This is a genomic window from Pseudomonas entomophila, assembly GCF_013523125.1.
Taxonomy (GTDB): domain Bacteria; phylum Pseudomonadota; class Gammaproteobacteria; order Pseudomonadales; family Pseudomonadaceae; genus Aquipseudomonas; species Aquipseudomonas entomophila_B.
The window spans coordinates 173,015-228,129 of sequence record NZ_JAAMQJ010000001.1 but is presented as its reverse complement, the minus strand read 5'-3'; the positions used below and the strand labels follow the sequence as shown (position 1 = coordinate 228,129).

The 55,115-nt window shown below is 63.8% G+C and carries 60 protein-coding genes (2 of these 60 running past the window's edge); 9 read left to right on the top strand and 51 right to left on the bottom strand.

Annotation, left to right across the window (positions count from 1 at the left end):
- The 3 genes in view from G7007_RS00970 to G7007_RS00960 are tightly spaced (at most 27 nt apart) and all read left to right on the top strand, a layout consistent with a single transcriptional unit that may run on beyond the window.
- Positions 1-277, top strand: the 3' portion of a protein-coding gene (locus tag G7007_RS00970; protein ID WP_009876619.1) for a type II toxin-antitoxin system PrlF family antitoxin. It extends 41 nt beyond the left edge of the window; only the last 277 of its 318 coding nucleotides appear in the window; its start codon lies beyond the left edge, outside the window; its stop codon occupies positions 275-277.
- Positions 277-735, top strand: coding sequence for a type II toxin-antitoxin system YhaV family toxin (locus G7007_RS00965; RefSeq protein ID WP_009876618.1), 459 nt, complete (start codon positions 277-279; stop codon positions 733-735). Before G7007_RS00970 ends, G7007_RS00965 begins: the two co-directional genes overlap by 1 nt.
- Before the next feature lie 27 nt (positions 736-762).
- Positions 763-1,140, top strand: a complete 378-nt coding sequence (locus tag G7007_RS00960) for a DUF3742 family protein (RefSeq protein WP_011871459.1) — start codon at positions 763-765, stop codon at positions 1,138-1,140.
- 13 nt (positions 1,141-1,153) lie between these two features.
- On the opposite strand, the gene G7007_RS00955 is transcribed toward G7007_RS00960, so the two are convergent.
- The 17 genes from G7007_RS00955 to G7007_RS00875 form a co-directional block, all read right to left on the bottom strand.
- On the bottom strand, positions 1,154-2,671 hold the full coding sequence (locus tag G7007_RS00955; protein ID WP_009876616.1) for a conjugal transfer protein TraG N-terminal domain-containing protein: 1,518 nt from the start codon (positions 2,669-2,671) through the stop codon (positions 1,154-1,156).
- Positions 2,672-2,686: 15 nt separating this feature from the next.
- Positions 2,687-3,031: a hypothetical protein gene (locus G7007_RS00950; protein WP_020924952.1), complete on the bottom strand. Its 345-nt coding sequence runs from the start codon at positions 3,029-3,031 to the stop codon at positions 2,687-2,689.
- 11 nt (positions 3,032-3,042) lie between these two features.
- Positions 3,043-4,380: an integrating conjugative element protein gene (locus G7007_RS00945; protein WP_009876614.1), complete on the bottom strand. Its 1,338-nt coding sequence runs from the start codon at positions 4,378-4,380 to the stop codon at positions 3,043-3,045.
- A gap of 69 nt (positions 4,381-4,449) precedes the next feature.
- Positions 4,450-5,376 carry a TIGR03756 family integrating conjugative element protein gene (locus tag G7007_RS00940; protein ID WP_186353258.1) on the bottom strand — a complete coding sequence of 309 codons (927 nt, stop codon included), beginning with the start codon at positions 5,374-5,376 and terminating at the stop codon, positions 4,450-4,452.
- Between the two features lie 17 nt (positions 5,377-5,393).
- Positions 5,394-5,840, bottom strand: coding sequence for a TIGR03757 family integrating conjugative element protein (locus tag G7007_RS00935; RefSeq protein ID WP_011871456.1), 447 nt, complete (start codon positions 5,838-5,840; stop codon positions 5,394-5,396).
- A 158-nt stretch (positions 5,841-5,998) separates the two neighbouring features.
- Positions 5,999-6,493, bottom strand: coding sequence for a JAB domain-containing protein (locus tag G7007_RS00930; RefSeq protein WP_009876611.1), 495 nt, complete (start codon positions 6,491-6,493; stop codon positions 5,999-6,001).
- 184 nt (positions 6,494-6,677) lie between these two features.
- Positions 6,678-7,442 carry a DsbA family protein gene (locus G7007_RS00925; RefSeq protein ID WP_011871455.1) on the bottom strand — a complete coding sequence of 255 codons (765 nt, stop codon included), beginning with the start codon at positions 7,440-7,442 and terminating at the stop codon, positions 6,678-6,680.
- 13 nt (positions 7,443-7,455) lie between these two features.
- On the bottom strand, positions 7,456-10,338 hold the full coding sequence (locus G7007_RS00920; RefSeq protein WP_009876609.1) for a conjugative transfer ATPase: 2,883 nt from the start codon (positions 10,336-10,338) through the stop codon (positions 7,456-7,458).
- Positions 10,338-10,778 carry a TIGR03751 family conjugal transfer lipoprotein gene (locus tag G7007_RS00915; protein WP_003158644.1) on the bottom strand — a complete coding sequence of 147 codons (441 nt, stop codon included), beginning with the start codon at positions 10,776-10,778 and terminating at the stop codon, positions 10,338-10,340. The genes G7007_RS00920 and G7007_RS00915 overlap by 1 nt, the downstream gene beginning before the upstream one ends.
- Complete coding sequence (locus G7007_RS00910; RefSeq protein WP_011871453.1) at positions 10,759-12,189, bottom strand: TIGR03752 family integrating conjugative element protein; 1,431 nt, start codon at positions 12,187-12,189, stop codon at positions 10,759-10,761. The genes G7007_RS00915 and G7007_RS00910 overlap by 20 nt, the downstream gene beginning before the upstream one ends.
- The gene (locus G7007_RS00905; RefSeq protein ID WP_009876606.1) at positions 12,179-13,096 is read right to left on the bottom strand and encodes a TIGR03749 family integrating conjugative element protein; all 918 of its coding nucleotides are present in this window, start codon (positions 13,094-13,096) and stop codon (positions 12,179-12,181) included. The genes G7007_RS00910 and G7007_RS00905 overlap by 11 nt, the downstream gene beginning before the upstream one ends.
- Entirely contained in the window at positions 13,093-13,782 is a 690-nt protein-coding gene (locus G7007_RS00900) for a PFL_4703 family integrating conjugative element protein (RefSeq protein WP_009876605.1), read from the bottom strand. The genes G7007_RS00905 and G7007_RS00900 overlap by 4 nt, the downstream gene beginning before the upstream one ends.
- Entirely contained in the window at positions 13,779-14,189 is a 411-nt protein-coding gene (locus tag G7007_RS00895) for a TIGR03750 family conjugal transfer protein (protein WP_003158639.1), read from the bottom strand. Before G7007_RS00895 ends, G7007_RS00900 begins: the two co-directional genes overlap by 4 nt.
- Positions 14,190-14,201: 12 nt before the next feature.
- Positions 14,202-14,561, bottom strand: a complete 360-nt coding sequence (locus tag G7007_RS00890) for a TIGR03745 family integrating conjugative element membrane protein (RefSeq protein WP_009876604.1) — start codon at positions 14,559-14,561, stop codon at positions 14,202-14,204.
- Positions 14,562-14,577: 16 nt separating this feature from the next.
- Positions 14,578-14,811, bottom strand: coding sequence for a TIGR03758 family integrating conjugative element protein (locus G7007_RS00885; protein WP_009876603.1), 234 nt, complete (start codon positions 14,809-14,811; stop codon positions 14,578-14,580).
- Positions 14,808-15,188 carry an integrative conjugative element protein, RAQPRD family gene (locus G7007_RS00880; protein ID WP_009876602.1) on the bottom strand — a complete coding sequence of 127 codons (381 nt, stop codon included), beginning with the start codon at positions 15,186-15,188 and terminating at the stop codon, positions 14,808-14,810. The genes G7007_RS00885 and G7007_RS00880 overlap by 4 nt, the downstream gene beginning before the upstream one ends.
- 136 nt (positions 15,189-15,324) lie before the next feature.
- Positions 15,325-16,227, bottom strand: coding sequence for a bacteriophage abortive infection AbiH family protein (locus tag G7007_RS00875; RefSeq protein ID WP_017514686.1), 903 nt, complete (start codon positions 16,225-16,227; stop codon positions 15,325-15,327).
- 104 nt (positions 16,228-16,331) lie between these two features.
- Between G7007_RS00875 and G7007_RS00870 the strand changes: the two genes are divergently transcribed.
- The 3 genes from G7007_RS00870 (at position 16,332) to G7007_RS00860 (ending at position 20,935) form a co-directional block, all read left to right on the top strand.
- On the top strand, positions 16,332-17,006 hold the full coding sequence (locus G7007_RS00870; RefSeq protein WP_011871451.1) for a hypothetical protein: 675 nt from the start codon (positions 16,332-16,334) through the stop codon (positions 17,004-17,006).
- A 151-nt stretch (positions 17,007-17,157) separates the two neighbouring features.
- Positions 17,158-18,210 carry a DUF3800 domain-containing protein gene (locus tag G7007_RS00865; RefSeq protein WP_011871450.1) on the top strand — a complete coding sequence of 351 codons (1,053 nt, stop codon included), beginning with the start codon at positions 17,158-17,160 and terminating at the stop codon, positions 18,208-18,210.
- A 100-nt stretch (positions 18,211-18,310) separates the two neighbouring features.
- Positions 18,311-20,935 carry an ATP-binding protein gene (locus tag G7007_RS00860; RefSeq protein WP_011871449.1) on the top strand — a complete coding sequence of 875 codons (2,625 nt, stop codon included), beginning with the start codon at positions 18,311-18,313 and terminating at the stop codon, positions 20,933-20,935.
- Between the two features lie 29 nt (positions 20,936-20,964).
- On the opposite strand, the gene G7007_RS00855 is transcribed toward G7007_RS00860, so the two are convergent.
- Genes G7007_RS00855 through pilL2 form a run of 7 tightly spaced genes read right to left on the bottom strand, consistent with a single transcriptional unit; the run spans position 20,965 to position 27,005 of the window.
- Entirely contained in the window at positions 20,965-21,714 is a 750-nt protein-coding gene (locus tag G7007_RS00855; protein WP_009876598.1) for a TIGR03747 family integrating conjugative element membrane protein, read from the bottom strand.
- Positions 21,711-23,897 carry a type IV conjugative transfer system coupling protein TraD gene (traD, locus tag G7007_RS00850; RefSeq protein WP_011871448.1) on the bottom strand — a complete coding sequence of 729 codons (2,187 nt, stop codon included), beginning with the start codon at positions 23,895-23,897 and terminating at the stop codon, positions 21,711-21,713. Before traD ends, G7007_RS00855 begins: the two co-directional genes overlap by 4 nt.
- 4 nt (positions 23,898-23,901) lie before the next feature.
- Positions 23,902-24,450, bottom strand: a complete 549-nt coding sequence (locus tag G7007_RS00845; protein WP_009876596.1) for an integrating conjugative element protein — start codon at positions 24,448-24,450, stop codon at positions 23,902-23,904.
- Positions 24,447-25,037, bottom strand: coding sequence for a transglycosylase SLT domain-containing protein (locus G7007_RS00840; RefSeq protein ID WP_009876595.1), 591 nt, complete (start codon positions 25,035-25,037; stop codon positions 24,447-24,449). The genes G7007_RS00845 and G7007_RS00840 overlap by 4 nt, the downstream gene beginning before the upstream one ends.
- On the bottom strand, positions 25,019-25,744 hold the full coding sequence (locus tag G7007_RS00835) for a TIGR03759 family integrating conjugative element protein (RefSeq protein ID WP_009876594.1): 726 nt from the start codon (positions 25,742-25,744) through the stop codon (positions 25,019-25,021). Before G7007_RS00835 ends, G7007_RS00840 begins: the two co-directional genes overlap by 19 nt.
- A gap of 14 nt (positions 25,745-25,758) precedes the next feature.
- Positions 25,759-26,409, bottom strand: a complete 651-nt coding sequence (locus G7007_RS00830; RefSeq protein ID WP_009876593.1) for a hypothetical protein — start codon at positions 26,407-26,409, stop codon at positions 25,759-25,761.
- The gene (pilL2, locus tag G7007_RS00825) at positions 26,406-27,005 is read right to left on the bottom strand and encodes a PFGI-1 class ICE element type IV pilus protein PilL2 (protein ID WP_020924956.1); all 600 of its coding nucleotides are present in this window, start codon (positions 27,003-27,005) and stop codon (positions 26,406-26,408) included. The genes G7007_RS00830 and pilL2 overlap by 4 nt, the downstream gene beginning before the upstream one ends.
- Before the next feature lie 243 nt (positions 27,006-27,248).
- On the opposite strand from pilL2, the gene G7007_RS00820 reads away from it, so the two are divergent.
- Both G7007_RS00820 and G7007_RS00815 read left to right on the top strand, forming a co-directional pair.
- The gene (locus G7007_RS00820; protein ID WP_134315833.1) at positions 27,249-29,012 is read left to right on the top strand and encodes an ATP-dependent nuclease; all 1,764 of its coding nucleotides are present in this window, start codon (positions 27,249-27,251) and stop codon (positions 29,010-29,012) included.
- The gene (locus G7007_RS00815; protein ID WP_020924957.1) at positions 28,999-30,813 is read left to right on the top strand and encodes an ATP-dependent helicase; all 1,815 of its coding nucleotides are present in this window, start codon (positions 28,999-29,001) and stop codon (positions 30,811-30,813) included. The genes G7007_RS00820 and G7007_RS00815 overlap by 14 nt, the downstream gene beginning before the upstream one ends.
- Positions 30,814-30,879: 66 nt before the next feature.
- Here G7007_RS00815 and G7007_RS00810 read toward each other — a convergent pair whose 3' ends face one another.
- From G7007_RS00810 to G7007_RS00680, 27 genes are all read right to left on the bottom strand, one after another.
- Positions 30,880-31,659: a competence protein CoiA gene (locus G7007_RS00810; RefSeq protein ID WP_017514159.1), complete on the bottom strand. Its 780-nt coding sequence runs from the start codon at positions 31,657-31,659 to the stop codon at positions 30,880-30,882.
- 138 nt (positions 31,660-31,797) lie between these two features.
- Entirely contained in the window at positions 31,798-34,077 is a 2,280-nt protein-coding gene (locus tag G7007_RS00805) for a helicase-related protein (protein ID WP_011871444.1), read from the bottom strand.
- A 137-nt stretch (positions 34,078-34,214) separates the two neighbouring features.
- Positions 34,215-34,520, bottom strand: coding sequence for a hypothetical protein (locus G7007_RS00800; RefSeq protein WP_009876590.1), 306 nt, complete (start codon positions 34,518-34,520; stop codon positions 34,215-34,217).
- A gap of 89 nt (positions 34,521-34,609) precedes the next feature.
- Positions 34,610-34,930, bottom strand: a complete 321-nt coding sequence (locus tag G7007_RS00795) for a hypothetical protein (protein ID WP_009876589.1) — start codon at positions 34,928-34,930, stop codon at positions 34,610-34,612.
- A 50-nt stretch (positions 34,931-34,980) separates the two neighbouring features.
- The gene (locus G7007_RS00790) at positions 34,981-36,090 is read right to left on the bottom strand and encodes a DUF6094 domain-containing protein (protein ID WP_011871443.1); all 1,110 of its coding nucleotides are present in this window, start codon (positions 36,088-36,090) and stop codon (positions 34,981-34,983) included.
- Positions 36,091-36,154: 64 nt separating this feature from the next.
- Positions 36,155-36,805: a hypothetical protein gene (locus G7007_RS00785; protein WP_009876587.1), complete on the bottom strand. Its 651-nt coding sequence runs from the start codon at positions 36,803-36,805 to the stop codon at positions 36,155-36,157.
- Positions 36,806-36,881: 76 nt separating this feature from the next.
- Positions 36,882-37,142, bottom strand: coding sequence for a hypothetical protein (locus tag G7007_RS00780; RefSeq protein WP_009876586.1), 261 nt, complete (start codon positions 37,140-37,142; stop codon positions 36,882-36,884).
- A gap of 16 nt (positions 37,143-37,158) precedes the next feature.
- Positions 37,159-37,566 (bottom strand): hypothetical protein, encoded by a 408-nt coding sequence (locus G7007_RS00775; RefSeq protein ID WP_009876585.1) that lies wholly within the window; start codon positions 37,564-37,566, stop codon positions 37,159-37,161.
- Positions 37,567-37,670: 104 nt separating this feature from the next.
- Entirely contained in the window at positions 37,671-38,012 is a 342-nt protein-coding gene (locus G7007_RS00770; RefSeq protein ID WP_011871442.1) for a hypothetical protein, read from the bottom strand.
- A gap of 94 nt (positions 38,013-38,106) precedes the next feature.
- A complete protein-coding gene (locus G7007_RS00765) occupies positions 38,107-38,796 on the bottom strand; it encodes a DUF3275 family protein (protein ID WP_009876584.1) in 690 nt (229 codons plus the stop codon).
- Positions 38,797-38,891: 95 nt separating this feature from the next.
- On the bottom strand, positions 38,892-39,719 hold the full coding sequence (locus tag G7007_RS00760) for a DUF932 domain-containing protein (protein ID WP_011871441.1): 828 nt from the start codon (positions 39,717-39,719) through the stop codon (positions 38,892-38,894).
- A 152-nt stretch (positions 39,720-39,871) separates the two neighbouring features.
- Positions 39,872-40,801: a DUF3577 domain-containing protein gene (locus G7007_RS00755; protein ID WP_009876582.1), complete on the bottom strand. Its 930-nt coding sequence runs from the start codon at positions 40,799-40,801 to the stop codon at positions 39,872-39,874.
- Between the two features lie 345 nt (positions 40,802-41,146).
- Positions 41,147-41,425, bottom strand: coding sequence for a hypothetical protein (locus tag G7007_RS00750; RefSeq protein WP_011871439.1), 279 nt, complete (start codon positions 41,423-41,425; stop codon positions 41,147-41,149).
- A 96-nt stretch (positions 41,426-41,521) separates the two neighbouring features.
- On the bottom strand, positions 41,522-42,259 hold the full coding sequence (locus G7007_RS00745) for a DUF5983 family protein (RefSeq protein ID WP_009876580.1): 738 nt from the start codon (positions 42,257-42,259) through the stop codon (positions 41,522-41,524).
- A 214-nt stretch (positions 42,260-42,473) separates the two neighbouring features.
- Positions 42,474-42,866 carry a hypothetical protein gene (locus tag G7007_RS00740; protein WP_009876579.1) on the bottom strand — a complete coding sequence of 131 codons (393 nt, stop codon included), beginning with the start codon at positions 42,864-42,866 and terminating at the stop codon, positions 42,474-42,476.
- A 21-nt stretch (positions 42,867-42,887) separates the two neighbouring features.
- The gene (locus G7007_RS00735; protein WP_009876578.1) at positions 42,888-43,100 is read right to left on the bottom strand and encodes a hypothetical protein; all 213 of its coding nucleotides are present in this window, start codon (positions 43,098-43,100) and stop codon (positions 42,888-42,890) included.
- Positions 43,101-44,022: 922 nt separating this feature from the next.
- A complete protein-coding gene (locus tag G7007_RS00730; protein ID WP_009876577.1) occupies positions 44,023-46,044 on the bottom strand; it encodes a DNA topoisomerase III in 2,022 nt (673 codons plus the stop codon).
- A gap of 279 nt (positions 46,045-46,323) precedes the next feature.
- Entirely contained in the window at positions 46,324-46,764 is a 441-nt protein-coding gene (locus tag G7007_RS00725; protein WP_009876576.1) for a single-stranded DNA-binding protein, read from the bottom strand.
- Positions 46,765-46,837: 73 nt separating this feature from the next.
- Positions 46,838-47,365 carry a DUF3158 family protein gene (locus G7007_RS00720; protein ID WP_011871437.1) on the bottom strand — a complete coding sequence of 176 codons (528 nt, stop codon included), beginning with the start codon at positions 47,363-47,365 and terminating at the stop codon, positions 46,838-46,840.
- Positions 47,362-48,141 (bottom strand): PFL_4669 family integrating conjugative element protein, encoded by a 780-nt coding sequence (locus G7007_RS00715; RefSeq protein ID WP_011871436.1) that lies wholly within the window; start codon positions 48,139-48,141, stop codon positions 47,362-47,364. Before G7007_RS00715 ends, G7007_RS00720 begins: the two co-directional genes overlap by 4 nt.
- Positions 48,142-48,472: 331 nt before the next feature.
- Positions 48,473-49,723, bottom strand: a complete 1,251-nt coding sequence (locus G7007_RS00710) for an STY4528 family pathogenicity island replication protein (protein ID WP_011871435.1) — start codon at positions 49,721-49,723, stop codon at positions 48,473-48,475.
- Positions 49,724-49,726: 3 nt separating this feature from the next.
- Positions 49,727-50,287, bottom strand: coding sequence for a DUF2857 domain-containing protein (locus tag G7007_RS00705; RefSeq protein ID WP_009876573.1), 561 nt, complete (start codon positions 50,285-50,287; stop codon positions 49,727-49,729).
- Positions 50,288-50,302: 15 nt separating this feature from the next.
- The gene (locus G7007_RS00700; RefSeq protein WP_181098636.1) at positions 50,303-51,967 is read right to left on the bottom strand and encodes a ParB family protein; all 1,665 of its coding nucleotides are present in this window, start codon (positions 51,965-51,967) and stop codon (positions 50,303-50,305) included.
- The gene (locus G7007_RS00695; protein ID WP_009876571.1) at positions 51,960-52,220 is read right to left on the bottom strand and encodes a hypothetical protein; all 261 of its coding nucleotides are present in this window, start codon (positions 52,218-52,220) and stop codon (positions 51,960-51,962) included. The genes G7007_RS00700 and G7007_RS00695 overlap by 8 nt, the downstream gene beginning before the upstream one ends.
- Positions 52,204-53,079: a ParA family protein gene (locus G7007_RS00690; RefSeq protein ID WP_011871433.1), complete on the bottom strand. Its 876-nt coding sequence runs from the start codon at positions 53,077-53,079 to the stop codon at positions 52,204-52,206. The genes G7007_RS00695 and G7007_RS00690 overlap by 17 nt, the downstream gene beginning before the upstream one ends.
- Positions 53,080-53,121: 42 nt before the next feature.
- Positions 53,122-53,334, bottom strand: a complete 213-nt coding sequence (locus G7007_RS00685; RefSeq protein WP_009876569.1) for an AlpA family transcriptional regulator — start codon at positions 53,332-53,334, stop codon at positions 53,122-53,124.
- A 118-nt stretch (positions 53,335-53,452) separates the two neighbouring features.
- The gene (locus G7007_RS00680) at positions 53,453-54,199 is read right to left on the bottom strand and encodes a hypothetical protein (RefSeq protein WP_011871432.1); all 747 of its coding nucleotides are present in this window, start codon (positions 54,197-54,199) and stop codon (positions 53,453-53,455) included.
- Between the two features lie 725 nt (positions 54,200-54,924).
- Between G7007_RS00680 and G7007_RS00675 the strand changes: the two genes are divergently transcribed.
- Positions 54,925-55,115: the 5' portion of an ArsR/SmtB family transcription factor gene (locus G7007_RS00675; RefSeq protein WP_009876567.1), read on the top strand. Its footprint extends 133 nt past the window's final position; the window shows 191 of its 324 coding nt (coding positions 1-191); it begins with the start codon at positions 54,925-54,927; its stop codon lies off the right edge, out of view.

Genomic DNA, 55,115 nt, shown 5'->3' with positions numbered 1-55,115 from the left:
CCAGATCACGCTGCCCAAGCCCATCCGGCAGGCGCTCGGTGTCGATGCCGGCGGCAAGGTTGCGTTCGACCTGCGTGACGGAGAAGTCGTCGTGACCCGTGCCGACGCCGAGCACGAGGACCCCGCCATCGGTGCGTTCCTGAGTCTGCTGGCCCGCGACATCGAGGCGGGCCGGAACGTCCATGGTCTGCCCGAGGATCTAACTCGCGCCATGCTGGAGCAAGCGGGTCACGGCGTGAAGCTGGACGAGGAAATCGACGGCGAAGTGGAACTCTGATGCAACGGCATGGCTGGGCATTGCTGTTCCACGACTGTGTGATCGAGCAGTTGCAGAAGCTGCACGCAGCCGCACGGCGCGCGCAGGAGAACGACCCGGAGGGCTTCGAGTCCAACGCCAACGTCAAGCTCTTCCGGGCCTTGAACCAGTTGATATTAGATGTGGTGCCCGGTGATCCGGCACGCGACGAGTACCGCCAGGGCAACACCCTGGGGCTGGCCCACCGGCACTGGCGAAGGGCCAAGATCGGAAGGCGGTTCCGGTTGTTCTTCCGGTACGACTCGAAGGCCAAGGTCATCGTGTACGCCTGGGTCAATGATGAGCAGACCTTGCGGTCTTCGGGGAGCAAGTCAGATCCCTATGCCGTGTTCGAGAAAATGCTCGGACGTGGAAATCCACCAGACGATTGGAACGTATTGGTGCAGGCAAGCAAGCAGGATTGGAGCAAACTGGAATAGGCATTCCTCATGTAGCAGGAGACGACCATGAACACGACAACCCGCATCAGCACCGCAGAACGCCTCGGCCGCAGCGTTGGCCGTGGATGGCGCGCCTATGCGCGCGGCGAGCGAAGGTTGTCGTGTTGGCTCGCCTCCAAGGGGATGCCGCTTGCCGGGGCCACCGTGCTCGTATGGGTAGTGAAGCTGGTCGCGCTGGGATTGCTGTTCTACGCCGCGTTCTGGCTGGCGTTGGTGCTTCTGGTTGGGGTTGCCGCAGCATGGACGGCCAGCAATTCGACGGTCAATGATGATCGCTGGACGCAACCGGACGAACTGCGAAACGGCGAGGCAGGCTTTGGCCTGTATTCGTCCAGCGGTCAGCGGATCGACCCGCACGACCCGAACGATCCGTTCAACGACTGAAATGGGCGACCGATCAAAGCACCTTGCCGGTAACCTTGTTTACGCCTGATCCCGCGCTGTCGCGTGCTTCCTTGGAACCGACAGCCAGGTTCTGAGCGATTACCCCGGCTTTTACTCCGACCCACCCAAGCGCTGCCACCCAGAAAGTCGGCAGGACCAAGAACATCGTGCCGGTGACGAACATCAAAAGCATGTCGCCGAAGGCATTGTTCAGCCCCACCAGCGGGTCGAAGTTGGTATGCGGCCGGTTCCAGCCAAAGCCCCACCCGTAGAGCGCATCGAGGATGGTGCTGTCGATCCAGCGTGCGAGCTGAAACCAGAAGTCCGTGAAGAACAGCGCGAACTGGACGGTGCTGACGGTGACGACCATCTTCAGGTCATAGGTGCCCACGACCAGCACTAGCGGAATGCAGATCACGAGCGCCATCTTGAGCAGCGCGAGCACCATGGGCAGTGCTTGGCGCACTACGTCCATTGCCGGGAAGGCGGCGAGAGCCCCAACCGCCAAGCCAACATCGCTGGTGGCACGGTTGACGACATTGGGCAATGTCTTGTCGATCTGACCGCCGTAGTCCGTATAGACGCTGCCTTGGTTCAATTTCTGCTGCCGCGGTGACGCGATGGCGCGGATCACGGAGTCGTCCACCTCGGCCCGGCTCAGGAATCCAGCCCAGCCCGCCAGGCGATTCAGCAGGCTTGGGTCCACTTGCCCCAGCAGCCGCGCGCGCAGTCCGTTACTGCCGTCGGACCACCACTGCCTGCAGGTCGGGTAGCCGCCACCATTGGCAACCTGCGCAAGCCCAGCGTCGCGGGTGTCGTCATAGGGCCATGCCTCGCGCGCCGTGCTAGAGCGGTAGCTGTCGTAGTAACCGCCCGTGTCCGTGAAAAACCTCGAACCGATCCAGGTCACATCGTTCATCTGCGTTTCGTCCAGCTCCGGCCGCGCCATGAACAATTTGGCGCGAGCCGGTCCATAGCAATCGTGCGTGAAATCCGCCACTTCTTGGGCCAGCACCGGGTCGTCGATGCGTGTGGCATCGATCTCCATCCGCATCTGCCGCAGATCCGTGCCGCACGGGATCGCAGCCACCGAGGCGCTCGTGACGGCGCGCGAAAGCGCGTGCATGAAAGCCCACCAGACCGGAACCTTCGCCGACTGGTTGTTGATGGTGCTGAAGGACTGCGACCAGCCAGTTTGCGCGGGCTGCGGCACGCTGACCTGGCACTGCGCCGAGCGCGAGCTGTCGTACTGGATAGTGCTGAGGTCGACGTCGATGAACGGAATGCCGGCGAACATCACGACCACGATGGCCACAAATACTCGGTTCTCGATGCGCGCCGCCGAGAGCACGCCCTTGTTGCCTTCGTCGGCGCCCTCCGCTCTGGCCTTGAGCCATTCCTGGATGACGATCGCCACAAAGGGCAGCGCAAACACCCCGCTGGACACCAGCACGGCCCAGATGCCGTTGTTGACGATCCAGGACACGAGGGTGAGGTAGTACTCCAGGTAGTCGGTCGTGAAAAGCGTCATTGCCTCGATCTCCCCTCAAGCGGCCTGCATCAACAGGCTGGCTTCGAGCGCCACAATGGCAAGGACGCCGGCGACCTCTGCGCGGATCAGCCGACGTCGCGCCTGCGTGCTGTCTTCGCGGGCCAGCAGCCGACGGCGCATCCAGACCCATCCATAGGCCGTACCGCCGTACAGGCACAGTCGCCAGATGAAGAAATACCCTGCGGACGCCGCCAGCCACCGCTCCCAGGCCGCGACACTGCCGACCAGGTAGATGCCCGCGACGTTGGCCCCTACGGCGGCGGCCACGACCAGCACAAGCCATAGCAGGGTTTTCGCCGCGTGCCGGCTGAACAGCCAGCGTAGTGGACGCCAAGTCATGCGAGCCTCGCTCATGGCCGACCTCCCGGATTGCCCTTCTGGAGTTGGTCGAGACGGTCGGGCACCGGATCGCCCTCGTAGATGCCGCGCGAACCCGAAGCGCGCGTGCTATGGCGCTGAATGATGGCCATCGGCGAGTTGTTGGCCAGCTCGCGGCGCAGTTCCAGTTCCGTTTTGAGGTTCTGGATCTCGCGGTCGAGCGTATCGCTCTCCTTGTTCACGGCCTCCACCGCAAGCTCGTTGGCCGCGACGTTGGGCTCTTTCTTGCCCGTGAGCAGCGTGCGCTGTAGCAACAGCGCCTTCTCCAGCACGGAGGACAGCGCGACCTCGGACGCCAGGCGCTGCGACAGCAGGTGCTGGTCCGGCTCGTCACGCAGCGCCTCGATCACGCCGCGGGTGATGGGCAGCGATGCACTGCCAGCCTCGCGCAGGTTCTCGGGCGTCGTGTTCTTCGCCTTGGACACCAGATCCTGGAGCGCCTGCAGCTTGGCGTCGTATTCTTCTTGGATCAACGGCGTCAGCCCTACGCCGGGCGTCGTCTCGGTCTTGGTGCAGGCATCGCAAGTGCGCTGTTCCTTCTCGCCGAGTACGCGCGTGGCCCACTCGACGGCGGCCTGCGGCGAGGTCCAGGTCTGGCACGAGAGACTGCTGCAACTGGTCGGTGCGATGGACGATGTATCGGTCACGCCGCGGCCGTTGACCAGGTTGTAGCCGGCGCGGGTGACATCGCCGACGACCTTGATCGCGGGCTGGCCGGAGCCTCCCGCGTTGCTGCCCCCGACCCACGGCACACCGTCATTGCCGCGGCGCGTCTCGGCCTGCTCGACGGCCGAGACCGCATCCGTGCTCGACACCGCATCGCGCAGCGCCAAGCCTTCTGCCATCTGGCTCCAGCCGAGCTGCCCGCCCGCCGTCTCGGCCATCCTCTCCGCCATGGCACGGCACGTCAGCTTGGAGCGGTCGAAATCGAGCCGTGCCTGCAACACGCCATTGGTGAGCAGGTTGTAGAGGCCGGGATCGGCCCGCTGAATGATCAGTGCCGGCAACGACGCCACCGCGCTGGTGGCGCTTTGGATCACCGATGACATGATTTGCTGGAAGCCGTTGGTGACGCCGTTGAGCTGATTCTTCAACGTGGTCTGGATGCTCATGTCACCGCAGATCAAGTTGCTGTTCCAGCCCACGCCGACCCCGAGAGAGCGCATGCCAGCCGCACGTCCCATCGACACGGCGTTTCCGCCGCCGATCGAGTACATGACGTCATCGCCGATGACACTGCCGCCGGTCTGGTAGCCCAGTTGGCTCCAGGCCACACCGCTCGTCAGCGCGAGCGCACCGGCCACCGCCATGACGATCCTCGTGCGACGTACCCGGCGGGAGAACGGATTGAATGCAGGACGGAACTTCATGGCACCACCTCAGAGGAAATCGACGCTGCCGAGAAACACCTGGCCCCGGCGTTCGCAGCACGCATAGGGCCGCCACAGCGCCCAGGCGTAATCGCCTTGCCGGGCCTGTGTCAGGGCGCCGCTGCGCGGGAAGACCGAGCAGGACGAGGACAGGACTGGCGTGAGTTCCTGCCACTTGCCCGTCGAGGCATCGCTCTCCATGAGCGCGCCAGCCGGCCAGTAGCCATCGCGGGAGTTGGCGAGCAGCGGCTGATAAACGTGGATCTGTCCCCGGCGCGTGACGACATCGCCTGCGCGCTGGGCCACCACTGCACTGGCCTTGTGGTCGTCGGTCTGGTGCAGGAAACCCCCGCGGGGATACACGTTGCCCCAGAGGTTCATCGTGGTGCGTGCACCGACCTCACGCATGCCGGGAATTAGCGCCTCCGGGTAGGCCATCTCGGGCACGTTGTAGCGCCAGGCCAGCGTGTCCAGGGTGCCGAGCAAGTACGGCATGAACGCCGTGCCCGCACCCTCGCAGAAGTAGCCCGAGGACGACACGAACTGGTTGAACACCTCGACGCCCGGGTGCCCGATGACGTCCGCGTTCTTGAACTTGGCGAGGTTGTTTTCGTGGTCCTCGTTCGTCGTTCCGTCCCCGCCGGTTTGGGCGGATGGGTTGGGCGTGCTCATCGGCCGGACTTCGATCCAGGGGTTTTCGCCGGTGTTGCTGTAGCTGGAGACGATCGCATCGGGGATGTAGTGGCGGACCTTGATGGACGTGCGTACCGTACAGCCCGTCCAGGTGCAGTAGAGCCAGTAGCAGATCCCGACGACGCGGTATTCGAGGCAGTCTGGCGATGCCACCGAGCCGACGATGGTTGCGGTGTTGAGCGCGTAGCTGCCCGTGGCGCTGAGCAGCAGAACGGACGCCACGCCAGCACGCAGGCGGCGCATCAGGTCGAATGGGCGGGTCACGGCTGGGCCCTCCAGTGCTGCTCGATGCGAGCGACTGCGCGGGCCACATCCGGTTCGCCATAGACGACGTAGCGTTGATCCACCACGACGGCCGGGATGCTGGTGATGCCCAGGCTCCACGCGTCGGTGACGCCCTGGTAGGCGGAAGCGATGCGGCGTTGGAGATCGGTGCCGCCGCTGTTCAGTCGGCGCTTGACGATGGCGGTCGCCTGCTCGGGTTCGGCGGGCAGTTCCGCAGAAAGCTCCGCTTCGATCCGGTGCGCTTCGTCCAGCTCGATCAGCCGCTCGCCGCCCATGGTCTTGACCGGATGGCGGCTGTCGGTGATGACCAGCACATCGGCAGCGAATGTGGCCGGACTAAAGACACCCAAGGACACCGGCAGTGCAACGGCCAGGCCAAGGGCTCGCCAGCTTGGCGCGAACCTGGGAAAAGATGCTGGCATGACACGTGCCCCGGAAGTTGATCAGGGCCATAGTCAAACGCCGAATCCGGTGCAGCCCCCACAAACAATGCGCATCGCGGACACCCCGCATACCTGCTTGCTTCGGGGCAAGGAAGAAACGGAGGCCGAAGCCCCCGTTGTGATCAATGAACGATGCGCTACAGCAAGCTGTGCTCCGCGAAGGAGTACGGAATCCCCTGGCCAACGATGATGTGATCCAGTACCCGAACATCGATCAGCGCCAGCGCTGCCTGCAGTTGCTGGGTCAGCGCACGATCGGCGCTCGACGGCTCAGTGACACCCGAGGGGTGCTGGTGCGCGAAGACCACTGCGGCGGCTTTCAGCTCCAATACACGCTGCACGACGACACGGGGATAGACCGCAGTCGAATTGATCGTGCCCCTGAACATCGGCTCGTAGGCCAACACTTGGTGCATGCTGTCCAGGAAAACGATTGCGAATACCTCGTTGGGCTCAGCGACCAGTTTTAGACGCAGGTAGTCCCGCACGGCGGCCGGTCGGCTGAGGCACGGTCCGACTTTGAAGATCCGTCTCTCCAGCAGCGCGATAGCCTGCTGGATGATCCAGTCCTCACGCTGGGCTGCGACAGCGGAAAGCGACTCCACGCAGGAGTCATTGACGACGAGAGACATGGCGAACCTCCGGATGATGAGATCAGAGGGCGCACGCCCTGGGAGGGCAAGCCCTCCTGGGGATGAGAACAACGGAACAAGGTGCATCCACCACCACGCAGAGGTGATTGTTCGCGGCCAGGATGCGGAGCGAACGGGGAGCGGTCAGCGCAGAAGACTGCGCCGTAGCCTCAAGGACCGCGGGCTACCTGGGCATGTCGCCGACAACGTCGGCAGGCATTTCGGTGGCGGGTGTGGCGGGTGGTTCATCAGCGGACAGCATGTCCATGGCCGACAGCAAGGCATCGCCTTCGATCGGTCCCTGCAGCAGGATGGACTGACCCGTCTGGCGATCGAGCAGGCGCAGCGACGGCGTGGCCGTCACGCCGCTTTTCGTGGCTTCCGCGGCCTGGGCGCGGATGGCCGCGTCGACCCGCTCGCTTGCCATGCACTGCTCGACGGCCGGCGTCGATTCGGGGTAGCGCAGGCCATCGGGCAGTCCCAGGCCGTCGCTGCGCGTGTGGGCATAGACCCACTCGACGGCTCGCCAGAAGGCAGCATGCCCGCCGGCTTCGGCGACGCACTCGACCAGACGCGCCTCGGCCAACGCGGCCGGCTCGTGCGCAGCCAGCGGCTGGTGATGCCATTGCAGGGTCACGTCGGCGTTGCTGCCGACCCAGCGCTTGAGCTGCGGGAAGTACTCCCGGCAGAACGGACATTCCAGATCGGCATAGAGCGTCAGTGTGAAACGGCCCTCGGGGTTGCCCATTTTCCAGGGCGGCCCGGCCATCTGCGCCGTGCTAGCCGGCGTGGGCGACTGCGATGAGGATTCGCCGGGCGACCGGGACACGAGCCAGATCAGCAGCAGCGCGACCAGCGCAGCAGTCAAGGCCCAAGGCCAGCGGGGCCGCCTGTGGCGACGGCGGAACGCCTGGACTTGTATCGGAATGGAAGGACGCTTCTGCTCCATGGTGTTCTCCGGCTTACGACAGTTCCAAGGCCGGCGACTCGATGCCGCGTGCCTGGTCGATCTTCTCGGCGACCTTGAAAGCTGCTTCCAGCTCGGTGCAGCCGTATTGCTGCATGAGCTGGTAGCGCTCTGCCTTCTCTTCGGGTTCGGTTTGCGCGAGCGCGAGGTACAGGCTCGGCGGCACGGCGCGGAACAGCACTTCCATGCTCTTGGAGAGGATGACGCCCTCGGTGAATTTCCCCGCCTCTTTGCGCGCCGAAAGCATCAGCGCTTTCTGCGCGGGCGAGAGTTCGCGGAACCGGGCGATCTTCTCTACCTCGTCCGGCGGCATCGACAGGCAGATCCACCACTCGATCATGTTGAGCATGGGTTCCGCGGCGCGCGGCAGATCGTCGATATTCTGCGTCGCGAGCCAAAACCAGGCACCCAACTTGCGCCACATCTTCGTGATCTTCACGACGTAGGGCGCGAGCAGCGGGTTCTTGGTGATGATGTGCCCTTCATCGGTCACGTTGATGATCGGGCGGCCCAGGTACTGGTCGCGCTCGGCGATGTTGTTCACCGTGCTGATCAGGCTGATGTAGGCGATGGAAAGCTGCGCGTTGTAGCCTTCGCGGGCATAGGTCGCCAGATCGACCAGGGTGATGTCGGCCTCGGGCCACGGCGTGCCGTCGCGGTCGAACATTTCGCCATCGGTGCCTTGACAGAACATGTCCATGGCATCTGCCATCTCCAGCAGCCGCACGCGCCGCATCTCTGGCAGCGTTGGGTCCTGGCCGCGCTCGCGCAGCGCGTTGCGCACGTCGCGCGTGAGCACCGTGCGCTTCTCGGCCACGCAATGCTCGGCGGCGTCGAGGATGCACTGGCGGATGAGCGAGCGATCGGCCCGCGTCATCCGGGCCTCTTCTTTATCCTCGCCGCCGGTGATCATCAGCCGTGCGGTGATTTCCAACTCGCCGAGTACGTCGCGCTGCTCGTCCGCTTCCATGGCCGATGCATCGGGTGGCATGTCCTCGTCCAGCACATCGGCATCCAGCGTCTGCACGTCGCTCGGCGTTTCGATCAGCCGACGCGCGTCGGCGAACGGCGCCAGGCTGATGCCCGAGCCAGGGGCCAGCTTGACCCGGTTCACAGTCAGGCCCAGGCGCTTGGCGAAATCGCTGAACAAGCCGAAGCTGTTGCCGGCTTCCACGATGAAGAGGCGCGGCCGGTAGATGGCCGTGACCTGGTTCAAGAGGTTGTTGAGCGTTGCGCTTTTGCCGGAGCCGGTGGGGCCGAACAGGAACAGGTGCGCGTTCATCTGCCGATCCAGGCGGTTGAGCGGGTCAAAGGTGATCGGCCCGCCGCCTCGATTGAAGAACGTATTACCCGGATGGCCCGTGCCCTGGCTGCGGCCCCAGGCCGGTGAGAGGTTCGCCACGTGCTGGGCGAACATCAGTTGGGTGAACCAGTTCCGTCGATCCTGGCTCGGGTTGTAGCAGCACGGCAGCCAGCGCAGATAACTGTTCAAAGGCGCGACTTCATCGTCCTCGCGCACGGGCTGCAAACCGGCGTTAAGCATCACGTTCGCCAGATCAAGGCCGCGCCGGTCCAGTTCGGCTTCATCCCGGCCGCGCAAATAGAACGCCAGTGTTCCCCGGTACAGCTTGTGCGCGCTGCCGATCAGCGAGCGGGCCTCCTGCACATCCTTGAGCGTCTGTTCCGATGCCAGTGTTTCGCCGACTGCCTTCTTCGCCAGGTGGTTCAGGTGCGATTCGAGGATGTCCTGGGGGGTCGCCACCATGGTCAGACACATCGTCGTGTCCTCGGGCATCTGATCGAACAGCGTATTGATCGCATCGCCTTTGCGAGTTTCGCCAGTCAAATGCCCCGTGCCGGGCGGCATGCGCAGCCGGTCAGTGACCAGCACACGATGCGGCATGCCGTCGAAGTGCCAGGTGCCGTGCTCCGCGTCCGAACGTGGCTGGCTGAAGAAAAGCCGCTGGCTGAAATCCCGTCCGCTCGCCAGCTCGATCTCACCGTCTTCTGTCTCGTCGGGGTAGCGTGCCAGCGCATAGAAGCGTTCGCGGTCCTCGACCCCAGGGCCGAGCAGCGTGGGACGCGGGTTAAACCACCGCAGTAGCCAGTCATGGACGTCGGCCGCGACCATGCGCCGGGCCTGGATGCCGGCGTTCGCCAGCCCGCCACACAGGCGATCACAGACGATGTTCAGCATCTGCTCGGGCGTCTGGCCGCGGCGGCTCGCCTGCCCGGTGGCCCGGCGATAGACGACCATGCGCACGCGCCGCGTCTGGCCGCGCCAACGCAGCCGCGTGACCACCGTGTCCTCGAACAGCCCGCCCGGCTTCGCTACCGCGCGCAGGTGGTGTCCGAAGAAGCGAAGGTAGAACTCGGTGAAAGCCGTATTGCGGGCGCGCGGCTGCACGTAGTCGCGCAGGGTCTGCATGTACTGGTCGAAGCTGGGTTCGTCCTGGGCGTAGAGCTGGAGTACCCAGGGGTTCTCGTCCAGTTCATCGAACGAGTCCTGGAGCGCGTTCTCCAAGGCGTCGCGGGCATGCGCGAGCCAGCCGGGTTCCCGGCCCTCGGTGCCCAGCGGCACCAGCTCGTAGAATGCCGCGACCGATTGCCCGTCTTCCAGCAGCATGGACTTCGAATCGGGCAGGAACTCCACCCAGGGCAGGAATTCCGCGAACGACGGCGCGACGTCGTACAGCGCCTGCTCGTCGGCCACGGTCGCCGGCCTGCGGCCATGGACCGCCGTGCCGGGTTCTGGGATGCCGGCCTGGCGCAAGGCCTCGACGTGGCGTTGCCAGCCCTCCGGCCGCTCGTCATCGCCTGCGCCGGATGCGGCCAGCTTCGGCGCGGCCGACTTGTGCCAGGGGAGTTTCCAGCGCATCAGTAGTCCTCCACGCGCTCGCCCGGCATGGCGTACTGCACGCGCTGGTACAAGGGAAAAACCGTCGTATAGCCCGGCACGGGCACCGGGTCCGTGCCTGCCAGGTGCGGGTACACGTACATCACCAGGTCGGGATTCGGCAGGCGCTGGAACTGGCGATAGACCTCGTTGCGCGCTGTGCGCGTGTAGCGCATCTGCTCGGCGGGCGCGGCCTGTACATCCATCTCGGTCAGCGGCCGGCGCAGGCTCTGGCGCGCGTCGAGCAATTGCCTGCGTGCCACCTGGCCGGCGCCACCGCCGCCGTCACCGGCGTTCTGCTGCCAGATGTCCATCATCGTGCTGTCGCCGTGGGGCAGCAGCTTTTCCTTGCTGGTGGCGCAGCCGCCGAGCACCGCGACGGCAAGGGCCAGCGCCAGGCCCTTATTCAAGTTCGAGAGCATGGCTTTCTCCTGCACGGTGATCGACCTTGCGACCTTCGGGATCGAAATCGATGGCGAGCGGCTTTTCGAGGTGGACGGCGACCTTTGCGCCGGGTTGGACATAGACGGCGGCGAAGGCCTGGCCGTACAACTTGTTCACCCAATCGGCCATGTCGCGCACGCCACCGGCCAGGATGCGACCTACGGCCTCGTTGCTGGAAATGCCGACGCTGCCGATGGAACCGTCTGCGCCCACGTAGGACATCTGACCGCTGTCGCTGTCGATGAGCGAGGCCACGCCAGCACCCGCCGCGGTGATCAGCGCCTGCGAACCGAGGTACTGCTGGGCGTTGCTGCGCCGCTCTCCGCTGACGCAGGGAATGCCATAGGGATCGCTGATCCAGCCCAGGCCCCCACTTTGAGAGTTCTGCTGCTGGTTGTTCTGCTGGTTGCCGTCGCGGTCTTCGGGAATCGTCCGAATGGTCCCGTCATGGAACACAAAGGTGATGCTGCGCACCTGGCCGCGCACGCAAGAGAGCGTCCAGTCGCCCGAGGCCGTGCCGGAAAACACGGCGCCCGCCACGTCGGGAATGTCGATACCGTTTGCCGTGAGATTGTCGGGACCGACCAGGACTTTGAACGGATACGGATCGTTGACCGTACCGTCGATCGGCACGCGGCCGATCAGCGCCGTCATTGCCACCGATCCCATCAGCGTCGAGTTGGTCGGCACCGTATAGACCGGCTTGGCGCTCTTGACGCCTGCGGCGCGGGCGCCCGCGTTCGCCACGGTTTGTGCCGTGGTTTCCAGCGTGCTCTGCGCGGGGCCGAAGCTCGTCGGAAAGCTCATGCCGCCACCCGTGCCGCGACTGCCGTTACGCCCATCAGCGGGCTTCGCGTCGTCCGGCTCGACCCAGCGCACGCCGCCTTCCATGCCTGCCTCGTCGCCGTTACGCAGCCCCAGGCCCACGGGTAGATCGGCGTGGCCGCCGCCGCGCCCGCCGATGCCTTCCAGGCGCCGCTGCAGGTCGGCGAGCAGTCCCTCGGTCTGCTGGCGTTCGCTGGCTGCCTGCTGCTGGTCGCGGCGCAGGTTGGAGCGCTCGGTCTCCAGCGCCGAATTGATGCGCTGGTCGATCGAGTTCTCGCGTTGGCGCAGGCGCTGGTTCTCTTCGCGCTGGGACTTGTTGTCGGACAGCGCCGTCTGCAGTTCGGTGCGCAACTGCTTCACTTGCGCCACGAGCGTCGCCACGGTATCGCGGGGGGTATCGCCCTCGATGCCCAGCGCCTTCATCTCCTCCGGCGTGAGCTTGGCGCCGGCATCCGCAGCGGGCGGCGCCGACGAGCCTCCACCCGAAAACAGCCGGATGGCGACGAACAGCACCAGCAGGGCCACGGGGATCATTAACCACTTCAGGAGTCCGTTACTGCGCATGGCGGGCCTCCTTGTCGTCGGTGGCCTCGGCTTCGGGCTGCGGCAGATGCACGGCTGGGTCGAAGCGGTTGATCGCCGGCAGCAGCGATTGCGCGAGGCCGTGCCCCCGCGTCACCAAGTACAGGACGGTCGTGTCCTCTGGCGTCCCGCGCGGGCCGAGTGCTTCGTGCTGGAAGGTGGCGGTGAGGAAATCGCCCTGCAACACGCGCGGGTCCAGGGTGATCCAGCCGCCGCTGCTATTGGTGAGGCGCACGGCTGTGACCCACTGGTCTTCCAGACGCCACGAGGCGAGCGCAACTGCGCGCACCGGCAGCGTCGGCACCAGCGTGCCGAGGTCGAGATCGCGGCGCAGGTTCACCCGCATGACGCCCGGCAGCGGCTCCACGGTGCGCAGCGGTGCGTAGAGGTTCTGCGCGGCGAAGCGCGTCAGCACGACCGGAACCGGGGTTTCACGCCGCGCTGCCCGCGCGCCTGCCTGGTCCTGGGCGCGCGCCGGGGCGTCGTCTGCTCCGTCGGCTTGATCGCCATAGCGCGTCGGGGCGCTGTCGCCCTCGACGATGCGCACCGGCTCCAACTCGGCTTCGCCGTCCTTGGCCGGCTCGGCCGCGATATCGAGCAGAATCAGCGCGCCCGTGTCGGCATCCTGCAATTGCAGCCGTGTGGGCTCGATCGGCTCGCTCGCGCGCAGGTACACCGCGCCGCCCGCACTCTGCACCCGCAAGCGCTCGCCGACGCCCGCGGGCACGCCCACGCGGACGTTCCGGTTGATAAACACGACGCGCTCCTGCCCGACACGCAGGGGCACGGCCAGGGGCATGCGTTCCCAGCGAAGGATCTCCACGGCCTGGGCAAAAGGAGCCGAGGCGACGGCCAGCAGCCCCAGCAGTGCGAGTACAAGGTGCTTCATGGGGTTTCTCCTTGAGGCGCTTGCGGAGACAGGCCGCCAGGTGCCGGGCGCGACGGCTCCGGTGTGCTGATGCGCTGGGGCGCACCCTCGTAGCAGTCGAGCGCCAGGCCAAACGGATTGCGAGCGGGATCGATGTCCACCCGCGTGACTTTCACGGGGTAGCGCACCAAAGCCCGCTTGACTTGTTCCGCCCCGTAGTACTCGTCTGCGGTGATGTCCAGCGTCACCACCCAGTCGCGGTCGGACACCACGCGCACGCGCGCCGTGGGGTCGTCACCGTAGCCGCGACCGGGGATTTCGTAGATGCCGCGCACGCGCTGACGCAGCTCGCCCGTGGAGCGGCGATAGTCGTAGTCCGCCCGCAGGAAGGCCTGGCAGGATGGGGTGAGGTACGGCGAGAGCGTGTGGAGATTACGCGCATAGTCCTCTTCGCCATTCGTCGGCCAGCGGTTGAGGGTCTGAAACACGTAGAACGTGAACGCATAGACCGATTCGGGCGGCACTTCCCACCACTTGCGGGTACTGCCGGAGCGCAGATCAGGCGGGACGTGGATGGTCAGGTCGCGCGGAGCGCTCCACCAGCCGCCGCCCATGACCAGGGCGACGATGACCAGCGCGCCAGCACCCAGGCGAAGCGTCTTGATGTGCGCCTGCAGATGGGTGATCTCGTTCTTGAAGCGGCTCATCGTGCCCCCCTTGCAGCAGACCTTCGGGTGGTCCAGAAGCCGGAGCGTGAGATCAGCACATGGCCGCCCACCCAGCCCGCCACCAGCGGATAGCGCGTGGCGATGCGCCACTGGAGTTGCCGATACAGCCAGGTGTCGGGACGCCCACGCTTGAGGCGACGCAGGATGCCGCCCCCGATGAACACGCCGAAGGCCACGCCCAGCACGACGAACGTGGGCGCGAGCGCGATCGTGCGGAACACCCAGGACAGCGGCGCACCGACCAGCAGGCCGGCGGCGCCGGACAGGCCGCAGCAGATCCACAGCTCGTCGGCGGTGAGGCCGCGCACGACAACGGGATGGCGGTTGAGCCGGTGCGGAAGGAACGTGACCGTCCCGTCAGCACGGACGTGCTGCTGCTCGGACATACCGGCCTCGCCTTACAGGATGCCGGTGGCTTCGGTGAGCAGCCAGATGCCGATCACGAGCAGCACCGCGCCGATGGCGACCGTGAGGCCGAATTGGCCCCAGGTTTTGCGACCAGTGTGGATTTCCGCGTAGGTGCCGTAGGCGTGGTAGCACACGCCAATGAACATCGACGCCACAACCAGCAGGGCCACGAGCATGATGATGTCGTAGCCGTAGTTCCTGATCGTTTCCATGATGCCGTTGCCCGTGCCGCGGGTCGGGTTCTCCAGTTGCGGCAACCCCTGCGCGAACGACAGCGCGGGCAGCGCGGCGGCGCCCAGAGCCACGGTGGCGCGCTGGACAAAACGGGAAGTGAGGATGCGGTTTTGCATGGTCAGGCCTTTCAGGTCAGGAGAGGAGGAAGAAACTCAGGACGAGGTACATCGCGACGAAGCGGATGCAGACGCCGAGGAACTGGCGCTGGTTGAGGTGGCTCTCGGACCACCCCACGTAGGCCGTTCGGATGGCCCAGACGCCCCAGACGAGCAGGACCGCGAACACGACGCCGACCAAGACGGTCGCCATCGCGGAAGGCGCGATGCCGCTGTTGGCTTGAAATGCCGAGACCTGGGCGCCGTTCATGGCTTGACCTCCGCGGTCGTCGGCGATGGCTCGACGGCCCGCTCAGTGCGGTAGTCGCCGGCCAGTTCGGAGGGGTCGCGCGGCTGGGCACGCGAAGGTGAGAGGTGGGCCTGGATACCGGCGCGCACGCGCGCTAGGTCAGCCAGCAGCCGCGGGTAATCGAAGTGGTAGCGCTCTCCCGGCTGGATGGGGGCATGCGCGGCGCTGTCGGCGACGGTGCGCTCCAGCGCGTCGAGCTGGCGCAGCGCCGCGACCAGTTCCTGGCGCTGCGTGGGGGGCTCGGCCAACGCCATCGGGGACTGGCCCAGCAGGAGGGCCGTCACGAGAAAAGTGGGCACGCCGCGATGCGCGGCGCGCAGCCAGATCGGAGCCAACATCGCGCCATTCCTGTGAAATCAGCAATGGCTTGATCGTGGAGATCAGGGCTGCTTTAGGCCACAAACAATAGGAACTGGGGCCGACCGGATTAGGTGCGCAGCGATCCGCAAATACAGGAGCGAACGACGCTTTGTTCTACAGTGCGTCCCAAGAAGATGGCTGTCCAGCACCCGGCCACAAACCCAGGGCGACGAGCCGTTGTTCCTTATCAGGCCACTCTTGTTTGCTGCGGCATGCGACTGTCCATCGCGCCGCGGCAACGCTGGGCTGCTGAAGGAGCGCCTGGAAGTAGATCGCATCCACGGGGGACAGAGAGTGGCCAAGCACGACGACCTTCTGGATGGCTCCCAACGCCTGAAAAAACGTCCTATGCTGGGCGATCAGTTCCTCGGAACGCTTGAAGGTGGCTGAGAAGTAGTCGTCGATGATGTCGTTGGCTTCAGCCACCCGGGTATCGATCTCCTCGATATCCGGACGGTCGTTGAGCGAGGGGCGGGATTGGGGATTCCAGGCGTGGCCCAAGACCAACTCATCGTCTGCCGCATCGGATCGGCCGTGGATGTGCAGAACACGTGCCAGATCGATGCCATAGAGAGTGTCCAACGTGCTCGTGTAGTTGAAGGTCAGGAACAGCGCCTGTGGATCCAGCGTCGCAAGCCGTCGCGGGGCGGTGTCGTGTGTCGGGATGGGCAAGTCTCGGATCCATTCGGCAAAGCGCGTCCGAAGCCCCTTGGACAGTCGCTCGACGACGTTCCCCACCTCGTACTGAAAGTCGTGGTGCCCTGAATCACTCCAGTCCTCGGCACCATAGGCCCCCATGAAGTGCCCCAAGTTGTCGACCAGCATATCGGCATCCAGTTCAGCCAGGGCTAATTCCAAGTCGCACCAGTCGTCTCCGGCTGGAAGGTAGTCCTCGACCTCGCGATGAATGTCCCGGTCTGTGGCCAGGACATACTCCTTGAACTGTCCGAGGCCCGATGGAATGCCGTGCCACAGGTCGAATCCATTGCCGACTACATAAAGCGTGGTGGGGTGCACGGTGTGCTCCTTAGGTCCCAAGAATCCGAAGTGTCTGGGCATTGAAGGTTATGGTCGATATAGTAATATCAAATAGCGTAAATAACCCATTTGAGGAGTCAGTCATGAGCGTCGTTGCAGACCGTCTCGGCGTGTCGACCCTTGTGGGTACGCCCAAAGAGATTCAGGCTCAACTCGCTCGGTCGCAGGCTGACCACGTGCTGGTGGTGGCGTTCGACCACATCAAGCCCAGTGTTTTCGCGGCATTGGCGGAAAACTTCACCAACGTCGCTTCATCCATGTTCGAGGTGCTGCTTGAACGTCAGGACCGCGAATCGCTCGAACGGCTGGCAGAAATGCTCGTGCCGCGCAATCCGCTGTCGCCCCGGCTGCTCAAGGAAGCGAGCCTGCTGGTGCAGGCGCGTAAGGCGGTGTTGGAAAGTGGAGACTGGTTGACCGCCGCGAACATCGCACAACTCGCGGAACTGAGCACCCGGAACCCGAGCGCTCAGCCCAATAAGTGGAAGAAGCAACGCCAAATCTTCGCTATCAACCACGGTGGCATCGATTACTTTCCGGACTACGGGCTGGATCGTGACGCTGGTTTCCGTCCACTGAAATCGCTGGCCAAAGTGATTGAAACCTTCGAAGGACACAAAGACGGCTGGGGCATGGCTTATTGGTTCCGCTCCGAAAACAGCTTCCTGGGTGGAAATCGTCCCCAGGATCTACTCGCTTCGGCACCGGACCGTGTCATTGCGGCCGCTGTGGATGAAATTCTTGAAATGACCCATGACTAAGCGATGCGCCAATCTGCCCGCCGATGGCGAGCCACCTAGTGAACCATCCTCGGCCGCGTCTGAGCCTTCGCACAACGACGTCGGTGCCTACGATGCCGTGCTCGAATTGGCCGACAGGATCGGAGTGTCCATTGTCCAGGGGAAGAGTTGAATGGAATGCTTCCGGATCGATGAAAGTGGTTATACCGGCTTTGACCTGATGAACCCTGAGCAGCGGTTCCAAGGAGCGACGGCCATCGCCATTGAGGATGACGAGGCCGGGCGCCTGATCCGGGAGCACTTTCCCAAGCTTCAGGCGGACGAACTCAAGTACCGGGCGTTGGCTCGGCGCCCAGCCAATCACCCCCGTCTGATGGCGCTGCAGCGCGACTTGCTAACCGACCACAAGTGCGTGACCTACGTCTGCGACAAGCGCTACCTGTTGCTGCTGATGTTCCTGGACTACGCGGTCGAGCCGTTCTACTACGAGCGCGGCATGGACTTCTACGAAGACGGGCAGAACTACTCGCTTGCGTCGCTGCTGTATACGGTTGGACCGACGCTCCTCGGCAAAGGCGCGCTCGACCGGCTGTTGGTCAGCTTCCAGCGCGCGGTGAAGGAAAAGAGCTCGGAGGCGCTTGGGAACCTGATCGATGCGGCGTGCGCATCGCGCTGGTGGGAACTGCCGGAAGCGCTTGGCCCGCTTGCGCAGTTCGCTGCCCCTGAATGCCTGAAGGCGATCGTCACGCCGGGCGTCAACACCGATGCTGCTTTCGTGGTGCTGCAGTCCCTGGTCAGTCGGATGGAAATCATGGCTGACGGCCCGTATCGGGTCGAGCACGATCAGTCCAAGAACCTGCTCACTTATCACGACCTGCTGCAGCGGTACATCCGCCATGAGAAACCGATCACGTTTCGTCAATCGGAGATCGCCAGCATCACCTTTCCGCTCAAGCTTCAGTCCGTGACTCAGATCGATTCAAAGCACAGTCCTGCAGTGCAAGTGGCGGACGTGATGATCGGCGCGGCCATCGAAGCGGCGAATACGCTTACCGGACAACGCGCCGGGGTACTGGATGCCGAGAAGGTCATGGCGCTGTACGCCGATCATCAACTGATCCATATGCTGCCCTCGATCGACTTCGAGGAGCAAAAGCGTTTCCGTCAGGGATCCCAAGCGGGGCAGGTCATCGACTATTTTGCTGAGAACTTCCACAAACCGTAATAGCGAATGGAAGCATGACCCGCCTGTGCCTACTGCGCTGGCGACCGATCAACATCATCAAGGACGCCATCGAAGCGTCTTCCTGTGTAGAGGGGGCTGCATGGCAAGCATTCATTCGGAGTACCACCGCTTCTTGGCGCACTTGGCGCAACGCCAGGTGCATGACGACGTGTGCCGGCTCGCGCATCTGGTGCTTGATCACCTGCAACCTCTGGCTGAAGTTGGTGCAGCGCGCCGTGGACGCTCCACCCGCATGGCGCCACTGGCCGTCGCCCATTTGGCGCAGATGCCGGTCGCGTACCAGGGAGATGGCCACGGACCCGAAGTCGGGCCGGCGCTGGGGCGCCTGCGCCAGCTTGAGGTGGGACCGTTTCGCGGATTCATGCGGCAAGAGACATTCGACCTCAGCCACGACATCACTTTGGTCTATGGCGCCAACGGTACCGGCAAGAGCAGCTTCTGCGAGGCGCTGGAAGTGGCGATGCTCGGCTCCATCAGCGAGGCCCAAGTCAAGCGGGTCGACCAACGGACATACTGCAACAATGCCCGGTTGCGTCGCCATGTCGCGCCCGTCCTGTCTTCCGGAGCACCAGACCAGGCCCAGGCTGTGCAGCCCAACGAAGCGGAGTACCGCTTCTGCTTCATCGAAAAGAACCGCCTCGATGACTTCGCCCGCATCGCGGCGCGTACTCCGGGCGATCAGCGGCAGCTCATCGCTACCTTGTTTGGCGTGGATCAGTTCAGCGACTTCGTGCGCGGCTTCAATCCCGCGCTCGACCAAGACCTGATGCTCGTCGGCGCCCAGGCTACTCAACTCGCGCAGCGGCGCTTGCAGTTGGCGAACTCTGAACAGACGATCGCTGCTTATCCGCAAAAGATCGCGGCGGTGGAGAACTCCGAGCAAGCGCTGGCGCAACGAATGTCGCCCGGCGCGACGTACCAGGCTTGCGTTGACTGGCTGCTCGGCACACCGGAGCAGCAAGGGCGGCTGCCGTACGTCCAGGCGCAACTGGTTGCCGTCCCACCTGCCGTTCATGAGGTGAGCCAAGCGCGGCTGCAGACGCTGCTGGATGAGGCTTATCACCTTCAAGGCCTGTGGCAGGCGGCCACCGGACAGCTTTCGGCGCGTGCTGGGGAAGTGTCGTACGCTAAGCTCTACGAGGCTGTGCTGGCCTTGACTGACGGGGCGACCACCTGTCCCGCATGCGGAACCGGATTGGCTGCTGTCGCACAGGATCCTTTCGCCAAGGCCCGCACGGGCCTGGAGCAGCTCGCGCAGTTGGCCACCCTCCAGCAGCAGGAAGCCGGCCTACGGACGCAGTTGAGCGAGGCGGTGCGGGCGCTGTGGGACGAGATGCGTCGGGTAGTCGCGGTTGGCGCAAACGCTTGTCCTGCACAGTTGCAGGCAGCAGGCCTGCCTCCATTGCCGCCTACCTCGACAGGCGCCTGGCTTGGCGCATGGGTCGATGGCGACCGGCGTGCCTGGAACGCTCTGCTGCAGGTCACGGAAATCATCGAGCGCGCCGACGCGCAAGCCCGCGAAGCGCATGCCCTGCGCGGGGCGCTGGCCCGGGAGCGGGACGCACTGGACCAGCACCGGCTGGAGATCGAACGGCTGCGGACCATACGCATGACAGCCGACCAAGAAATGGCCGCTGCCCGCCAGACCGTGGCCCAATTTGACGAGGCGAACCGTGAGTTGATCGAGTCGGTCGCAACCGAAGTGCCGGTAGTCGCGCACCACCTGCGGGTCAAGGCCGCCTACGACGGCTTCTTGCCCGAAATCCAAGCCTACTTGGCCGCATTGCCGGGCGTGCTGCTCCAGGGCCTCGGAGAACAGGCACGCAATCTGTACAACGCATTCAATCGTGCTGATCCGCCTGGCGACCTCTTGCACGCGTTGTGGCTGCCTGTCGCCGAAAACGGCAAGATCGAAGTAGAGTTCACCGGTGAGCCTGGCGTGCGCTATGACGCGCTGGTGGTCTTCAGCGAAGGGCATATCAAGTGCCTGGGTCTGGCGATTCTGCTGGCGAAGAACATCGCGCAGGGGTGCCCCGTGGTCATTTTCGATGACGTCGTCAACGCGATCGACGATGACCATCGTGACGGAATCTGGCGTACCTTCTTCGAGGATGGCTTGCTCGTCGGCAAGCAGGTCATCCTCACCTCACACGCCGAGGAGTTTCTGCACCGGATCCAGCAGGAATTGGGCGCCCGGCGGGCCGGGTCCATCAAGCGCTACAAGTTCCTCCCGCACCAGGGCGAGCATGAGCTGCGCGTTGACAGCGATCCACCGACGAAGAACTACGTCCTGTTGGCCCAGCAGGCGTTGGCAGCCGATGAGAAGCGTGAGGCGCTGCGCCAGGCGCGGCCCGCGCTGGAGAGTCTGACTGACCGTCTCTGGACTTGGCTGGGCCGGCGAGCAGATGGGCGCATCGAACTCAAGCTAGGCGGGCCACGCTCCCCCTGGGAATTGAACAACAAATGCGCAAAGTTGAGATCAGCCGTCGATCGCATCTCCGCGCAGCATGCTGGCGCGCCAGACGTCGTTGTCGCTTTGACCCGGCTGCTTGGTGTTGGTGCAGGAAGCATTGAATGGGGGTGTCTCAACAGCGGTGTCCACGATTCCCAGCGAGACCACGAGTTCGACCGCTCCTTAGTGAGAGTCATTGTCGAATCGATTACGGCGTTGGACGCTGCGTTAGATGTTCTGCAGAACCGATGAGCACTACAGCCACGCGGGACAGCATTCGCCTAAAGGTATTTCTTGAAGCTGCCCGCGGTCAGGCTCACGGCCAGCCCCAGCAAGGCGGCGCTCGGCAGCAGAATCAGCAGTGGATGCACCGAGATCGGCAAGGCCAGGTACGTGACCCAGGGCAGAACGGCCAGCGGCATCAGGCTTGCTTTCGCGCGGTGGTAGATGAAGCCCGATTCGCGGCCCGCGCCGAACCGGCGCACGTCCCTCCGCACTAGGCCGTCGATCAGGCCGACGAATGCCGCGGTGAGGATCAGCGGCAACGTGAGCACCAGGACCAGCAGGCGCACAAGGAAGGTCAGCGTCGTGAAGGCTGCGGCGATCAGGTAGCTCTCGGTCCAGACATAGGCCTGGCTGATGTAGTAGCGAAAGTTGCGTGTCTGCCCGTGGCTGGGTGCACGGGCGCGCTCGGCGGTCTGGCTCATGCGCTCCAGCAAGCCCGAGCGCACGAACACCCATTCGTATCCGGTATCCACCAGCTCGTGCGCCGTGCGCCCCGGTTCCTGCACGACCACGCTGCGCGTGAAGTGGTTGGACAGGTGCCCCAACTCGTACTGCAACATCTGCTGGGAGTGTCGCCAGCCCTCGTCCTTCCAGAACAGGTGCATTCCGACGCACTCCACGACAATGGAGAACAGCAGCGAGCCGATCAGCACCCCCAGCAGCCGGAACGGCAAGGTGATGGTGCCGACGATCAGGCCTTGGCGCTGGTTCTGCTCCCGCTGCGCGGTCGAGGCGGCATCCTTCATGGCGAGGCCTCATTGCCGGCGCTGTCGTCGGTGGCCACCGGGCCAGGTTCGGCCGCAGCGGCATCATCCAACAGGTCGTCGGGCAAGGCCCCGTCCTGCAACGCCGGGGAACTGGTGAACTCCCACCACTGCGTGGCCTCGCTGTAGCTCTGGCGCATGTAGCCCGCCAGTTGTTGCAGATCCTGCGGCATGACCTCATCGGGGTCCGGTGCCGGCAGCGGCATGCGAACCTTCCAAAGCTGGCCGCCCTGCAACAATGCGAAACATTGGCCCTTGGGTAAGGCGACGACGTGCGACGGCTCGATCATCGGCACGCTGGACATGCTGATGCGGTCCTGCGTGTTGCTGGTGAAGTCCGTCGCGCCGCGGATGTCCGAGCTGTCGGTCGCGCCGGAGACGATGGTGGTCGTATAGACCTCGACCTTCGGCAATTGCCGGGTCAGCAGTTCGGCGGTGGCCGTCTCCCTGACCCTCAGCATGAACAGATTGTTGAAATTGCCAATCACTTGACCCGCTTTGGCGCGGTTCCCGATACGGGCCTCGATGTCCGAAAGCGTCTGCGTGTACGCGGTGACCTGCAGACCGGCGCCGCCGCCTTTGTTGATCAGCGGCACGAACTCGTCACCCATCAGTTCATTGAATTCATCCGCGTGGACGTTGATCGGCACGCGCGTGCCAGCCGATGCGCCCGGCAGGCCGTCATCGATCCCGTGCTTGTAGATATGGCCTGCCACCGAAACGAGATCGCTGAACATCGAGTTGCCGACCGCTGCGGCGACCTCGGCATCGGATAGCGCGTCCAGGCCCACATAGACGACTGCGCGCTTTCGGATGACCTGCATCCAATCGAAGATCGGGCGGGGGTCGGCCAGGTCGGAATAGTTCGGCGCCAGAAGCTGGGAAATCTTCCCGCTGGTGAGCTTCTCCAGCAGCGGCAGCAAAGACGCGACGATCTTGTCGAAATACGTCTTGTCGTAGCGAACCGCCGAGCGCAGGCCGTCGAGCACCGGGTCGTAGTTACGGGCCTGGGATAGGTACTGCTCCAGCGCCACCACGCGCTTCTCGCGCCCAATCATGTTGCGCGGGATGTTCTTCTCGTTGAGCTTGGCCTCGATCTGGACGATCACCTCCCAGGCTTTGGGCTCGGTCTTGGCGAAGTAGTGCTGGGCGTACTCGATGAACAGCGCGTCGATGTTGATGACGTGCCGCTGGATCAGCATGTAGTCCGGGCGCTGCCCCAGTTCCACCAAGGCGCGGGCAATGATGTTGACGAAGCGCCACGCGAATTCCCTGAAGGCTGCGCTGTTGCCTTCGCCGGAGAGCTGCCCCGCGATGCGGGTGGCGACTTCCGAGATGCGACCGAATCGGCCTACGGCGTTGTAGCGTGCCGAAATGTCCGGCCACCCCAAATGGAAGACATAGAACTCGCCTTCGCGGCCCGCGCGCTTGGCCTCGACATACATCCGCTTCAGGAGATCGGCATCTCCTTTGGGGTCGATGACGATCACGACCTCGTGTTCGCCCGCGGCGTTCCTCCGGCGGATGTCTTGAGTGACGAAGAGTTCGGCCAAACGTGTTTTGCCCACCCTTGTCGTTCCCAAAACCAAGGAGTGGCCCACGCGCTCACCCAGCGGCAGGCTGACGTCCACCTCGTCGGGTTCGATGCCGTGCAGGCGCGGCAGGCCGCCCACTGGCGGCAGCGGCCGCACCGGATTGAAAGGCACGTCCCAGCCGGTGAGTTTCGATAGCCGGGACAGCGGGAACGGCGCGAACTCCAGCCGTTCCTCCAGGCGCCGGGCCAGCCGATAGGCCGGCGTCGGCTCGACGTAGCGCCGAAACTCTGGCCGGTACGTCTGCATGAGCCTATGGGTGTGTTTCTGCTCCCACAGAAAGCCGCGTCCCACAAACAGACGTTGCTGGCTGACCGGCACGTCCTTGCTGGTCATCACGTAGCGCGGCAGGCGACGGATGTTGCGCCGGTAGCACAGGATGACGCGGGCATCGCGGTAGCGGATCGCGCCATAGGCTCCGAACGCCAGCGCGCTGCCGACACCCATGGCGGGGCTCAGCGCGAGCGACCACGGGGCCACCAGGGACAGAAACGCGGCGCCTGCACACGCCGCGACGGTATATAGCTCCACCGCTGGGCGAAGCAGAACCTCGACCGGCTGTTTCCCCGACATGGCTTCATTGCTCGATGCCGGTGGCCGTGACTAGCGCCGGGTAGTGCCGCAGGCCCAAGCGCTCGGCCAAGTCGTCGCCGGACACGGGCGCAAGCGGCACGCCGGACGCCAGTGCGCGCAGCCGCGCCAGGCCTTGCACGGTCTCGACGTTGACCACCAGACCGACCGCGCCGCGCTCGCGCAATGAGGCTGCATGGCGGCGCAACCAGGCCTGGGAAGCCTCGTCGTCGCCCACGACCACGAAGGGACGCAGGCCCGGGGCCTCGATCACCCGCCGCGCGACGGTGCCGGGCGTGAGCTTGGCGCTGCGCACCGGCAACATCGCGGCCTCATCCGCCGGCGTGGCCGGGATCTGAGTCGCAGGGATGGGCGATCGGGCCGGAGTGTTGGCGCGCGGCTGGAGGCTCAGGGCTTCGTAGTACGGCAGCGCCGACGTGCCGCCACGGTCTTCGACCAAGATCAGCGGCTCGCCGGCACGCGAGGCCAGCGGCAGACCCGCCAGCAGCACGAGCAGGCCTTTCGCCGCGAGATGGGCCAGATGGGATTTCGTCATGGGGTGGTCTCCTGGCGCGCGGCGAGGACCGCGGCGGTTGGGCGCGTGCCCTGCACGCGGGCGAGGTGGCGGGAAACGCTCCGCCGGTAGCGGGCTGCGGGCTCGCCCCCCGCGGGGCGGTGGTAGCGGCCGATCGCCAGCAGCCAGTTCTCCCCCGGGATGTGCTGCTCCTTCAGGATCTCGGAGGCGATGGCGAGGTTGCGGTACGGATCGAGCAAGTCGCACGGGCTGGTGAAGCGGTGCTTGTGGTAGCCGAGGTTGATCTGACCCAGGCCCGCGTCGATGCGCGTGTGCGGCGTGGAGCGCATCGCCTGCTGCAAACCGGCGCAGGCGTCGGCGCGGGTCGCATAGCGGCGCGATTGGCCGGCGACGTTGAGGGACCACGGCCACGGGACGATGCGTCCGTTCCGCCGGATGCCGCTCTCCTGCAAGGCCACGGCGTAGAGCACCGTGGAGGGAATGCCCGCACGTTGGGCGGCAAGCTGATAGGCCGGAGGCGGAACCTCCTGGGCATGGACGGCGCAGGCGTACAGGCCAGCAGCGATCACCAGTACGCGAAACCGCGCCGTCAGGGCTGGCGCTGCCATTGGCCGTTCACCTCGCGCACGACCGCGGGCAGATCGCCGGGCAGACCCAGCGACAGCCAGCGGCCGCCGTCGTGGTTGAGCGTGATGGTGCCGCTGCGCACCCGTGTCGGGTCGATCTGTGCGCGCTTGGCCCAGTCGCGGATGCGCGCGTCGTCCTGGCGGCTGCCGACCATGTACAGGTCGAACTCGGTACCTGAGGATTGCAGGCGTTGCACGAGCTGTCCGCAGGCCGCGCAGCCGTCCTTGACGAACACCGCCGTGCGGCCGCCGCCGCGCACTGCGCCGCCGCTGGGTTTGTCGTCAGGCAGGTTCACCCGTTGCATGCCGGGGTTCAGGCGCTGCCAGGCTTCGTCGTAGGCACGTTGATAGGCAAGCAGCTTCTCGACGCGGCGCGCTTCGATTTGCACCTGCAGTTCTGCGTAGCGCCGCCGTTCCTCGTCGGTGCGGGCCTCGATGCCCAGGGCGGACAGAGGGTCCAGGTTAGGCGAATAGATGCCCAGCGGCCCGTCCATCAGCTCGCGGTATAGCGCCCATTCCTGCGGTTGGAGGCCCCAGTCGCCTGCTACCTGGTCGTCCGGGGTTCGGGCGACCAGCGGACGCTCCTGGTTCTGCGCATTGCGGGCCGGGGCGGTGACCGGCTGCTGCGCCCAGGCGGGCAATTGGGCGGATGCCAGCAGGAGCGCGGAAAGGATGATCGACGGATTCATGTGGTGTGCTCCGGTCAGGGAATCGCCACGCGACGGGTCTGGTTGCCGGCCTGGAACACGGCGGTGTTGCCCTCAATCGCCTGTAAGTGCCACGGGCCGAGCGCATCACCTGGCAGCAGCACCTGAAGCTGGTCAGGCGTGAAGTCCGCACTGCTCGGCGCAACGGACACGCTGCGCTGGCCAGCGCGCAATTCGGCGCCGACGACGCGGAACGGCAGCGGCGGCGGTTCGGGCTTGGCGGCGGCCTTGCCCGATGCGCGCGGCTGGGCGGGTGCTGCGGCGCGCGGAACGGGCGCAGCGGTCTGGCGCGCCTTGATCTGCTCGACCTCCGCGCGCAGCGCCTGAAGGTCGTCGGCAGCGGCATAGCCGCTCAGCGTTTTCTCAACCTGGGCAGCGCGTGCTTCCAAGACTTGGCGGGTGTCTTTGAGGTCTGCCGCCGTTGCGACGGCCGAACGCTGCTGGATGGCCTCGATCGACTCGACCAGGCCCGCCGCCCGGGCTTCCAGGCGTTGCAGGCGGGAATCCAGCCGTTCCTGGTCGGCCTGGTCGTTCATGGTCTGGTAGCCCAAGGCTACGAAGACGCTGAGGCCGATCAGCCAGAGCCACAGAAGGCTCTGCACCATCACGACGGCGGCCGGGCGCCGGGCAGACTGTGGGGCGCTCATGGCTGGCCTCCCGAAACCGAAGGCTCCAGCGGGAACGTCTGCACCGCCTCGGCGGCGGGTGGCTCGGATGCGGGTTCGATGACCGCGCTGTCGGCGGGCCGTTCGAAGCAAATCTGCCGTGCGCGATCATCCGCGTGCAGTTCCCAGGCCGGGCCAGCCAGTGTGAGCAGCGCATCGCGCAAGGTCATGGGGCCGAGGTGCAGGTGCGCCGCCGGCAGCGGCAGCGCGTACAGCTCGATTACCGCGTGCGCCGTCTGGCACAGGCTGTAACCGCTGCGCTTGAGCACATGCCGCAGCCCATCGCCGACGGTGGCGCGGGCATCTTCGGGCATGGACACGTCGATGGTCTGCAACAGCAGGTCGCGTTGCGCCGCTCTGGGTGCCAGCTCGACCAGCGTGTAGCGACCGTAGCGCACGACGGGGATGTACTCGGGCGCCTCGGGTTCGGGCGTGGCCAACACTTCCTCGATGGCATCAGGTGCGGGCGGCGCAGTCGTCGTAGCGCAGCCGCCAGCCAGCACCGACCAGAGCAGGCCGAGGACTCCTGCCAGCAGGCGGCGTTCGGGATGGTGAAACCAAGGTGGAGAGGGGCACATAAGCTCGGCGTCCTGAAACAACGAGCCCTCACCATCGCCGCTAAGGCCCGGGGCAGCAGCAAACAATGCGAACCACGCTGCGTCCGATTTGCCGGCAGCGGTCTAGTCGAACAAAAGCGGCCTTGAGGGCGCCGAAACGGAAAAGCTCAGTCGCGGTCGGCGGATGGAGGCCGGCCGCTTGACTGCTACTATTTGTTAAAACACCAGTGGACGGGGGCGTAAATGAGGGTTTCTCGGGTCAGGTTGATCAATTTCGCCAATTTCTCGGATGTTGATGTCGAGACGGGGGAAAGTATCGTCATCGTGGGAGAGAACAAGGTTGGCAAGAGCAATTTCATTCGCGGCCTGCAGTTGATCCTTGATCCGGGCTTGTCTGAACGCGATCGACAACTGGGGCTTGAACATTTCTGGGACGGACTTGGCGAAGACAAGGTTGGTGCGACCATTGAGGTCTCTGTGGATCTAACGGACTTCACAAACGATCCCCGGCTGATGGCTCACCTCAACGATTGCGTGATTGATCCTGGCCCACCCATGGTGGCCCGACTCACCTACCGCTTCCAGCCTAAGGCGGGCCTGGGGCGCGCCCCGGAATCGTTGAAGGACTATGAGTATGTGATCTTCGGTGGCAACGATCCCGAAATGCGTATCGGCGGCGCACTTCGCCGGATGTTGCCAATAGATGTTCAGGTAGCCCTGCGTGACGCTGAGAAGGACCTTGCGAGCTGGCGCAATTCGCCATTGAGGCCACTCATTGAGGATCTTGCCGCGTCGTTGGATGATGACGCCCGTGAGGAGATTCAGAATCAGGTCGACCAAGCACAGCGAGAGCTGGCTGGACACGAGGAAGTGGTAGCGACAGCAGAACGGATCAGCGAACGGCTGATCGCAATCGCCGGGGGGCAACATGCTGTCCCGGTATCGCTCGGACTTGCACCTACACGAGTGGATGCATTGCTGCGTAGCCTTCGGCTGCTTATCGACAACGGTGTTCGCGGTGTCGGCGATGCCAGCCTAGGAACGGCGAATCTGATCTTCCTGGCCTTGAAGAGCCTCGAACTCGACCGTCTCGTCTCCGAGGGGGAGCGCGACCACACATTCTTCGTCGTCGAGGAGCCCGAAGCGCACCTGCATCCGCATGTCCAGCGTCTTGTCTATCGCTACTTTCTCGGCACAAGAGCGGAAGATGAGGACGAAGCCCCTCCACTGACGACAATTCTCACTACTCACTCGCCGCATATCGCAAGCGTTACACCGATTAGGTCCATCGTTCTCCTGCGTCATAACGCAACGGACGGGAAAACCGTCGCGGTTTCGACCGCGAACACACCTTTCACACAGAGGGATGAAGACGACCTCCAGCGCTACATCGACGTCACTCGCGGAGAAATATTATTTTCCCGGGGAGTGATTCTGGTTGAAGGGGACGCCGAGCGCTTCATCATTCCCGCGTTCGCCGACGCCCTCGGGATTCCTTTCGACATACTTGGAATCACTGTGTGCTCGGTCGGGGGGACGAACTTCACTCCTTATGTGAAGCTTTTGGGCCCTAAAGGGCTAAATATTCCACATGTAATTTTGACAGATCGCGACCCGGTCAATGGCAAACCTCCACTAGCCCACAGGCGATTAATTAATCTCTTAAACGAGGTCGATGACGAATATGGTTACGATGACCTGGATATAGATGAGGTGCTCAAATACGCCGCAGAGTTTGGATACTTCGTCAACGAGAGCACGCTGGAATCCGACCTATTTGCCGCCGGAATGACCGAGGCGATGAAGTCGGTAATCGAGCAGGAGTTGCCGCTGAGGCAAGTCACCCGGGACGCATTGCAAGAGTGGGTGGATGATCCGGATCAGGTCGATGAAGACCGGCTGCTGAAGTTGATTGAACGGATTGGCAAGGGGAGATTTGCACAGGCACTTGCGCCGTCGGTGTCTGAGGACGTTTGCCCGGCCTACATTCGCTCTGCGCTGGAGCATATCCGCGATGCCGTCGCGTAACGTCGGTACAGCCTACCTGGCGCAGGCTGCCGAGTTGGCTGGAAATCCAGGGCAGTTGGCAGCTTACAACTCTCAAGGACATTGTGTGGTACTCGCTGGTCCCGGGAGCGGTAAGACCAAGACACTCGTCCTAAAGCTCGCCCGCATCCTGGCCGAAGACGTCGAGGCCCCTCGTGGCGTTGCGTGCATCACTTATAGCCAGGAGTGCGCTCGCGAACTCGCTCGCCGAATTGAAAACTTGGGACTTCAGCAGGCACCTAATCTTTTCATTGGTACGGTCCATGGGTTCTGTCTGCGTCATCTCTTGATGCCGTATGGACGCCTGGCCGGCCTGCCCATATCTTTCCCACTTTCGGTAGCCACTCAACGAGTCAGTGATCGGTTGTTGAAGCAAACTGGAGATGCGCTTTTCGGCCAGAACCATCCGTACAAAGTTATTGACCTCGGGCGGCATCGCCGTTCCGTGCTCAATCGAAATAGCGTCGCTTGGCGTAGCGAGGAGGAACTCGCTGCCTGGGCCGAGGCCTACGAGGCCGCTCTGCGCGACGAGGGGCTGATTGACTACGATGACATGGTTGTCTTCGGCCAGCGTTTGATCGCCGAGCACGACTGGGTACTACCTCTGGTTCAGGCAAAATTCCCCGTGCTCGCGGTGGATGAGTACCAGGATTTAGGCGTGGCACTGCATCGCATCGTCAAACGCCTTGCCTTCGACGGGGGTGTCCGACTTTTCGCTGTCGGGGATGCGGATCAGTCGATATATGGATTTACGGGAGCTGATGGCGCGTTGCTCATGGAATTGGCGGCTCGCAGAGACATTGAGCCTGTCCAGCTTCAATTAAATTACCGTTCTGGTGCAGGGATCGTGACTGCGTCAGAGATGGCGCTTGGAGAAGCCCGAGGCTATCAAGCGAGCGATCCTGCGCGACAAACGACCATCGAATTTGTCCTGCGCCCGGGTGGTATGGCGGACCAGGCTGCGCACGCCGTCGCGCAGATCATTCCGGCGGCCTTAGCCTCCAAGCCGGGACGAACACTGGGCGATATCGCGATCCTATACAAAGACTATCGCGCAGGCGATATCGTGGCTGAAGCTGTGGCAACCGGTGGTCTCGATCACATCCGTGTGGATACCGCAGCACCTTACCGCAAGGTTGCCCTAACAAGTTGGGTAGAAGATTGTGCGGCGTGGTGCGCGGGTGGCTGGCGTGTTGGACGCCCACAATTGCGTGGACTACTCGACCGCTATCGCGCATTTCATCGGGCGAGCTTGGACGATTCACAGGCCAAGCGCGAAGAGCAAGAGCTAACCGCCTTGCTATGGGAGCTGCGTGCTGACCAGCAACCTGCGCGAGAATTTGTTGCTTCGCTGCGCAACGGTGTAGTGGATCATCTGCTGGCGGCTGAATTGGCGCTCGCTGATCAGAAGGAGCAACTGGATCGCATGACGGCAGCGCTCGCTGAAGGCGGTGCACTGGCTTCGCTAGACATCACGAGTTTGGGCGGTCGGGACGGTTCGCCCGATCACCTGAATCTGCTGACACTGCATTCCGCAAAGGGCTGTGAGTACGACGTCGTCATCATGGTTGGACTCGACCTCGGAAATCTGCCGTGGCGCAATGAAACTCCAGAGAAGTTGCGCGAAAGTCGCCGGCTCTTCTATGTGGGACTCACACGTGCTCGCGACGAGGTCCACATGCTGTATTCGGGCTTCGTTGATGGCCGCTATGGCCCTATGCGCTTTGGGCGCTCGCCATTCCTTGATGAGCTGGAGGCGCGAATGCGTGCCGCTGGCATTTGAGTGTGAACCCGGGAATCTGGAGTGTCGGTGCTGCGTCGGCGCATGTCGAGCAACACCACAGTCGAGCTACATCTTTGCAGCCAAGCGATTGGCTGCGAAACGCTCGCGCGCGAGTCTGGCGGCGTTATTCATCGAGTCTAGGTTATCGATACACCATAGACCGTTGATGCAAAGAAAGCGCTCACTAAGCACTGCTTCAAGTATGTTTGGAAGGGTTGCGTTGAAGAATCCGGCACCCTTGACCGTTGGGGCCGGATCTAGCTCAAGCATCGCGACCGGCAGGTCAGAAAGGCACGGGCCGAAGTGGCCGGCCGAAGGGAACTTGCCCCCAAACTCGGTGCGCAGACGCTCCTTTCCCATGCTCTTGGTGAGAGTGCTATATCGCTCCTGCCGCAGCAACCAAAGAGACTTGATGCCCGCCTCGCGGTACCGCTCTTGGCGTTTACGGTAGTCACGGAGCGACTGATACGATCTTTGGATCTCGACAGCCAACCTAACCCCATTGCGCTCACCCCAGACATCAGCCTGCCAGCGACCTGCATCACCCGAACCCGGCATTTCAACCGAGGCACGGAATCCAAGATCTTCAAGCACGCTGCGCACAAGTATCTTGGCCGCCAGGTGCCATTGGCTTTCTTCGGAAGTACTGCACGCACCTCCTAGATGCGCGAAGAAGGGGTACCCATTAGCACTAACCTTGGGAATCGCTGGAGCGTTGCAGCAAGGCATCAGCAGATCACCGACGCAGTACGCCCGTTGCAACTCTTCCCACTGCGCCTGAGACATATGCAGTGCGTTGGCTGCACCAGTACCATCTGCATATGCTGCTTCGATCACCATAGCCATAGTGCCTCCTTGAATCTCGGTATTGTCTGATCAGTTTAGCCTTCCCCGCGCTGGGACCGGGGCGGTGATCGAATCCTCCGAGCAGCAATTTCCTAGAAAAATGCCGGCACCCCCGAAAGGATGCCGGCAGACAGCAGATCACGCAGTTACCAATTGCCGGGCCAATGCGACCTCGACGGAATCACCATCCTGGTTCAGGACATCGAGCCCCGATTCGGGTACATCGCCCGAAGTGGACTGCGAGACCATGATCTTCTTGGCCATCAGCTCCAGGCAGGTCATCTGCGAGGAGCCGGCGTAGCCCAGGTAGATCACGCGCACGGACAGCTTCTGCCCGATACGCCAAGAGCGGCGTGCCGCCTGCTGGAGCGAATACACGTTGTAGCCCGACTGCATGAACACGATCGTCGGAAACTCCAACAGGTCCAATCCCGTCTTGACAAGCTCGGGATTGGTGATGAGCACGTCGATGCCACGGTCCAACTGCTCGGCGATCCAGTCCTCGCGGCGGCTGGCATCCACGCTTGCGCGCAGTACCGCCACTTTGAAGCCTTCCTGCTCCAGCAATACCTTCAACCGGCTAGTCGTGTCGCGCGTGCCGGTATAGACCGTGTAGGCCAGAACCTTGCGGCCCTGTGCTTTCTCTTCCCTGCAGATGTCGATCAGCTCACGCTCCTTGGGGCTGATCTCGAACTCGTTGAACTGAGCCGGGACGAACGCCAAGGTATTGCGTGTGCGCGGATGCACCACGGTCTCCGACCGGAAGCAGCAGTCCGGCCAGGCCAGCAGCACGTTGAGGACCACACCCAGCAAGGTTGTATCGCGTCGCGCCAGAGCCTGTTTCAGCTCCGCGGTCAGCCGACCCGCCAAATCGCGGTAGGCCGCGGCTTGCGCCGTGTCCATCGCGACTTCACGGAACTCCTCGTCATACGGTGGCAGAACGTTGCCGCCGATGTCTCTGAGTTTGAGGAAGATCGTGAACGGCAGGATGCAGCGCAGCACGCCCTTGGGGCCGAAGCCCGGAGCTTTGACCGTTCTGACACTGACTTTCGTGCCTTTCGCGGTCTTGTGCGCCGTCCCGGTGCTCTCGGAATAAATGTCCTTCAGGACACCGTGATCGCGCATGAACGCCATCGCGGCCGAGGTCATGCTGCCGCTCGTGGTCGGGCGATAGCCGTCTTCGATCATCCGCCCGGGAAGGGCTCGGAACAGCAGGTAGAACAGATCGTCGCCGTAGCCGCCCATCAACGTGCCGGTCAGCAGTAAGGTCTTGCGAGCCTTCGCCGCCAGCACGCCCATGGCCTGGCCCTGGGCGCTGCCGCCGTTCTTGTACTCGTGGGCCTCGTCGGCGATGAGCAGGTCGAACGTGCCTTGCGGCAGGTAGCGCTTGATGAACTCGGACGGTTGATAGCCGCCCTCGCCAAAACCGAACTCCATGTTGGCCATCGCACGTTCCATGCGCGTGGCTTGACGGTCGGAAAACACCAGCTCGCCGTTGCCGTCCATGAGGTTGATGAACTCATGGATGTTGTCGCCCAGCATCGACGCCAGGAACCCGTCGCCGAACTTCTGCATCAGCTTCTGCGCGGTGACTTCCCCGATCGTCGGGATGCGCTTCAACGCTTTCAGCACGGCCGAGGACTGGTCGCTGCCGGACAGGCTGCGCGGGCGGATCAATGTCCACAGGGGCGCGGCGCAATGGCTGCACTTCCTGCGGTACTCCTCGGCTTCGAGCGCGACCGGGTTGACCGGCTCGCCGTCGAGGTCGGTGATGACCGTGCCGCAGTCAGGGCACGCTGCCACGTCGCCATGGCGGGTGCGCCGCGTGGTGAAGACAGGCTTCCAGTGGAATCCCATCCGCATCCTGACGCGCCCCAGGACAAAGAACTCCTGGCCCGTGGGCTGCACACCCAACTGCTCGCGCAGCTTGATGAGCTTGACCAGCGTGTCCGGGCCGTTGAGCACCCAGACCTTGGCGCCTGCCACCGTCTCCTGGATCTCGCGCCGCCACTTGTAGACCAGGTGCGGTGGAGAAAGAACCAGGGTACGGCGATAGCCTTCGGCGTTGAGCACGGCGGCTGTGGCGATACCAACGGTCGTTTTGCCGCAACCCATCTCGCCGTTGACGATCGCGGCGTGTTCGCCACGGTCGATCAGCAGCTCGGCGGCGGCATGGACGACTTCGGCTTGGGCTTGGAATAGCTTGCGTTTGAGGCTGGCGACGACGAGTTGACGATGCGCCTGCGGCTGGCCGGTATAGACCGGCGGATTGGCGCTGTTGAGGGCGTCGAGCAGTTCGTCGCCGAACTCGCCGACAAAATCCTGAAGGCTCAGGGTCAGAGGGTTGGATTCCGCGTCGAGCAGTTCGCCCTGTACGGGCGTGGCTTCGGCGGTAGTGTTTTCGAGATCGAGGGACATGGTGATGCTCCAAAGAAAATGGGGCATGCACCACCCCCAAAGGGGCAATGGCCTGCCCCAGGGTGGGAAGATCAATCGGCACACGGCCGACGGTGGATGGAAAACGCAGGCGCTGGCGGCCTGCTGGTGAAATGTGCTTAGTCTTCGGACGGCAGCACGATGGATGTGAGATGGCGTTTCGCATCGGTGACGATGCGAATGCGCAGCGCACGATGAATCACGTAGTGCGATTCCAGCAAAGCACCCGATTGAAGTGCGATGCCGTTGGCTTGCCATTGCCCGTCGCTGACGTCCCCCCAGTCGCCACGGACATGGCGACGGAAGTACGGAATCGGGTCAAGACGACCGGCGCGGACCAGGCGGTCGATACCTTCGCTGAGGATGAGTGCACCTACCGGAAACAGCAGGTCCTGGCAGTAGGTTTCGATGTGTCGGGATGCCATGGATTCCTCCTTGATGGATTCATTGAGCCACGACACCCCTGGCGGAGTGAAGTGGCTCCGTCAGGTGACTGGGATGACGATGGGTGACTTCAGATCATGTCGCGCTCTTCGGGAAGCTGGACAACCGTGGTCTGGTGGTCTTCGCTGGTCTTGACGATCAGAACCAGCTCCGGCGTGATCCGGTAGTAGGAGATCATCAGGTTGTCCTGTTGGAGTGCGACGTCGTTGGCCTTGCGGGTGGCCTTGTCGATCTCGCCCCAGTCACCGCGCACATGGCGCTGGACATAGGTCAAGGGGTCGATCAGGCCTTTGCGGGCCAACCAATGCACCTTCTCGCTCAACTTCAGCGAGCCCGGTGCGAACAACGGTTGCTTCTGCGGCGCGGGCCGCTTGAACAGATTTGGGAACATGGTGTTTCTCCTTCGATGTGGTACAGCAGGACAGCAGCGCGTCCGGTGGATTAACGAATGGTCAAGACGTCGCCCCGTGTCGGGGAGCCAGGCGTCATGTCCCACGCGCGGATGACAGGTACGAACTTGTCGGTGAGGATGCGGGTCTCGGCGATGGAGCCGTCTTCGCGTTCGGTGAATTCCCGCTGGAGCGTCTTGTCCTTGTGGGTGTCACCTTTGACGACGAGCACGCGCCCCGTCTTGGAGCGCACAACCCCCGAGATCGCGCCTGCGGCCAGAGCCAGGGCGAGATGCCAGTGGGACAAGGCCCGCGCCGGTGGACGCAGCGACTGCTGCGCGGCCCCCAGGTGCGTGTCCTGCGACGGCCAGAGGCCTTGCAGCCTGCCAACCTCGTCGGCGAACTGCTCGGGCTCCATCGTCACGCGGAAGAAATGCTCCGGCTCGGCCGGACTGGCGGGGACGATGTACGGCAGGAACGGCCATTCGCTCGGCAGTTCGTCAGCTTCGATCTCGCCTTGCCCAACCTGCAGCAGCAGATTGCGCACGGCCTTGACGCCATCCGAGGCCTGCTCGCGCTGGCGCACCCGCCGGCCGAAGATCACAACTTGCTTGAACTGCGTCTCCACCGCTCGGTAGATGCGCAGGTCGGTGTAGTGGCGCGTCAGCCAGCCGACCAGCTCCGCGTCGAGCACGTAGCCGGGGACGATGAAGACCAGCACGCCGCCGTATTGCAGCAACGACAAACTGCGCTGGTAGAACAGTTTTTCGAGGCGGGCACGACCCTGGCCCTGATAGCCGATGTTGCCGTTGACGTCCTTGGACAGGTCGCCATACGGCGGGTTGAGCCAGAGCAGTCCGAACGACTGCTTGGAGACCATCGTGTCCATCAGGTCCGCGTGCAGGCAGTGATCGACCAGGCCGCGGGCATGGCGTGCCCGCTCCGCGTCGAACTCAACGGCGAACGCCTTGGCCTGCTCGCGCCCGAGGGCGTGGGCGGCTTCGGCGATCGCTACGCCTTCGCCGGCGCAGGGATCGAGGATGCACATCGGCCCGTCGCTGGGCATCAGTGCGTTGAGGGCTCTTTCGAGCGTGGGTTCATCAGTCGGGAAATACCCGTTCTTCACGAAATTGCGGGCAAGCCGCGGGAACATGAGGGCCATGGAAGTCTCCTGGTTGGCGGGGATGAAAGACGGAAGCACACCAAGGCGTGCCTCCGAGGGTGGGTCAGGCCGCTACCACTTCCGGCGTCCAGATCTTGGCCGGGTATGGATAGGCGGTGAGCACGTCACTGCGGATCAGGGAGCCCAGCGCCAGGGTCAGCGTCGGCACGTCGATGGCGAGCCGATGGCCTTCCAGCGGCCCGAGGGCGAACGGAAGGCGGCCCAGCATCTCGCGGCTTTGCAGCAGTTCCAGCACGGTCTCGCGCCAGTGGTCGAGCAGCGGCAACGGGCACGTGTCCCGCACCAGCGTCCACAGGCGGTCGAGCCGGTGGGCGCTGTCGCGTGGCAGCAATGCCAGCGCGCTGGCGTTGGCCTTGTCGGGCTTGACGCAGCGCCGGTCGAACAGCCACACGTTGGACAGCGAACCGAACAGCGTTCGCCGGTAGGCGCGCGTGATGCGCTTTTCCAGGCGATCGACGTTGCCGATGAACACCGGGACGCTGCCGCCTTGGTCGGTGATGACGTGAAACTGGTCCAGTCCCTGCTCGTCGCGCCCAAGGGTCAGGCGAGCGAGGAACTGCTGGACGGCGGTGTCCCGCGCCCAGATCGACAGGAAGATCAGGTTGCCCTGGTCGTCGCCGACGCAGGCGTCGGCCATCACATCCGGGCATTCGTCGATGCGGTACAGCGTGGTGGAAGAAGTGTGTGCGGGCATGGTGGTGTCCTCGGATGAACGGGAACAGCACCGCCCGCTGGGGCAAGTGCTGCCCCTGGGGGTGGAAGAAAACCGCTCAGTCCGGCTCGAACTGCCGGGTGTGCGGGTTGAAGTGAAGCACCTCGTCCACCGCGGTGATCGGCGTGAAGCCGTCCAGGTAGATGTTGTTGAGGTACTGGTCGCGGTAGGTCAGTGCCTGCCGCGCCTGTTTCTCGGTGAGGCCGTTGCTGATGAAGTACTCCAGCATCTCCTCGTCGGAGGACACTTCGTCGTTGGACAAACTCCCTTCAACGAGCGCCAGCAGCGAGGGGGAGAGCGCAGCGAGGATCAGGTCCATGTCGGTTCCTCCTGGCTCAGACCATCAGCGTTGCGGCGGGTGCCGTGACAGCCGTGGGTGTGCGTCGCCGAGCGTGGTAGGCGCGAACGCCTGCACGCCATTCGGCAGACTGCTCCGGTGCAAGGTCCAGATAGGACAGCGGGCACGAGTAGTAGTACGGGTGCATGGACTCGTCCAGCGGCTTGTAACCCCACTGGCCGCCGCTGCGTTCAAGCAGATCGCAGCGGATGTAGCGCAGGGATTGGCCCGGCGCGAGATCACGATGTACGCCTTCGACCTTGGCCGTCACTTCCGCGACAGACCAGAGGACGTTGCCGCGCAGCGCGTGGGCGATGACCTTGACGCTGGCGCGCTCGGTCTCTTGCGGTGCGATCAGTTCCGCGATCAGTTCAGACCGCGATTGGGGTGAGAAATACCAGCCCATGAGAGGCCTCCTGGAAAAGTAGAGCCGGAGGCCTCCCCACGGGGAGGGCCTCCCGGCGGGTGATGAAAAGCCGCAGGTGCGGCGAAGGAACCTATGCTTTGCCCTTAGTCCCAGTCGTCATCGTCGCGATCACAACCGGCCGGGCAGTAGCCGAACTCGATCCCATGCGAGCAATAGCCATGCTCCGCATTCCAGTCCTGGGCTTCCTGCCGCTCGGCGGGTGTTGCGTAGTCCCATTCGTGGGCTGCGATTTCCAGGGCCTGAGCTCGCTGGCTTTCCGGCAACCGACTAGCTTGCGCGTCGATCTCCGAACTGAAAAGCGTGACCCAATGATCCCAGGACAGGCCGCAACCACGCTGGGCGTGCTCGGCGGCTGTCTTGCAAACAGCTCGCCATGCGGATTCATCCAGCGCGGAACGGGGTACATCGAAAGCGATGGTGGACATGATGGAGACCTCCAGAAAATGGCCGAGGCCTCCCCCGCAGGGGGAAGGAACCCCGGCGGGTGGATGAAGAACACCGCGGATGCGGCGTCTGCGATCACGCAGGTTGCAGTTCGGCCTGACGGCTCCACTCCTGCGTCTTGAAGTCCAACGCAAAACCCAGTTCGCCCAGGCGGGCGATCTGCGCGCGCAGGGCGCGGCGGTCGATGGTCGAATCCAATTTCACGGACTCGCCCAGCGGCCACAGCAGACCGAACAGAGCGGCGTCGCCATCTTCGGTGCTGCCGGGGGCAGCCGCCGCAGCGGGCGTCGGCGCATCCACACCGAAGGGCGTGGTATCGACCAGAGGATCCGCCGACGCCTGCACGGGTGCGTGCTTGGCGGGCGTGGAGGCCTTGGCAGACTTGGCCGGCGTTGCTGCAGGCTGCGTCCCCAGCTCTTCATCGAGTGGATCGACGTCCTGGGTGGCGAAGCTTCGGGCTTCGTCGCGGCTCAGTTTGTCGATTCCGTTGAGCGTCATTCCGTCCAGGTTGGCGCGGATCTCGAACCGCATGCCGTCGCCGACCGGATAGGACTTCGGGAAGATGTAGCGGATGATGAATTCCCCGTCGTATTTTCCTTCGGGGTACTGCTCCAGCTCCGCATCCTTGACCGCGAACTTGCCGATGGGGGTGACAAGGCGGCCGACGGTGAACGGGCCGTTCTTGCCGCGTATGGTGCGCAGCGTGAGCTGGCCCGGAACAATGATGGGCGATACCGATTGCTCGGGCGCCGATGTGGTTGCCATGTTGGTTCTCCTGATGACGAATAGCGGGCCGCCGACGGCGCCCGGTGGATGAGAGGAAATGGACCTCACCCGAGCTGGGCGAGGTCCGCTTGGCATCACGCCTTGAGCTGGCGCATGCCTTCGGCCAGCAGCCACAACGCCCGGTTCAGGCGCAGGTTCTGGTCGATTCCTTGCACCGGACGGGTGCGTTGATTGCGGCCATTGGCCGAGCGTCCATTCAGTCCCCCTTTGACGAGGTTCTCCTGGACGCGGTTGAAGACGGCCCACAGGTCGTTCTTGCGGTCGTCCCAGCGCCTGGGCGCCAGAAGTTGGCTCTCCGTGACAGGGGTGGACTTGGCCGGGTCGTCGTACTTGAGTGCGAGCGCGGAATTCGCAAAGATTTCCGCTTCGCCCTCATCGAGGGTGATGGTGCGCATCGCATCGCGCGCGTCCTGCACGCGCTCGAAGCCTTCGAGAACCTCGTAGGCACCTTCGATCACCTGGCTTGCCACGTCGCCCTTGTGAGGAACGCGGATGTCGGCGGTGGTGTCACCGCAGACCAGGCCGTTGTGGCAGACGAACCGGAACATGCCGGCAAGCATCTGGTAGCTGCTCGTGCCGTCGTGGCTGTTGAGCAGGATGATCTCGTTCGCCTCGTCGCCGTTGATCTGGCTTGCATGGCGAAGTCGGATGAGATGCTTGGTGTACTCGCGCCGATCCTCGTTGCGCACGCGCGTCTGGCACACCATGAAGGGCTCGAAACCCTCCTGGCGCAACCTGGTCAGCACGACCGAGGTCGGTATGTAGGCATACCGATCGGACCGGCTCCCATGCGGAGCGTCGGCAAAGATCGAGGGAACAACGGCACGAATACGGTCGTCCGAGAGTGGGCGATCGGAGCGCAGGATCGGGGATTGCGGAGCAAAACGGGATGCCAGAGACATGGCTGATCTCCTTTGAGAAATGCGGTAACCGCGCGGTCGTGTGACCACGCGGGACTCGGGGGATGAAAAGACGCAAGCACCTTTGGCGTCTTGGGGACGCGGCGGATGCTAGGGAGGAGAAGCGACAAGGCCCCATGAGGGGCCATGCCGGATCAAAACGAAGCGACCAAGGCCGGCTCCTGCTCCTCGACTTCACCCTCGGGCTCGCGCTCGGCGGACTCGACGGGTAGGTCGGAAACGGCGTCGGCGGCAGTGTCGATGGCGTTGTCGGCTTCGGGCGCGGGTGCGTCCTCCACCGTTGGCGCCTCGGCTTGCGCCTGGCTCATCGGATAGACCTGGGTGCCATCGATCTTGATCAGACCGATGTGGATCAGCGTCGACTCCAGGCTTGCGGCCGGTGCCCCAGCGTGCTCGCCCTTGGTACGGATGTACGGATCGATCTTCATGTCGTTGAGACGGAAGGCGATCAGCACCTTGCGATCCCCTTCGATGGCCTGCACGCATCGGCGAACCAGATGCTCGGCCCCGAGGGTGGCGACGATCGTGTCGAAGTACCGATATTCCGGTTCATCGACAGGTCCGGCCAATGCGGCGATGGAGCATGACAGGAACGGATCGCCATCCTTGGGGGTGACGTCCTTCGGACGGTTGAGGTAGCCGATGCCACGGGTAATCAGCTCGTGCTGCTCGATTGAAGCCAGTTCGGCCCGCTCGATCGGCTCGGCCTTGAGCAGTCGCGCCTTGAGGGACGCGGCGGCCTTGCCCTGGTTTTCGCCCTTGTCGCGGATGTACGCATCGCCCCAAAGGTCGCCGAGGCGGAAGCGCACCAGCGGGCGCTGCTTGGAATCGTCAACGCCGATGTAGCGCTGAACGAGCTTCTTGGCCTCGGCACCCGAGACCTTGACATCGAAGTAGCGGTAGCTGGGGTCCCTGGCGGGGCCGACCAATGCGGCGATGGTGCATGCCAGGAAGGGCTGCGCACGGCGGCCGCCCCTGACGGGCACTTCACGGACACGCTGGATGTAGCCGATGCCCGATGTGTGGAGGTCGAAATACGATTTCTCGTTGGACGTGGTGTTCATGGTGAATCTCCATTGGGAAAAGCGGAGACACACCGAGCCCACGCATGCGGGGAAAGGTGCGTAACCCCGCGGTGGGTTGATAAGGCGAAAGCATCCACCACCAGAGACTGGTGGCCGCTCGCGTATGGATGCGGTGCGAGCTGGCTCGGTCACGCAGTGGAAACTGCGCCGCAACCTCGAAGACCGATGATTGCCTGGCATGTCGCTGACAACGTCAGCAGGCATGGGGTCAGCATGGGCGGCCCTTGCGCGCGCGGCAGCAATCAATTGGCATCCGGGTGTTTCCCTTTGTCCACGCAGCCCGGTTCAGCGCAAGAAAAAGCCCCTCGAAAGGGGCTGGAGATGTCAGGCTTCGTACACGAAATAGTGTTCGCGCTGACGTGGGAAGAACACGTGTTTCCACGTGTCGCCGGTTGTATTGCCACCGTCAAACACGACCATTTCGTAGTCGTCAATGTCGGTGTCCATCAGATCGGCGCTGTCGATATGGCGCATGTGCAGCGTGCCGCTCATGCGCTCGAACACCAGAATCTGGCCGATGGCGTCGTTCTGGCTCATGGCGTTAACGCAGGCTCCAAGCTGATTCTCGAAGTCAGGCGTAGGCGAGATGAGATCGGGGAACATGAGATTGCTCCTATGGAATTGAACCGGCCCAGCTCCTGGTGGGAGGCGGGCTGGCATGTGGGGGATAAAGGGGAAGGCTTGCGCGTCGCGCGTCTGCTAGATCTCGGCCAGTGGCAGGCCCAGTAGCGCGGGTGCGTCAGCGTCTAGGATGAGGATGCGCACATCGGCCTGGCCGGCCAATTCAAGAATGTTCGCCAGGTCGTCAGGCATGCCCTTGTCCCGGTGTTCCTGCCGAAGCTGCTCCGCACTGATGCCCTCGGCATACTCCAGGTTCTTGTCTGTCCAGGGCGTGGAAATCAGCTTGACGCCGATCGCTGGGCTGTATGGAACCCGGAAGGCGATGAACAGAAAGGCCTCCGGTGTCGCAAGGTCCGCTAGGCTGGCCAGGTACTGGCCGGTTTCCTGGCTGATGTGCGCGCTGCTGATTTCCCAGCATCGGCTGTAATAGCCGGTCTCGAAACCCAACCGCTGCACCACGTCTCGCGCGGCCTCGGCCGAATAGGTATCACCGACGTGGACCGGGCGACCGTCCAGGTCGTCGCCATGGATGGCATAAACCACCGCACCCACCACGCCTTCGCCGCTGACGCCTTCAATGGCATCGCATTCGGCCATCAGTTCGGCACTGACAGGCACAGTGCCATTCCTGACCACCGCGAAGTCGCTGGTGACGATGCAGGGGGAAGAAACCAGCTCCTCGTCGGAGAGGTGCTGTTGGCTCGCGTGGATGTTTCGCCACACATGCGGGCTTCCGTCTTCGTAGCTGATGCACAGCGTTCGGACGATTTTCAGATTCCAGTAGCCGCGTACAAAGGGGTTGGGATTCTGGGTCATAGGATTTCTCCAGATTGAATAATGGAGCCAATCCCCGCCACCGGGAACTGGACCCCGGTGGGTTGAAAGTCGAAAAAGCGTCAGGCGGCACTGATCGATGGCTTTGGGCCAATCCGCGCTGGCTGACGGAGGGAAAATTGAGGGACATGGCCTGGTGGGCGCATGTCCCTCATGGGGTGGCGAACGACAAGGTGGTGATATTCCGGAAGCCGGCTCACCAACCGCTGTAGTTCACCAGCAGGTCGGCGATGACCTTGCGGCGTTGCAGATCGAGACCGTCGAAGTCCGACAGTCCTTGGAAGTGGCAGCGTTTGAGCATGGCACCGCCCTCGCGCGCGTTGTAGAAGCTGAACATGGCGGACAGGAACATGCGTTCTCCGCTGCTCAGGACGCCGAGAGCGTCGTTGGCACGCAGCATGTCGGGACGCAGATCCCACTTGCTCTTGGCCTGGTTCAGGCCTTCGCGTGTGCCGTCGCCAAACCATTGCGGGCCAGCGATCTCGACACCGCGCTTCCAGGCCTCGAAGAAGGCTTGGGGCGCGGCGGCGAAATGCTGCTCTTCCCGCATGATCTGATCGACGACTTCCTGTGGCAAAAGCTGGTTCATGACGTGATTCCTCCAGTTGGATCAGGGCGTGGCGAGCTGGGACCAGCCGCCTCTTTCTAGGGCACGTTGAGCCGCGACATAGCTGCGGAAGTACTCGCTGGATTCCCGCGAAACGGGACCTTCGGTATCGCGCGTGCCGATGTAGTGGCCGGCGGCGCTATGCAGGACTTCGAGCGGCAGGAACTTGCCGCAATGGATCAAGGCCAACTGGCCGAAAGAGGCTTGCTGGGACATGGATGGGCTCCTTGGAGAAGCGAGGGCCTTGTCCCTCACGGGATGGCAGCTCCCGCATGCGGTTGAGAAAAAGCATCGGCGTCACGAGGACGCGCGTCCGCAGACTCGATGCGATGGCGGACTGGCGGGTGGCGCGGAGAGAATCCGCGGCAGCCTGGAAACCCTGGCTGCTGGCATGGTGCTGACGGATCAGCGACACATGCAGGCAGCTTCGTGCGCGAGTCGAGCCACGTCAGCCGGAAATCGGCACCTGCTACAGCCCCGATTGGCGAACGTGGAAAAAGAAAGCCCCGCAGCAAGTGCGGGGCTGTCAGGACGGGTAGGAGAAGCTGGATCGATGCCGCTGCACACACTGCCGTACAGCAGTTGCGCGCAATATTGAGGGTGCATGTCATCTCTCCTGTTCGTGTGGCCCAGGCCAATGGCCGGACCGGGACGTTGATGGGCAGGAAAAAGGCGCCGAAGGCCCTGCGGCCTTCGGCTCGGGAGGAAAGAGGAGCCACCCGTGGGCTGATTGGCAGGCCCGGTCGTCGCTAGAACCGTCTGCTCTCAGCAATCACACCCGGCCCATGTCGTGGCTGGGGCCGGCATCGTCTGGCGCACATCCGCGCACAAAGGGAGCCCGTTTTTGCACCGGCGGGCACCGGCACCGATTACCGCTGACCACGAAGGGTCTCCCGGTGGCTCGTGCACGCTGGCAAGCCACCGGGAGACCCTTCGCAGAGGGCGGAAGAAACGCAGATCAACAGAACGCGCGTGGTGCGGCTCGCAGAGAAGCTACCTTCAGGTCCCGCGGCCGGGGACGGCTGGGCGGGACGCGCACACAAATCAAGAAGGCGTTGCGCGCTGGGCGTCCCGCAGGGCATGCGGGACACGGGCCACGCCGCCGAAGGCGGGCACGGCTCACGGGGAACGGGATCGGTCAGGAGCCTTTGCGGCCGCTACGGCGCGGGCGCGAGGCGGCGCGCTTGGAGCTGCCGGATTCGACCGGCAGCGTGCCTTTGCAGTCCGGGTAGCGACTGCACGACCAAAACGGGCCGCTCTTGCTGCTGCGCTGGCGCGTGGGTGCGCCGCACTGCGGGCATGTCGGCCCTTGGGGAGCCTTGATAGACAGGGACGCGTTGCCGTACTGCGCGATCAACTGCGAAATCCATGCGGCCTGCTTGCCGATGAACACATCCAGCGTGAGCTGGCCGGCTTCGATCATGTCGAGCGCTTGTTCCCAGACGGCGGTGGTGCCGGGGTCGGCAATCGCCGCAGGCACGGCATCGATCAAGGTGAAAGCCGCATCCGAGGCGCGGATGGCGCGCCCTTTCTTTACGAGGTAGCCGCGGGCGATCAGGCCGCCGATGATGTTGGCCCGGGTCGCTTCGGTGCCGATGCCGACCGTATCCTTGAGCTTCTGCTTCAGGCGGGGATCGGACACCAGCTTGGCGACGCCTTTCATAGACTTGACCAACTCGCCTTGCGTGTACGGTTTGGGCGGCAGCGTCTTGAGTGCCTTCAGATCGATATCGGCCACCTGACATGCCAGACCTTCGTGCAGCGCCGGTAGCACCTGGGCGCGGGCCGCGGTGTCGCCGTCGCCATCGCCGTCCTCGGACTGCGGCTCGGCCAGCACCTGGCGCCAGCCCGGCGTGACAACCTGCTTGCCCGTGGCCGCAAGGTTCTGCCCACCGCACGAAAGCTTGGCCACAGTATGGTCGAACTCGTGGTGAGGGAGGAACTGCGCTAGGTAATGCGCCCGGATGAGCCTGTACACGGCCAGTTCCTTCTCGCTCATGGCGGAGAGGTTCGCCGGTTCGAGCGTCGGGATGATGCCGTGGTGGGCCGTGACCTTGCCATCGTTCCAGGCGCGCGAGCGCTGCAAACGGTCGAGCTGGCCTATGATCGAGCGCAGCGAGGGATCGGTCTTAAGCAGGCTGTCGAGAACGGTGGTCACTTCGGCAAACATGCTCTCGGGCAGGTAGCCGGAATCCGAGCGGGGGTATGTCGTGGCCTTGTGCGTCTCGTACAGGGCCTGGGCGATCTCCAAGGTTTCCTGCACGTCCAGCCCGAGCTGCTTTGAACACACCTCCTGCAAGGTGCCCAGGTCGAACGGCAGCGGCGGGCCTTCGCGCACGCGCTCGGTCTCAACCGACACTACGTGGGCGCTGCCCGCAGCGCGGATCTGCTGCATGGCCTGCTGTGCGACCGGCTGCTGCAGGCAGCGGCCTGCGTCGTCGGTGCAGGCATTGGGTGGAACCCAGTGCGCGGTGAAAGCCTGGACACCTGCGGACAGGGACACGACGATGGCCCAGTACGGCACGGACACGAAGGCTGCGATCTCGCGGTCGCGGTCCACGACGAGCTTGAGCGTCGGGGTCTGGACGCGGCCGACCGACAGCACGCCGTCGTAGCCGGCCTGCCGCCCCAGCACCGTGAACAACCTACTGAGGTTCATGCCCACCAGCCAATCCGCACGGGATCGCGCCAGCGCCGAGTGGTACATCGGCAGCGTCTCGGCTGAGGGCCGTAGCTTGCCGAGGGCGGCGCGGATGGACGCATCGTTGAGTGCCGACAACCACAGCCGCTCGATGGGGCCGCGGTAGCCGCACAGTTCGATGATCTCGCGGGCGATCAACTCGCCTTCGCGGTCGGCATCGGTGGCGATGACAAGCTGGGTCGCCTTCGCCAGAAGCGCCTTGACGACCTTGAATTGCGTGGCGGTCTTCGGTTTGACCTCGACCCGCCAATGCTGGGGAATGATGGGCAACTGCTCGATGGACCAGCGCTTCAACTGCTCGTCGTAGGCTTCGGGCGTAGCGGCTTCTACGAGATGGCCGATGCACCAGGTGACGGTGACGCCGGAACCGTTGAGACAGCCTTCACCGCGCTGTGTGGCGCCGAGAATCCGGCCAATGTCTTTGCCCTGGGAGGGCTTCTCGCACAAGAACAGCCGCATATCCGTTCATCCGATTCCCATGGTTCATGGAGTTGCTGGGATCGAGGATGCCGAGCACCACCGGGGGCAGCAGCAAACAAGCGGCACGCGGCGGCGACCGCTTTCACGGGATGGAAGGGCTTGTGCGGTAATGGCGAGTGGCCGGAGGTATGCGGTTCGGGAGCGGCGATTCGCGGGAACGCGTGGAAGTCGGTGGACGTTGATGGAGCTATCCCCTGGGGATAGCTCGCGGCGCATGGAGGGCGGCGAAGCGCTGCGGCAGCCGCCCTCCATGCCGGGTCACTTCCGGCGCTTCGTCTCTTTCGGCGCGGTCGATTCCTGGTCGGCCTGCGGCTTCGGTTCTGCCTCCTGTGGCTTCGGGCTGAGGACCACAGACTCGATGCGGTACGGCAAGATGCCTACGCTGCGCGCATTGACTTGCCAGGTCTCGCGTGGCTGATCTTCGTTGTCCGTCCAGGGCTCGCGCTCCATGCGGCCGATGACCAGCACCCGCATACCCTTCTGGTAGAGGCGCTGCCAGTGCTCGGCGTCGCGGTGCCAGATTTCCACCGGCGCCCAGAAGCCGCCACGGTCCTCAAAGGTGCCATCCTTCTTGGGAACGGGGTTGTCGAAATAGACGTTCAGGCGCAGCAGGCGGTTGGGCTCGTCGTTGCCATTGGGGAATTCGCGGTACTCCGGTGGCGAGCCGATATTGCCTTCGCCAGAAAAATGCGTGCTCATGATGTGATCTCCGTGGTGGTTGAAATACCCGTGCCTCATCGGCGCCGGGTGCGTGCTGGGATGTCTGGCGCAATCACCGATCGCGCATTGCGGTTGGGGTGGACTTGAGCCGGCGCAGGTATGCGTTGTCCGCTTCGGCCGCTTTGCTGGCGCATTCCTGCGCCTGCCTGCCCAAGGTGTGCAGCAGGCTGATCTGCATGTTCAACGTGATGCGCTGTAACTCGATCGCGTGCAGGTCGGCCAGCAGGTTGACCGGCGTGCTGGTGCTCGCCACCAGTTCCTGCCACAGCGCCACGCCCATGGCCGAGCGGTCGTGCTTGCGCCAGCGAAGGAACGTCGTTCCCGCGCCAGTTATCTGCTGGGCCAGCTCGACGGGAAGCAGGTGGAAGGGATGCCCGCACGCCTGTGGCAGCACCTGTCGCTGCGCCAGGGCAATCAACTCGTCGCGCATGGCGAAGCACTGGCTGGCCCAGGCCTCGAAGTCCCCTTTACCTTTAAAAGGCTTTAAAAGGCCTTTTAGAGAGGCCGCGTGTTCCAGCCGCATGAAGGCTGGCTGTTCCAGACCACGGAAGTAGCGAGGTTCGCGGTTCGGGTCGCTCATGCCTGTTCGTCCTCGCCGGTGCTGGCCTCGGCCGGATCGGCGGCAGTGCCTTCGTCGCTGGGAGGTGCGGCTGCGGCAGCGCTATCACTGCGCTGTTGCAGGCCGCGGCGCACGACGGGCGGCGCAAACTTCGAGCGGCGAGCGCCTTCGAGCACGTCCTGCGGCAAGTCGCCGAACTTCTCCAGCGCCGCCCGCGCTGCGGCGTTCTTGGCCGCGAAGTCGTCGCGGGTGCATCCCGAGTAGCGGTACTGCTGGGCCAGGCTGAACAGGCTGCGCAGCGTGTGAGCGCCTTCGTTGAGCCACCGCTCCAATGTCGAGCGATCGATCAGCGCGGTGTGATGGGCGAGGATCAGCTTGCGGGCGATGTCGTCATAGTCGGCCAGGAGATAGACCGCGGCAAAGCCGAGCTGCGCGTTCACGAACAAGGGGAGCTTCACCGGTTGCACGTTGAGGTTCTCGCCCAGGCTCAACGCCGCTGGCACGCCGGCCAATGCCTGGTCCACCTGCTCGCGCAGCGATTGCAACGTGGTCTTGGCCTGGTCGAGCTTTTCCTCGATGCGCAACATCCACCAGTCGCTGTACGGGTCATCCTGTTCCGAGCCGCGCTTCATCTTGTTCATCACGGCGATGTAGCCGTTCAGGCCGACGATGCCGGGTCGCCCCTCGGCGGCGGCGCGGCCATGCCAGATGCGCGATGCGTGGTGGGTGTGAAGCGTCAGCGACATCGCGCTGCGCAAAGAGCCGAGATTGAGTTGCAGAGGTTCGTTGGTTGCCATGGTGTCCGCTCGCTTGGGAAAAGGAGCGGTCAGGATCGGCATGCAGCGGAAGGCAGTCAGTCAACAAACCGAAATGAACTGGTCCCCGGTTGTCGTGGTGGTGGCGGCCCGCAATGCGAGCTATCCCCAGGGGATAGCTCCATCAAACGCCACAGAGCGCTGCTCGCGCAGATGGTGGGTGCGCTCAGGAACCGGACGCCACTGCAGCACCGTGGACAGAAGCACCCAGCCTGTGTCTTTCGGTGTTACGCCTTGCATCACATCTATCCCCAGGGGATAGCTCTACTGACGGCCACGGGCGTCTGCTTCACGCCCTTGTCGCTCGTCGCGCTCAGCTACTGCGCAGAAGGTCGCGCAGCCGGTCGATGTGCTGCCGGGCTACCTCGGGCGGAACTACATTGCGCGGTGGCTCAGGCGGTGCATCTCGTGCAGGGGCAGGTGGCGGTGCTGACCCAGCTTGCCTGGCCCATGCGTTGAACTCGCCACGGATGGCACGTTGGATGATGCCGAACAGGTAGCCTGCCGGGTTGCGGATGGTGCTGCCACGACAGCGATCCGCCCATTCGTCCAGCACGGCCTGGCGTAGCGGGGCATCGACCTGCTGCAATGCCACCATGGCGCCGGCCTGCTGTTCATCTTTCAAGCCGAGAAAGCGATCAGGCAGACGAACTCCCGGCATCGCGCGCGCCTGCCCACGCTCACGCGCGGTAGTACGTACTTCATTAATACGACTACTACGTACAGTACGGTCCTGTTTCGGATTCCGAAGAGCGCCGTCTGCTGCGTGTTTTGGCCCTGCTTCGGAATCCGAAGAGGGCCGATCAGAATTCCGAAGAAGGCTCGGCGCCCCTTCTTCGGAATCGTGAACCGTGTCCTCCTGTGGATAACTCTCCTGCGACCCAATGCCTTGGCTTGCGAGGCGTTCGGCAAGGACCTGCAGCCGCGAGGGCAGCATGCGGCCAGACAGCAGCGGGTCTTCGGCGATCTCATTGAGCGTGTGCAAGCCCACGACCTGAACGGCCCTGGCCGAATGGCCCAGGGCTTGGCTGACGAGCTGCAGGTAGTCCGGGTCGAGCTGCATCGCCTCGAACGGGGTCAGGGGCTCATCGTGCAGGACGTAGAGGTTGCCGAGGATGCGCCCGGTCTTGGGGTCGCGCCTGCGGCGCACGAGACTCAACCAGCGCGTCAGGCGCAACAGCGTCAGCGCCCGTGCCACGGTCTCGTGGGAGGCCTGTCCGGCGCAGGGCATTGACGCGAGCCACGGGCGAAGTTGCTCATACGTCGGAAACGCCGTGACGCCATCCTCGTTGAGCATCATCCGGAAGACTTGCCAGGCATTGCGTTCCAGCGGCGTCAGGCGTCGGTCGAGGAACAGCCGTCGCGGCACGCTCTCGTGCCGATTTCCACTGAACAGGAAACCGTCGCCGGTTGCAGACACAGGAGACGTCGCGGATGCGAAGGCGGGAGCCGGTGCTAGTGGGCGAGGTTTCGGTGCAAGGTCTTTCAGCGCGCTGTCGAACAGATCAGCGAGGGCGACCGGACCTTGGCGTGGTGCTCGTGGTGCAGCGTCGTCCACGGCCATGATTCAACCCAGTCCCTGATCGATCCAGTTCTTGATCGCAGCCCAGACCACCGACAGCGGCAGCTCCATGCCTTCGGCGAGGTCCATTGCCGCATCAAGAACCGAGGTCTCATCCTCCAGCTCGACGTTCCTGCTGCTGGTCACGACCTTCCAGCGCCGCCACAGCTCGGTGTCCTGCTCCTCGTCCAGAACCGGATGGCGCCCCTTGCGTTTGGGCAGGCCGAGAACTTCGCGCCGAAGTGCGACTTCCTGATGTGTCAGCCCGTAGAAGCGGCTCACCATTTCGGTACTGGCACCCAGGCGCAGCATGCGATCGACGGTGGCGATCTCCTTCTCCACGTCCTGCGCCTGTTTGAGCAATCGCCGGAGCACTTCCCGGTTCACCGAGACAGAGCACCAGGAGACGTTGGCATTGGCCAGCACGCTGATCAGCGCCGGATGCTTGAGCGCATCCAGCTCTTCCTCGCCGAACCCCATCGCCTTGCAGCGACGCAGTTGCCCGTTGCGTAGGTCGTAGAGTGCCTGCGCGATGACGGCCTGGTTGAGTGGGTTCGGTGCGGACATGCAGGCCTCCCTCGCTCAGATCCCAGAACCGACAGCGCCGGCTTCCAGATCCAGCAGGCGCCGGGCCAGCCGCAGCAGACGAAACAGCTTGACCAGCGCGGTGTCGCTCAATCGCCGGGCCCCGCCGTCACGACGTTGACCCTGGCCGTGCAACAGCGCTGGCAGGTCTGTGATGAGTTGCCCGCTGTCCAAGCCGACGCCGGCTGGCTGCTGACCGGCCAGGGAAACCAGTAGTGCGAGCACGGCGCGTGCGAGCGGCGACGAAGCCTGGGCTGGGGCACGACACGTGAACCCGATGCCATCAGAACGATCCTCGACACACGCGTCCAGGTCGGCCTCGCCCGCGATCTCGCGCGCGAACTGCGCGATGTGGATGCGCAGGCGGTCGGGTGTGTCGAGGCCAGGGTCGATATACCAGATGTCCGAGATGGGATAGAGGCCACCGGCCTGCACGGGAATCGACTGCAAGACGTTGGCCGAGAAGTCGGGCGGCAGCGCATCGCCCAACTGGTCGGCGACCATGCGCTGGATGGACTGGAGCCGCTCCGTCGTGGGTGCCGGAGAGATGATGTGCTCGTCAAGCAGACCGCCATTCGCTGCCGCAGGGCTGGCTGCGGATGCCTCGCTCGGGGCCCCATCGTCCCGGGGCCTTGTCGGCGCGTCGGCAGAGTGGCCCGCAGAAGGTGCAGTTGTAGTGGGGGGCGGTGCCGGTTCGATCGGCGGCCGTGCGATGGCCCCAGGCTCGGGCAATGCCGGCGGCGCCGATGGCGGGGTTGGGTCGCTGACCAGGGCGCGGTGGCGGCTCTCGGATTCGGTCAGGTCCAAGGCGAGCACGTCGTAGTCGATGCCCAGCAGCTCGGACATCTGACCGATCAACTCGTCCTGCACACGCGGCGGCGAGAACTCGTCGGGCTGGACATCAAATTGCGACAGCGCCTCCAGAAAGAAGCTGTCGAAGTCCAGCGGCAGGGAGCGGCCTTTGGCATAGTGCTCCCACGTGCGTTCGCTGGCTTTGCGCATGACCGACAGCCGCTCGACCTGGTGGCGGCCGAGGCCCCCGTATAGGACGGTCGGGATCGCGGGCAGCAGGTAGCGCACCGCGTCAGCCATGCGGCTGATGTGCGACTGCTGGACTGGGAAGCCGTCGGCGGCCAGGCGGCGGGCCAGCTCGGACTGGCTCAGGGTGTTGCCGCTTTCAGCCTCATAGAACTCGCGGGCTTTCTCGACGCCCAGGGCGCGCTCGATGAACGTGAGGCCGCCGCGTAGTTCGTTCTCGGCGAGGTGCCCGGTCAGGGCGACGATCTCTCCGCGCGCAGGCCACGGCCGGAACAGGCACGATATGCGGAAGAAGCGTTCGTCCTTGGTCTCCGCCCAGAGTTCACGCAGGATCGCCAGCCTGGTGTTGCCGCCGTTGCGGATGATGTAGTGCGCCTCGCCAGGACGGCGTGTGATCGCTGGCGCCGCGTCCAGGCCGCGCTCTCGGATGGAGGCCTTGATTTCATCGTAGGCCGAGTTGCGCTTTTTGCGGGGGTCGTGGTCGTAGGGCCGCAACTGGTCCAGCGTCACGACCATCGGCGTGTCGGCGATCGGGTCGCTCAAGGCCGTGGCCGATGGCCCACTGCGCTCGAACCCGGCGGCAAGCAGCTTGCCGGCCATGTCCTGGGAGGTCATCTCAGCCATGACCACATCCCTCGGCGTTGACGGCCCGGGCCATGCGGGCCTCGCGCTCGGCGCGGCGGATCTGTGCACGGGCGTTGAGATCCGCCCGGTAGTCGCTCGCTGTTGAGCTGGTGTAGATGGCGGCGCAGCCGGCCTTGGTGAACTTGAGGTGTCCGCCCCGTGTGCGCTTGACGTGCCAGCCTTCGCTCACCGCAAACTCAATCAGGGCGCGCAGCCGTTTGTGGCCGCGGGCCAGTTCATGTGCGTTCGCCATGTGACCTCCCGGTTTCAATGGAACGAGGAGGACGGCCGGACACGAGGGCAAATCTGTCTTGCCACTGTGGGAACAGTTCGCCGGCGAGCGCGCGCATGGTGTCGAGCGCGGCGGGCGCAACTCTGCCCGGCGGCTGGCGATGCTCGACGCGATGCACCGGCAGGCCGCGGGTTGCGGCGCGCGGATAGGCCTCGATGGCCGGCACGTCGGTGCCCAGCACGCATATGCCGGCATGGTCCTGGAACAGGTCGCGCAGCGCCTGCTGGATCATCCGTGCATTCGCGGACACGGGGTGGACGCGATTGATGAGCAGGTGCAGGGATGGCGGTTCGATGCCGAGGTGCCGGTATGGCGCGATGTCCTCCAGCAACTGCATGGTGCCGCGTCGCAGTTCGCGGGCAGCGAGAATTTCCGGGGTCACGGGCGACAGCGCCAGGTCAGAGGCGAGCACCGCCATCTCCAACAGCACCGAGCGTGCACCCTGGGTGTCGATCAGCACCAGGTCATAAAGCGGCGCCAGCGCCGGCAGCAGGTGCCGCAGTCTCAGGCGTCCGTCTGGCGCGTGCAGTAGCAACGTGTTCAGTTCACCCCGGTGATCGTTCGAGAGCACCAGGTCCAGGCCCGCGATGATGGTGCGGGACACCAACTGATCGAGGGCGCGTTCGTTGAACGCCAGCAACTCATAGATACCGCCGGCAGCGCGGTGTGCCAGCTCGTAATAGGACGACAAGGTCGGCTGCACGTCGAGATCGAGCAGCAGCACACGCAGCCCCGCGTCCGCGGCGAGGCCGCCGAGGTTGGCGGCCGTAGTCGTCTTGCCTACGCCGCCTTTCGTTGAAATTATGGATACGACCTGCATGGCGCTCTCCGTTTGGCGATGGGAAAATCGAGGGGGAGCGGGTCAGGTCCGGTTGTTGAGGCGTTCGGCGATCCACTGGTCGATCTCGACCGAATCCCAGCCCACGGCGCGCACGCCCAGGCGCAACGCCTGCGGAAACTGGCGCTTCTTCATCAGGTTGTAGATGTGGGCGCGTTTGAAGCCGGACTTCGCTTCAACTTCATCGAGCCGCAGGATGCGGCGCTCGTGCGGTGGCAGTACAGGTATTTGCGACATGGCGGTCACTCCTGAACGCTCAGTAGCGTTTGTTGGCGTGACCTCTATTCAATAGACATGGCTGCGGAAAAACATTGCAAATGCAATCTCCGCGACTGCACATACAAGATGGAAGAATTCACGCGGCTGCGCTACGGACATTCTTCCTGGCATTGGCGAACTTGCCGTTCAAGGTTCGCTCCGTGATGCCCATGGTGCCGCCATAGTGGGCGAGCAATGCGGTGACGATGGCCTCCTGCGTCTTGAAGCTGGAGTACGGCACGCCGGATGGGGATTGGCTCAGCATCAGCGTCAGCATGCCGCCGATGATGTTCAGGTATGTAGTTTCCGCCCGATCACTGATCACGCACTGCTTGGGAGCCAGCAGTACGGCGGACTGCTTTAGCAAGACTTCGTGTTGCTGTTGCAGTTCGCGCATCTCGCGTCGGCTATGGTCCAGCGCGGCCTGCAGAGCCAGCCGTTCCAGCAGGATTGCCTGTCCTGTCTCGATGGTGATGAAGGGATGCACCATGCGCTCGCCGCGACTGAACAGAAATCCCGGCCGATGCTCGGGATAGTGGGTGCGCATCCACCGCTTCAGATCGACATGGCGGACGGTCAGATCGAGTGAACTCACCAGATCTGGGTCATTAAGTGTGATCCCGTTCTTGCCGAAGGGTAGTTCGGCGTTGAGGATACCGTCGTAGATGCGTTCCGAGTACAGCCGACACTCGTTCCATCGCGGGCAGTCCAACATCTGCGGCAGACAACGCGGTGATGCGATCGATGCGACGATCACCGCTTCGTACCGCAACAACCCAGCCCACCGTATGGCAGCTTCGATGGGACGATAGAACACCTTTGATAGTGGTGGCTCCTTGTGCATGTTTTCGTCTCCTTTCGGAAGCGCTACATCACCGGCTCCTTCTTGCCCCACCAAGGGGCTGTTTTTTCGTTATGCCTGTGGCTGATGCCTGGGGCGATGCCCTGGAACATGGACGGAAGAGATCATGGCACCCGTCACAGGTGGTTCTCTCTTGCTCGATATGCAAGAATTGACCAGTTGCCGGTCCGTCGAGTAATAAGGAAGAAGCACGCTCGACAATTGCGCTCACGGTGCCAGCGTCATGGGGTGCGTCAAGCACATCAAGACCGATTCGATATGGTCTGATATCCCCACGGTTTCACAAGGCGCAGGGGATTGCATCCGCTGCTCCACGTCCAGAGGGACCTGGAGAAATCCGCGCATGTCATGCTTGTTTCGGCATCCTGATATATCGACATAGCATCTTGCGGCGAAGCATTTTGCTTGGTTCAATCCAACGCACTTTGCGTTCACGCGCCTGCGGTGTGGGCCAAACATGGTCACATCGCATCAGGATGCAGTGCAGTTCTATCGCCCGCTAGGCATCCTGCCTTCCCTTGAACTAGTCCGTGGTGCGAGAAGGCATCCGCCGCTCTTGATAGAAGCATCTTGCTGCCGCGATGACTTTGATGGGCGTGATGCGCGGAACATAGTCCAAGAACTCGACGGCGGTATGCCGCGAAGCCATGAATGACTTGCCCGCTGATTCTTATCCATTAATTCAATAATTGTTGTACTATCGAATCATGAACGAAGATCAAGCCGTTTCCGCCCTGAGCGCCTTGGCGCACACCCAGCGCCTGCGTGTGTTCCGCGCCCTGGTCGTCGCCGGCCCGGAAGGACTCACGCCCAGCGTGCTGGCCGACCAGCTCGACGTGGCCCGCAACACCTTGTCCTTCCATCTGAAGGAACTGGCCCACGCCGGCCTCGTCAGCAT

Coding starts and splice junctions, on each gene's coding strand:
- G7007_RS00680 (WP_011871432.1), bottom strand. CDS start 54,199: ATGCACAAGGAGCCACCACTATCAAAGGTGTTCTATCGTCCCATCGAA.
- G7007_RS00685 (WP_009876569.1), bottom strand. CDS start 53,334: ATGTCGCAAATACCTGTACTGCCACCGCACGAGCGCCGCATCCTGCGG.
- G7007_RS00960 (WP_011871459.1), top strand. CDS start 763: ATGAACACGACAACCCGCATCAGCACCGCAGAACGCCTCGGCCGCAGC.
- G7007_RS00810 (WP_017514159.1), bottom strand. CDS start 31,659: ATGGCTATGGTGATCGAAGCAGCATATGCAGATGGTACTGGTGCAGCC.
- G7007_RS00780 (WP_009876586.1), bottom strand. CDS start 37,142: ATGGACCTGATCCTCGCTGCGCTCTCCCCCTCGCTGCTGGCGCTCGTT.
- G7007_RS00695 (WP_009876571.1), bottom strand. CDS start 52,220: ATGGCGAACGCACATGAACTGGCCCGCGGCCACAAACGGCTGCGCGCC.
- G7007_RS00865 (WP_011871450.1), top strand. CDS start 17,158: ATGGAATGCTTCCGGATCGATGAAAGTGGTTATACCGGCTTTGACCTG.
- G7007_RS00770 (WP_011871442.1), bottom strand. CDS start 38,012: ATGTCCACCATCGCTTTCGATGTACCCCGTTCCGCGCTGGATGAATCC.
- G7007_RS00845 (WP_009876596.1), bottom strand. CDS start 24,450: ATGACGAAATCCCATCTGGCCCATCTCGCGGCGAAAGGCCTGCTCGTG.
- G7007_RS00745 (WP_009876580.1), bottom strand. CDS start 42,259: ATGACCCAGAATCCCAACCCCTTTGTACGCGGCTACTGGAATCTGAAA.
- G7007_RS00900 (WP_009876605.1), bottom strand. CDS start 13,782: ATGAGCCGCTTCAAGAACGAGATCACCCATCTGCAGGCGCACATCAAG.
- G7007_RS00710 (WP_011871435.1), bottom strand. CDS start 49,723: ATGGCCGTGGACGACGCTGCACCACGAGCACCACGCCAAGGTCCGGTC.
- G7007_RS00905 (WP_009876606.1), bottom strand. CDS start 13,096: ATGAAGCACCTTGTACTCGCACTGCTGGGGCTGCTGGCCGTCGCCTCG.
- G7007_RS00830 (WP_009876593.1), bottom strand. CDS start 26,409: ATGAGCGCCCCACAGTCTGCCCGGCGCCCGGCCGCCGTCGTGATGGTG.
- G7007_RS00910 (WP_011871453.1), bottom strand. CDS start 12,189: ATGCGCAGTAACGGACTCCTGAAGTGGTTAATGATCCCCGTGGCCCTG.
- G7007_RS00930 (WP_009876611.1), bottom strand. CDS start 6,493: ATGTCTCTCGTCGTCAATGACTCCTGCGTGGAGTCGCTTTCCGCTGTC.
- G7007_RS00915 (WP_003158644.1), bottom strand. CDS start 10,778: ATGCTCTCGAACTTGAATAAGGGCCTGGCGCTGGCCCTTGCCGTCGCG.
- G7007_RS00925 (WP_011871455.1), bottom strand. CDS start 7,442: ATGGAGCAGAAGCGTCCTTCCATTCCGATACAAGTCCAGGCGTTCCGC.
- G7007_RS00890 (WP_009876604.1), bottom strand. CDS start 14,561: ATGCAAAACCGCATCCTCACTTCCCGTTTTGTCCAGCGCGCCACCGTG.
- G7007_RS00795 (WP_009876589.1), bottom strand. CDS start 34,930: ATGTTCCCAAATCTGTTCAAGCGGCCCGCGCCGCAGAAGCAACCGTTG.
- G7007_RS00805 (WP_011871444.1), bottom strand. CDS start 34,077: ATGTCCCTCGATCTCGAAAACACTACCGCCGAAGCCACGCCCGTACAG.
- G7007_RS00765 (WP_009876584.1), bottom strand. CDS start 38,796: ATGGCAACCACATCGGCGCCCGAGCAATCGGTATCGCCCATCATTGTT.
- G7007_RS00785 (WP_009876587.1), bottom strand. CDS start 36,805: ATGCCCGCACACACTTCTTCCACCACGCTGTACCGCATCGACGAATGC.
- G7007_RS00895 (WP_003158639.1), bottom strand. CDS start 14,189: ATGTCCGAGCAGCAGCACGTCCGTGCTGACGGGACGGTCACGTTCCTT.
- G7007_RS00885 (WP_009876603.1), bottom strand. CDS start 14,811: ATGAACGGCGCCCAGGTCTCGGCATTTCAAGCCAACAGCGGCATCGCG.
- G7007_RS00755 (WP_009876582.1), bottom strand. CDS start 40,801: ATGAACACCACGTCCAACGAGAAATCGTATTTCGACCTCCACACATCG.
- G7007_RS00740 (WP_009876579.1), bottom strand. CDS start 42,866: ATGAACCAGCTTTTGCCACAGGAAGTCGTCGATCAGATCATGCGGGAA.
- G7007_RS00725 (WP_009876576.1), bottom strand. CDS start 46,764: ATGAGCACGCATTTTTCTGGCGAAGGCAATATCGGCTCGCCACCGGAG.
- G7007_RS00860 (WP_011871449.1), top strand. CDS start 18,311: ATGGCAAGCATTCATTCGGAGTACCACCGCTTCTTGGCGCACTTGGCG.
- G7007_RS00840 (WP_009876595.1), bottom strand. CDS start 25,037: ATGGCAGCGCCAGCCCTGACGGCGCGGTTTCGCGTACTGGTGATCGCT.
- G7007_RS00750 (WP_011871439.1), bottom strand. CDS start 41,425: ATGTTCCCCGATCTCATCTCGCCTACGCCTGACTTCGAGAATCAGCTT.
- G7007_RS00965 (WP_009876618.1), top strand. CDS start 277: ATGCAACGGCATGGCTGGGCATTGCTGTTCCACGACTGTGTGATCGAG.
- G7007_RS00730 (WP_009876577.1), bottom strand. CDS start 46,044: ATGCGGCTGTTCTTGTGCGAGAAGCCCTCCCAGGGCAAAGACATTGGC.
- G7007_RS00950 (WP_020924952.1), bottom strand. CDS start 3,031: ATGACTTGGCGTCCACTACGCTGGCTGTTCAGCCGGCACGCGGCGAAA.
- G7007_RS00880 (WP_009876602.1), bottom strand. CDS start 15,188: ATGTTGGCTCCGATCTGGCTGCGCGCCGCGCATCGCGGCGTGCCCACT.
- G7007_RS00955 (WP_009876616.1), bottom strand. CDS start 2,671: ATGACGCTTTTCACGACCGACTACCTGGAGTACTACCTCACCCTCGTG.
- G7007_RS00790 (WP_011871443.1), bottom strand. CDS start 36,090: ATGGCCCTCATGTTCCCGCGGCTTGCCCGCAATTTCGTGAAGAACGGG.
- G7007_RS00940 (WP_186353258.1), bottom strand. CDS start 5,376: ATGCGCCGCCTGCGTGCTGGCGTGGCGTCCGTTCTGCTGCTCAGCGCC.
- G7007_RS00760 (WP_011871441.1), bottom strand. CDS start 39,719: ATGTCTCTGGCATCCCGTTTTGCTCCGCAATCCCCGATCCTGCGCTCC.
- G7007_RS00735 (WP_009876578.1), bottom strand. CDS start 43,100: ATGTCCCAGCAAGCCTCTTTCGGCCAGTTGGCCTTGATCCATTGCGGC.
- pilL2 (WP_020924956.1), bottom strand. CDS start 27,005: ATGTGCCCCTCTCCACCTTGGTTTCACCATCCCGAACGCCGCCTGCTG.
- G7007_RS00945 (WP_009876614.1), bottom strand. CDS start 4,380: ATGGCGGTGGCCGGTGCGCTCGCGCTGACGAGCGGTGTGGCCTGGAGC.
- G7007_RS00800 (WP_009876590.1), bottom strand. CDS start 34,520: ATGGCATCCCGACACATCGAAACCTACTGCCAGGACCTGCTGTTTCCG.
- G7007_RS00835 (WP_009876594.1), bottom strand. CDS start 25,744: ATGAATCCGTCGATCATCCTTTCCGCGCTCCTGCTGGCATCCGCCCAA.
- G7007_RS00690 (WP_011871433.1), bottom strand. CDS start 53,079: ATGCAGGTCGTATCCATAATTTCAACGAAAGGCGGCGTAGGCAAGACG.
- G7007_RS00870 (WP_011871451.1), top strand. CDS start 16,332: ATGAGCGTCGTTGCAGACCGTCTCGGCGTGTCGACCCTTGTGGGTACG.
- G7007_RS00705 (WP_009876573.1), bottom strand. CDS start 50,287: ATGTCCGCACCGAACCCACTCAACCAGGCCGTCATCGCGCAGGCACTC.
- traD (WP_011871448.1), bottom strand. CDS start 23,897: ATGTCGGGGAAACAGCCGGTCGAGGTTCTGCTTCGCCCAGCGGTGGAG.
- G7007_RS00855 (WP_009876598.1), bottom strand. CDS start 21,714: ATGAAGGATGCCGCCTCGACCGCGCAGCGGGAGCAGAACCAGCGCCAA.
- G7007_RS00775 (WP_009876585.1), bottom strand. CDS start 37,566: ATGGGCTGGTATTTCTCACCCCAATCGCGGTCTGAACTGATCGCGGAA.
- G7007_RS00920 (WP_009876609.1), bottom strand. CDS start 10,338: ATGCGCTGGAAACTCCCCTGGCACAAGTCGGCCGCGCCGAAGCTGGCC.
- G7007_RS00935 (WP_011871456.1), bottom strand. CDS start 5,840: ATGCCAGCATCTTTTCCCAGGTTCGCGCCAAGCTGGCGAGCCCTTGGC.
- G7007_RS00720 (WP_011871437.1), bottom strand. CDS start 47,365: ATGAGCGACCCGAACCGCGAACCTCGCTACTTCCGTGGTCTGGAACAG.
- G7007_RS00715 (WP_011871436.1), bottom strand. CDS start 48,141: ATGGCAACCAACGAACCTCTGCAACTCAATCTCGGCTCTTTGCGCAGC.
- G7007_RS00700 (WP_181098636.1), bottom strand. CDS start 51,967: ATGGCTGAGATGACCTCCCAGGACATGGCCGGCAAGCTGCTTGCCGCC.
- G7007_RS00815 (WP_020924957.1), top strand. CDS start 28,999: ATGCCGTCGCGTAACGTCGGTACAGCCTACCTGGCGCAGGCTGCCGAG.